The following is a 57671-nucleotide window of genomic DNA, read 5'->3' on the forward strand; positions in this document are numbered from 1 at the left end:
GCCGTCGGTAGTTCAGCAAGCCCGCATCCGGGTCCGGTGTATCGGACAACCAATCCAGCAGCGTCGGCAGCAGCACCTGCTGAACCCGCCCACGTCGGCTGCCGCCCCCGGTGAGCGCGCGCAGGTGGGTCAGTGCGCTCTGCGGGCCCTCGTAGCCCAGCGCGGCAAGCTGCCGTTCGGCCGCTTGGGTGTTCATCCCCTTGCCAAACCCCAGCTGGTCGAGGCCCACCGACTCCAGCAGCGGCTGATAGAACAGCTTGGCGTGTAACCGGGACACCCGGTGGTTCTGCCTCCGGAGCTCCTCGCGCAGCACTCCCAGCGCGTCGTGTCGGCCGTCCGGCCGCATGTGGGCAGCCCGCGCCAACCACCGCATCGCTTCCACGTCGTCGGCCTCGGGCAGCAGATGGGTGCGCTTGAGCCGCTGCAACTGCAACCGGTGTTCGAGCAACCGCAGAAACTCATACGACGCAGTCATGTTCGCTGCGTCGTCGCGGCCGACGTAACCGCCGTCGCCCAGCGCGGCCAGTGCGTTGACCGTCGAGGCCACGTGCAGCGAGTCGTCGTTGCGACCGTGGACCAATTGCAGTAGCTGCACCGCGAACTCGACGTCGCGCAGTCCACCGGTGCCCAGCTTGAGCTCCCGCGAGCGCACGTCGGGGGCTAACAACTCCTCGACCCGACGGCGCATGGCCTGCACCTCGGAAACGAAATCCTCACGCTCGCAGGCGGTCCAGACCATCGGCATCAGTGCGTCGATGTAGCGGGCACCCAGTTCTGGGTCCCCGGCCGCGGGTCGCGCTTTCATCAGCGCCTGGAACTCCCAGGTCTTGGCCCACCGTTCGTAATAGGCCACGTGCGACTCGAGCGTGCGCACCAACTGTCCGCGCTTGCCTTCCGGGCGCAGCGCAGCATCGACTTCGAAGAATGCATCGGCGCAGAGCCGCATCATCTCGCCGGCGATTCGGGTCGCGGTGGCCAGGCTGCTGTGCGCGCCGTCGTCGGCGACGAAGATGACATCGACGTCGCTGACGTAGTTCAGTTCCTGTGCCCCGCACTTGCCCATCGCGATGACGGCCAACGCCGGTGGCTGGGTGTCCTGGCCACACACCGACCGCGATGCCACCTTCAGGGCTGCGCCCAGCGCGGCATCGGCCAGGTCGGCCAGGTGTTCGCCCACCACGGTGAACGGCAGCACCGGCTCGTTCTCCACCGTGGAGGCCACATCGAGTGCGGCCAGCACCAACAGCCGGTCGCGGTAGAGCGTGCGCAAGGCGGGCGCCGCGGCTGCGCCGTCCTTACCGTTGTCGACCTGCTCGTCGAACATGGCGATCAAGGCGGTGCGGTCGGGCAGACCGACGCGGCCCTCCAGCAGGCGCCACGAGTGCGGGTTGGCGATCAGGTGGTCCCCCAACGCCAACGAGGACCCCAGCACCGCGAACAGACGACCCCGCAGACTGCGGTCGGTCAGCAGTGCCTTGTCGAGTTCAACCCATCCCGCGTCCAGGGCTTCGCGCAGCCGTACCAGCGCCAGTAGCGCGGTGTCGGCGTCGGGCGCGCGCGACAACGACCACAGCAACTCGACGTGGGCATCGGTGTTCCACCCCAACTGGTCGAGATCGGCCTGCGCTTTCTCGTGCACCAGCCCGAGCCGACCGACGCCGGGAAGCTTGGGGCGCTGGGTCGAGGGTCTGGACACGCCTAGGAATTTACGGCAGCGGTCGGCACACCTAGAGAGACAGGTAGTTCTTCAGCTCGAACGGTGTGACGTGGCTGCGGTAGTTCTCCCACTCGGCGCGCTTGTTGCGCAGGAAGAAGTCGAAGACGTGCTCACCGAGCGCCTCGGCCACCAACTCCGAATCTTCCATCTCCGTCAGCGCCACCCCCAGGCTGCCGGGCAGCTCCTTGTAGCCCATGGCGCGGCGCTCTTCGGGGGTCAAGCTCCACACATTGTCTTCGGCCTCAGGCGCGAGCACATAGTTCTTCTCGATGCCGCGCAGCCCGGCGGCCAGCAGCACGGCGAACGTCAGGTACGGGTTGCAGGCCGAATCCGGGCTGCGCACCTCGACCCGTCGCGAGGACACCTTGTGCGGGGTGTACATCGGCACGCGCACCAGCGCCGAGCGGTTCGCCGCACCCCAGGATGCCGCGGTCGGCGCCTCGCCGCCGTGCACCAGCCGCTTGTAGGAGTTCACCCACTGGTTGGTCACGGCGCTGATCTCGTTGGCGTGTTCGAGAATGCCTGCGATGAACGATTTTCCGACCCCCGACAGCTGCAGCGGGTCGTCCGGGCTGTGGAATGCGTTGGATTCACCCTCGAACAGGCTCATGTGGGTGTGCATGGCCGAACCCGGGTGCTCGGCGAACGGCTTGGGCATGAACGACGCGCGCACCCCATCGCCGAGAGCCACTTCCTTGACCACATATCGGAACGTCATCACGTTGTCGGCCATCGATAGCGCGTCGGCGTAACGCAGGTCGATCTCCTGCTGGCCGGGCGCGCCCTCGTGGTGACTGAACTCCACCGAGATGCCCATCTGCTCGAGGGCGTCGATGGCGTGGCGGCGGAAGTTCGGCGCCGAATCGTGCACCGCCTGGTCGAAGTAGCCGCCGTTGTCTGCGGGCACCGGTGGAGTGCCGTCGTCGGGGCCGGGCTTGAGCAGGAAGAACTCGATCTCGGGGTGGACGTAGCAGGTGAAGCCCAGGTCGCTGGCCCGGGCCAGCTGCCGGCGCAGCACGTGCCGTGAGTCCGCCCACGACGGCGAACCGTCGGGCATCGTGATGTCGCAGAACATCCGCGCCGAGTGGTGCTTACCGGAGCCGTCGGCCCACGGCAGTATCTGGAACGTGGACGGATCGGGCCGGGCCACCATGTCGGCTTCCGACACCCGGGCGAAGCCCTCGATGGCAGAGCCGTCGAACCCGATGCCCTCTTCGAAGGCCCCTTCGAGCTCGGCCGGGGCGATCGCGACCGACTTGAGGTATCCCAGCACGTCGGTGAACCACAACCGGACGAAGCGAATGTCGCGCTCCTCCAGCGTTCGCAGCACGAATTCCTTCTGCCGATCCATGAGCGAAGCGTAGGTTCCGCCTGTTAATTCTGTGTTACACCGCTGCTAGCACTGCAATCCGGGTGCCGGTTGCTGCAAGTCCATCAGGAAGTCGACCACCGCGGTGTCGACACAGGCGTCGCCGTTGAAGACCACGGTGTGTTGCGAGCCGTCGAAGGTGATCAGGTTGGCGCCCAGCTGGCGGGCCAGGTCCACCCCGGACTGGTATGGGGTCGCCGGGTCACCGGTGGTGGATACCACCACGACCTTTCCCGGCCCGGGGGAGCTCGCTTCACCCACGATCGGCGTCGGCGGCACCGGCCACAGCGCACACACGTCGCGCGGCGCGTAGCCGGTGAATTCCCCGTACGACAGGAACGGTGCCGCCAGCCGTACCTGACGGTCGAAGTCAGCCCACACCGCGGGATCTTTCGGGAACGTCGCGTCGACGCAGCGGATCGCGGTGAACGCGTCCTGCCTGTTCTTGTACCGCCCGTTGCGGTCACGCTGCTGGTAATCATCGGCCAGCAGCAGCAGGTCTGTCGGGTCGGTGCCACGCTGCAGACCCAACAGCCCGCTGGTCAGATACGTCCAGTACCGCGGCGAGTACAGCGCGCTGGCCGTACCGGTCAGTGCGTCCTGATAACCCAGTCCGCGCGGGTCGGGCGTGGCTGCCGGCCGGTCCACCAGCGGGTCGACGAGCTGGTGGTAGCGATCGACAAAGCTCCCCGGGTCGGTGCCCAGCGGGCAGCCCGTCGACTGCGCGCAGTCGGTGGCGTAGCGGTCGAACGCCTGCTGGAACCCGGCCTGCTGCCGCAGGCTCTTGGCCAGCGGGTCCATCGCCGGGTCGACGGCGCCGTCGAGCACCATGGCCCGGATCCGATCCGGATAGCGTGCTGCGTAGACCGCGCCGAGCTGGGTGCCGTAGGAGAATCCGAGGTAGTTGATCTGCTCGTCGCCGAGCGCGGCGCGCACCACGTCCATGTCCTGCGCCGCTGCCGCGGTTCCGACGTTGGCCAGGAACTCCGCGCCCATCCGGTCCAGACAGGACTCGGCGAACGCGGTCAGCACACGCTCGATCTGCGCCACCCCGGCCGGGCTGTAGTCGGCCATCGGCTGGGCCCGGAACGCGTCGAATTCGGCGTCGGTGCGGCACCGCAGCGCAGGGGTGGAATGCCCGACCCCGCGCGGGTCGATACCGACCAGGTCGAAGCGCTCGAGCAGTTCGGTGTCCGCCAGCGCCGCACCCATGCCGGCGACGGTGTCGACGGCCGACGCCCCGGGTCCGCCCGGGTTGACCACGAGCGCACCGATCCGATCACCCCGGGCCGGGATTCTGATGACAGCGATTTGCGCTTGTGCGCCTTGCGGTTTGGCGTAGTCGACGGGAACGGCCACGGTTGCACACTCGGCGGTGGGCAGACGGGAGACGTCGCCGAGGAACTCAGCGCATGATTGCCACACCGGTTGCGGCGACGCCGACGCTGTCGGACTGAGCACCGCCGCGAAAAGGGCAAGCACCACCAACAACGATCCGGCGCGAAGCATGGCTGCCATGGTTGCATGCCGCGACGCCGCGGGTCTGCCCCTGGGACGCAACGGTGACCCGGCCGTTACCGTGGCACGGTCGCGTCGGTCAGCAGCGGGTGCCGGCCGGCGGCAGTTCCAGGTCCACCAGGTAGCGCGTGGCGATGTCATCGACACACTTGTCACCCTGCAGCGACACGGTGTGCTGGGTGCCTTCGTAGGTCAGCAGCGTGCCGCCGAGCTGGCGGGCCAGATCGACGCCGGCCTGATATGGCGTGGCCGGGTCGTTGGTGGTGGAGATCACCAGGACCGGGGCCAGTCCGTTGACCTTGATCTCTCGCTGGTCGGTGGTGCGCGGGACCGGCCACATCGCGCACGCCGACATCGGGGCGTAGCCGGTGAACTCGCCGTAACTCATGAACGGCGCCGCGTCACGGGTGCGACGGTCCAACTCGACCAGGGTCGCCCGGTCGGTAATCGCCGGCTTGTCGACGCAGTTGACCGCCACCCGCGCGTCGGTTTTGTTGGCGTAGTGGCCTTCCCGGTCGCGGCCCATGTACAGATCGGCCAGTGCCAGCATGGTGTCGCCACGGCCGTCGCGGAGTTCGGTCAGCCCCACGGTGAGATGTCGCCACAGCGTGGGCGAGTACAGCGGCAGGATGGTGCCCACGACCGCGTCGTTGTAACTGAGGCCGCGCGGATCGCTCGTCTGTGCCGGCTCGTCGACCAGAGGCCACACCAGCGAGTGATACTCGTCGACAGCCTTGGCCGGGTCGGTTCCCAGCGGACAGTCGGCGCTCTTGGCGCAGTCGGCGGCATAGTCGTCGAACGCCTGCTGGAACGCCGCTGCCTGCCGGACGTCGGCTTCGAGCGGGTCGGCGTTCGGGTCGATGGCGCCGTCGAGGATCATCGCGCGCACGTTCTGCGGATAGGCCTCGGCGTAGCCGGCGCCGATTCGAGTGCCGTAGGAGTAGCCGACGTAGGTGAGCTTCTCGTCACCGAGCGCGACCCGCATCGCATCGAGATCCTTGACCACACTGGCGGTTCCGACGTTGGCCAGGAATTCCTTGCCCATCTTCTCGACGCAGCGGTCGATGAATTCCTTGGCCTTCTGCTCCATGTGGGCCACCCCATCGGGGGTGTACTCCACCACATTGTCAGCGCGCAGCCGGTCGTTGTCGGCGTCGCTGTTGCACCACACCGCCGGCGCCGACCGTGCCACGCCACGCGGATCAAAGCCGACCAGGTCGAAACGCTCGCGCAGTTCCTCGGGCAGGCTCGCCAGGATGCCCACTGCCGCGTCGACACCGGATTCGCCGGGTCCACCCGGGTTGACCAGAAGCGAGCCGATCTTCTCACCGGTGGCCGGGAAACGGATCATCGCCAGCTGAGCCACGTCACCGTCTGGGTCCTCGGGGTTGTCCCAGTTGACCGGCACCGACAACATGGCGCACTCCGCGCCCAGCGGGATCGGGATCTGGTCGGCCGGCCCGCCGGTCGGCTCGCACAGATCCCACTGCAGCGGCGACCCGGGCGGGGGCACCGCGATCACCGCCGCGCCCTGCACCACGTTGCTGCAGCCGGTGACCAGAGTCACCGCCGCAGCGAGGGCCAGGCCGCTGCGCGCGGCCCCGGTCTTGAGGCTCATGGCTCAACATGCTGCCATGTCGGCGCATCGGCGCTGGCAAGGCGTGTATTACCGGCAGCAGGTCTAGCGTGTCGCATCCACCAGTTCGGCCAGCGCGGGCGCGAAATTGTCGGCCAAGCTCCACAGGTCGGGCAGCAGTTCGGGACACGAGACGATCCCGAGGTCGAGTTTGCCGTTGAGCGACATCACCGTCATGTTCAGACCGCTGCCGTGGAAGATCGGCCCCAGCGGGTACATCGCTTTGACCTCGCAGCCCAACATGTACAACGGCATCTGCGGTCCGGGCACGTTGGAGACCACCAGGTTGTGCACCGGCCGCGCACCGCCGAGCCGGCTGCTGGCGTACACCCGCATCGCGACGCCGAACACCGCGGGCGCTGCGAACTGGCTCCAGTCCTGCAGCAGGGTCGCCCCGATGGCCGAACTATGCTGTTTGGCAACAGAATTGGCGGCCGCTATGGCCGTGAGGCGTTCTGCCGGATCCTCGATGTTGGTCTCCAGCCGGGAAAACATCCCGGACACCTGATTGCGTCCGGGACGGTCGGAGCGCTCGTGCACCGACACCGGGACCATCGCCACCAGCGAGTTGGCCGGCAATTCGCCGCGCTCGGAGAGGAACTTGCGCAGGCCGCCGGACACCACCGCCATCACGACGTCGTTGACCTTGGCCCCGAAGTGGTTCTTGACCGTCTTGACGTCCTCAAGGTCGAGTTGGGCGAAGGCGACATTGCGGTGGCTGGTGACGTTGGCGTTGAACGCGGTCTTGGGTGCGCTGAACGGCGAGGCCATGGTCAGCCCATTGCGCGCCCGTCGGATCGTGTCGACCACCGTCGACACCGTGGCCGGCACCACGTTGGCCAGCCGCAGCGGGCGGGCGGCGAACCGCACCGCCCCGCTCAGCGCGATCTCCAGGCCGCTGGCATCGCCGGGTCCGTCGACCGGTTCCGGCGGCGGGGCGTCGGGCTCGGTGGAACACAGCTTCGACAGCAGATTGGCCCCGGTGACGCCGTCGACGCTGGCGTGGTGCACCTTTGTCATCACCGCGATCCGATCGCCCTGCCGGGCCTGCGGACCGCAGCCGAGATTCTCGATGACCCACATCTCCCACAGCGGCCGCGAGCGGTCCAGCGGTAGTGACGCGATATGGCCGCAGATTTCGGACAGTTCCACTCGCCCACCCGGCGCGGGCAGGCCGATCCGGTGCAGATGCCGGTCGACGTCGAAGTCCTTGTCCTCCACCCACACTGGATGGTCGAGGTTGAAACGGTTGTCCACCAGCTTTTCTCGGAACTCCGGCATCGCCTTGATGCGCTGGGTGAGCCCGTCGCGCAACCGGGCGAAGGTGTATCCCCCGGGCATCGTGGAGGTGTCGAGTTCCAGGATCGAGCACACGTGCAGAGGCTGCGCCGCGGTTTCGAGATAGAGAAAGCTGGCGTCGAGCCCGCTGAGCCGTTGCATGCCGCCGATCGTATTCTGCGCGGGAACAGGTGTGAGCAAATCCACTCAACACGGCTTTCACCCGGCGGCGCCGCGGTGGCAGACTGGTGGACTGTCAGCGAACCCGGGGACCCACAGTGGCCACGAGGATTCGAACGACCGACCCGATGAGGGGACAACGATGTCCGAGCACACCGTCTATGGAGCCGCTTCGACGCCCAAGCCGCGCGTCAAGGTGCGCACCCACCATTTGCACAAGTGGAAAGCAGAGGGCCACAAGTGGGCCATGCTGACCGCCTACGACTACTCCTCGGCCGCGATCTTCGACGACGCGCAGATCCCGGTGTTGCTGGTCGGCGACTCCGCGGCCAACGTCGTCTACGGCTACGACACCACCGTGCCGGTCACCGTCGACGAGCTCATCCCGCTGGTCCGCGGCGTGGTCCGGGGCGCCCCGCACGCACTCGTGGTCGCCGATCTGCCGTTCGGCAGCTATGAGGGTGGCTCGGCCCAGGCGCTGGCCACCGCGACTCGGTTTCTCAAGGAAGCCGGCGCGCACGCGGTGAAGCTCGAAGGCGGTGAACGCGTCGCCGATCAGATCGCGACGCTCAGCGCGGCCGGCATCCCGGTGATGGCGCACATCGGCTTCACCCCGCAGAGCGTCAACGGTCTCGGTGGTTTCCGGGTGCAGGGCCGCGGCGACGCCGCCGAGCAGACCATCCACGACGCGATCGCCGTGCAGGAAGCGGGTGCGTTCGCGGTGGTGATGGAGATGGTGCCCGCCGAACTGGCCACCCAGATCACCGGCAAGCTGACGATCCCGACCGTAGGGATCGGGGCGGGCCCCAACTGCGACGCACAGGTGCTGGTGTGGCAGGACATGGCCGGTCTGACCAACGGCAAGACCGCGAAGTTCGTCAAGCGCTTCGGCGCGGTCGGTGACGAACTGCGCCGCGCGGCCGTGCAGTACGCCGACGAGGTCGCCAGCGGTGCGTTCCCGGCCGAGGAGCACTCCTTTTAGGTTTTAGGCAAACGCCGCGGGCCGCTTGGCCAGGAAAGCGTCGACCCCTTCGCGTCCATCGGCGGACTCGGCGCGCTGCGCGATGAGCCGGGATTCGAGCTCCATCTGCTGTTCGAGGCCGTTGCCGTAGGTGTCCAGCAGCAGCGTCTTGACCCCGCCGTTGGATCCGGCGCAGGTGGCGGCCATCTGCTCGGCGAGTTCGTCGGTGCGCGCGCTGAGCGCGTCGGCGGCGACCACCTCGGTAACCAGGCCCCAGTCGGCGGCGTCCTGCGCGGACAGGGTGCGGTTGGTCAGCATCAGCTGCTTGGTCTTGGCGATGCCGATCAGCCGCGGCAGATAGTACGAGGCGCTGCCGTCGGGGCTCAGCCCGACCCTGGTGTAGGCCATCGTGAAGGACGCCGATTCGGCGGCCAGCACCAGGTCGGCGGTGACCGCCAGCGAGAACCCCGCCCCGGCGGCGGTCCCGTTGACCGCGGTGATCACGACGGCGTCCATCCGGGCGAACGACGAGATCGCCCGGTGCAGGTCATCGGCGACTCCCTTGACGTGGGCGCCGCGACTCTCGGCCGATGCGAAATCCTTCAGATCGCCGCCGGCGCAGAAGAACCGCCCCGCGCCGGTGATCACCACCACCTTGGTGGCCGGGCTGTCGCAGCGGGCCGCCGCCGCAGCCAGTTCCCGAGTCATCGTGGCGTTCATGCCGTTCGCGGCCTCGGGCCGGTTCAGCGTGATCCGGACGATCGCGCCGGTCTTCTCGAAGCTCAGGGTCTGGTAGTCGCTCACAGAGCGACCCTATTACAGCGTGCCGTCCAGATATCTGGCCCGGCAGGCCCGACGTGCGAGCTTGCCGCTGGTGGTGCGTGGAATGGTTCCTGCGGCAACCAGTTTGACCTCGGCGATGGGCAACGCGTGCTTTCGCGACACCGCCGCCCGAATCGCCTCGACGACGGGCCCGGCCTCGACACGGCCGGCCCCGGCCGCCCGTTCGGCGACGATGACCAGCGCCTCGCCGGTGGCGCCGGGCGCCGAGAATGCCGCCACGAAGCCGGTCCGCACGGCCGCGGAGGCCTGCGCGACGGTCGCCTCGATGTCCTGCGGGTAGTGGTTGCGTCCGTCGACGATCACCATGTCCTTGATGCGGCCGGTGATGTGCAGTTGACCGTCGATGTACACACCGAGGTCGCCGGTGCGTAACCAGTGCGCGCCTTCTGCGCACCCCTGCGCGTGGCTGCCCGCCGGTAGCCGCGTCTGCAGTTTGTTGACGAAGGTGAGCTCGGTTTCGTGGCGGCGTCCCCAGTAGCCGGATCCGATGTTGTCGCCGTGCAACCAGATCTCCCCGACCCGGCCGTCGGGAAGCTCGGCCTCGGTGTCGGGTTCGACGATGACCGCCCACTGGCTGCGCGCGACGTGACCGCAGGACACCTGAGCCACCGCGTCGGGATGGTCGGCCTCGACGCGCACGGCCCGCCCGGCATTGAGTTCGTGGCGGTCCAGGTGCACCGCTGTCGGCGCGGTATCGGCTGCGGTGGTGGACACGAACAGCGTCGCCTCGGCCATCCCGTAGGACGGCTTGATCGCGGTGGACCGCAGTCCATACGGCGCGAACGCATCGATGAACTTCTCGACTGACGCCATGCTGACCGGTTCTGAACCGTTGATCAGGCCGGCGACGTTGCTCAGGTCGAGGTGCTCACCTGCCGGCGGCCGGCCCCGCGAGGCGGCCAGTTCGAAGGCGAAGTTGGGCGCTGCGGCGAACATCGGCTTGTCGGTGGCGCCGAGCTCGCGGATCCACCGGTACGGGCGACGGACGAACGCCACCGGAGACATCAGGGTGATCTGCCCACCCGTCAGCGCCGGGAACATGATCATCAGCAGGCCCATGTCGTGGAACAACGGCAGCCAGCTGACGCTGCGGATGTCCCAGTCCAAGCCCACCGACATGATCATCTGCACGACGTTCGTGCAGGCCGACCGGTGGGTGATCTGCACACCCGCCGGGGTTCGGGTGGATCCCGAGGTGTACTGCAGGTAGGCGATTGCATCGGTGTCGAGCGGGACCGGATGAAAGCCGGCGCCGACGGAGTCGGGGACCGCGTCGACGGCGATCATGCGGGGCCGGCGATCCCGGGGCAGCGTGCGCAGGAACTCGCCGACGGCCTTCGCCGCGGAGGTGGTCGTCAGCACCACCGTCGGGAGTGCATCCCGCAGTACCGCTTCGAGCCGCTCGGCGTGCCCGGGCAGTTCCGGGGCGAACAGCGGCACCGCGATGGTTCCGGCATGGATTGCGGCGAAGAACGCCACCACGTAGTCGACGCCTTGGGGCGCCAGAATCGCCACGCGGTCACCGGCGCGGGTGAGGTGCTGTAGCCGACCTCCGATGGCGCGAAGCCGCGTCCCCAGCGCCGACCAGGTCAGGTCCACGGAGCGGTCGTGGTCGAAATCGAGATAACGGTAGGCCGGTTGATCACCGAACAACTCGACGTTGCGGTCGAGGAACGAGGTCAGTGTGACGCCCGCCGGGATCGCGATATCGCCATGGCGGTCGAGGTAATCCTCAAGCCTCATCTCTGGACTCATAAGAGCATTCTAAGAGCGGCCTTTACGAAATGCCGGTAAGGGGCGGCTCTCGGCAGCGGCGAGTCCTGTTTCGTGGGTTCGCATTCACCCCGCTATGGCAGGCTGGTGATCTTTCCGCCCGCGCGACACGAAGGTGACCATGGCCCCCGATCCGACCAAAACGTCCAGGTACATCGAGACGGAACGCAAGTTCGAGGTCGTCGAGAACACCGTGGCACCCTCATTCGCCGGTCTGTCGGCGGTGGCGCGGGTCGAGCGATCGCTGTCACAGTCACTCGACGCTGTCTACTTCGACACACCCGCCCGAGATCTGTCCCGGCACCGGATCACGTTGCGCCGCCGCACCGGCGGGACCGACGCCGGCTGGCACGTCAAGCTGCCGGCCGGCCCGGACAGTCGCACCGAGGTGCGTGCACCACTGGAAGACGATTCCGATGAGGCTGCCGACCGGGACCACACCCCCATCGTCCCGGAAGGTATCCGCGATGTTGTGCTGGCGATCGTGCGGGACAAGACGCTGACGCCGGTGGCGCGTATCAGCACCGTGCGCACCGTGGAGACGCTTTACGGTATCGACGGTGCTCAGCTTGCAGAGTTCTGCGACGACGAGGTCAGTGCCAGCGCCGAGGGCGGCGAGGAGGTGCGCTGGCGCGAATGGGAACTGGAACTGGCGCCGGGCGCGGACCCGGACCTGTTCGACCGCTTGACCAATCGTCTCGTCGACGCCGGGGCACAGCCGGCAGGCCATGGCTCCAAGCTGGCCCGGGTGCTTTCGGCCGAACCAGCTGCCGAGCAAACCCCCGCCCCCGCCGATCCCTTGCATCGGGCCATCGCCGGTCACGTGACCGAGTTGCTGGAATGGGACCGCGCCGTGCGTGCCGACGTCGAGGACTCCGTCCACCAGATGCGGGTGACCGTCCGCAAGATTCGCAGCCTGCTGCAGTCGTCGGAGGGCAGTTTCGGCATCACCGATGACGACTGGGTGCTCGACGAACTGCGTGAGCTCGGCGCGGTGCTCGGGATCGCCCGCGACGCCGAAGTGCTCGCCGAGCGTTATCAACGCGCCCTTGACGCACTTCCGGCCGACGAGGTGCGCGGTCCCATCCACGCGCGCCTGGTCGAAGGAGCGCAGAAGCGATACCTGACCGGCTGGAAACGGTCGCTCACGGCCATGCGTTCACCGCGTTACTTCCGACTGCTCGACGCACTCGAGGCGCTGGCGGTCACCGAACCTGGGTCGGTCGGCCCACAAGCCGGAAAGACCGAAGATCAGGTCGAGTCGGCCTATCGCCGGGTCCGCAAGGCCGTCAAAGCGGCTCGGGCAGCGGCCGAAGGCGCCGAGGTCGACGGGCCCGAGGCCGACGAGGCCCTGCACCGAATCCGCAAGCGCGCCAAACGTCTGCGCTACACCGCGGCGGCCACCGACAGCACCAAGGTCGCCGACCGCGCCAAGACCGTCCAGTCGCTGCTCGGCGATCACCAGGACAGCGTGGTCAGCCGCGCCCACTTGATTCGACAAGCCGAGTTGGCCCACGCCGCCGGCGAGGACACGTTCACCTACGGCCTGCTCTATCAACAGGAACGCGACTTGGCGCACCGCTGCGAAGACCAGCTCGACGCCGCCCTGAAGGGTCTCGACAAGGCGGTCGCCAAAGCCACGAAGGGCGGATGAGCCGGCCTGTAAGCCGGATTCTGTTCCTCGTCACCATGTCTGGTGACAAGGCGGCGACCATCCATCTGGGCACACCGTCGCCGGGTGCCTCGAGCGGCCTACCCGCAGGCTCGGGCGAGCAGCCCTCGAGCGCCTGCGCTGCCGCGCCCTCCACGCGGCATTCTTGGCCTTGCTTCGGGTGGGGTTTACCAAGCCGTTCCGGTCACCCGGAACGCTGGTGCGCTCTTACCGCACCGTTTCACCCTTACCTCCGCGACGGCCATAAGGCCGAGGCGGAGGCGGTCTGTTTTCTGTGGCACTTTCCCGCGAGTCACCTCGGATTGCCGTTAGCAATCACCCTGCTCTGTGAAGTCCGGACTTTCCTCGAACCAGTGACGGCCTTTATCCCCCATCCGGCCAGTCCATGGTCCGCGGCCGCCCGGCCAGCTCATCCGCGTTAACAAGGTAGCCGGTCAAGGTTGATTTCGGGTAACGAATGCGACGCTCTCAGCGGCGCCGCAGCACGATCAGGTTGTCCAGCAGCACCGCCGGCTCGCCGTCGGGTGCCACGGCGGCGCGTTCGACCGCCCCGGCGTGCACCCGCTGCCATTGCGCGTCATCACCCACCGCGGCGAGCGTCTCGTCGACGGTCGGAAAGACATGGTCGTGCACGTGCCGGGCCCACGGCGGAGCGGCGCCGTGGTCGACGATCAGCAGCGTGCCGCCCGGGCCCACCGCAGCCGCGGCGGCACCGAAGATCCGCTGGCGGTCCAGGTGCACCGGGGATTGCAGAAACTGCGCTGACACGAGATCGAACAGGCCCTGCGGCATGGCCTCGGACAGATTCGCCTGCCGGAACTCGATGCGCTCGGCGACTCCCCGTGCGGCAGCCTGGGCGCCGGCACGTTGCAGCGCCGTGTCGGAGATGTCGACTCCGAGTACCTGCCAGCCGTGTTCGGCCAGCCAGATCGAGTCGGCGCCCTCGCCGCATCCGAGGTCGAGCGCCCGTCCGGGCGGCAACGGTTGCGCGACGTCGGCGAGCCACCGGTTGACCCGGCCGCTCCACCTTTGGGCGCGCTCGCCGTACAGGTTCTCCCAGTGTTGCTTGACGTTGACGACTGTCATCGTGTCTCCTCCATCAGGCTGCGGACCACGGATGCAGCCGCACCCGAGCCCGCGGCGATCGCAGCTGCCACTTGCGGCTGCTGTGCGCACACATCCCCGGCGGCGAACACTCCGGGCACCGAGGTCTGGAACATCGGGTCGACCTCGATCGCTTCTGCCGAAACCGGTCCCGGCGCAGCGAATCTGACACCGAGTTGGGCAGCCAGCGGCGTGCGCTGATACAGCGTGCTCGATACCAGCAGTCCCCGGCGCGGCAGTCGGCTCCCGTCGGCGAACTCCACCGCGGTCAGTTCGCCGTCCTCGGCGAGGACCCGCGCCACCGGGCGTTCGTCGACGCGGACACCTGCGAGGTCCAGACGTGACCGCGCGCTGCCGTCGATCAGCGGTGACCCATTGGTGAGCAGCACCACATCGGAGCTCCAACCCTGCACCAGCACGGCCTTGTGCACCGCGGCCTCGCCGTCGGCGAGGACTCCCAGCGGCTGGTCGCGGACCTCCCATCCGTGACAGAAGGGGCAGTGGAACACCGAGGCGCCCCAGAGTTCCTGCAGGCCGGGTACATCCGGGTAGTCGTATCGCATGCCCGTGGCCAGCAATAGCCGCCGTGCCCGCACGCGGATACCGTCGGCCAACGCGACGCTGAACCCGCCCTCGTACGGCTTGGCGCCCACGACTTCACCCTGACCCACCGTGACCGAGGGGTACCGGTTCAGCTCGCGGCGGCCCTGCGCGTAGAGCTGTGCCGGTGCGACACCATCGAAACCGAGCAGCCCACCGATGCCATGGGCGGAAAGGTTGCTCTGCGCACCGGCATCGACGACCAGGGTGTGTCGCCTGGCCCGACCGAGGACGAGCGCTGCACTGAGACCGGCGGCTCCGCCGCCGACGATCACACAATCCCAGGTCTTCTCCATGCCACGAGCTTGCCCACAATCGGCCTCCTTGCCAAGATTGCTTGCTATGGAGGCAAATGAGGATTTCGACGCGCGGGTTCGCCGGCGGCTGCGGCAACTCCGACAGCAGCGCGGCATGACGCTGGAGGATGTCGCCGGCCGGTCCAATATCGACATCTCGACGTTGAGCCGGCTGGAATCGGGCAAGCGGCGCCTGGCACTCGATCATCTCCCCCGCCTGGCCACGGCGTTGTCGGTCAGCACAGACGAACTGCTCGCGCCGCCGGTCGTCGAAGATCCCCGGGTGCGGGGCAGCGCGCACACCCGCGACCAGATCACGTTTCTGCCGCTGACCGGAAATGGACCCGCCGGTGGGCTACACGCCTACAAGATTCGGATCAGCGCGCGCCGCCGCAAGCCGCCGCCCGAACTGCCGGTGCATGAGGGCTACGACTGGATGTATGTGCTGTCGGGCCGGATGCGGCTGCTGCTCGCCGACCGCGACTTCACCATCGATCCCGGTGAGGCCATTGAGTTCTCGACGTGGACGCCGCACTGGTTCGGTGCGGTCGACGGCCCGGTCGAGGCGGTCGCGCTGTTCGGCCTGCAGGGCCAGCGGGTGCACGTGCACAGCGATCAGAGATAGTCGGTCTGGTTGACCAGTCGCACCGAGGCGGCGCCGTCGGGATAGAACTCCGCGATCGACAGCGATGCGAGGTCCAGATGTAACCGGTACAGCACCGAAGGGCCGGCGCCGAGGGCCATCCGCAGCAGCGTCTTGATCGGCGTCACATGCGAAACGACGAGCAGTGTCTGCCCGGCACGGTCGGCCGTCATGCGCTGCTGCATGCGTTGTACGCGGCGGGCAACCGCGTCGAAACTCTCGCCGCCCGGCGGCGCCACGGCGGTGTCGCCCAGCCACCGGCGGTGCAGTTCCGGGTCGCGCTCGGCGGCCTCACCGAACGTCAATCCCTCCCACGCACCGAAATCCGTCTCGATCAGGTCGTCGTCGACCTCGACGTCGAGGTCGAGCGCCTTGGCCGCAGCGGCAGCGGTGTCGTAGGCCCGCTGCAACGGCGAGGCCACCACGGCATCGATACCGCCCTTACCGGCCAGGTACCGGGCAGCCGCCTCGGCCTGCCGGACACCGAGTTCGGTCAGTTCCGGGTTGCCCCGGCCCGAGTAGCGCCGGCGCACCGAGAGCTCGGTCTGGCCATGACGCAGCAACAACAGCCGCGTCGGCGCCCCTTGGGCGCCGGTCCAGCCGGCCGGGTTGGTCACCACGCGCGTCGTCGGAGTCTGCGTCGTCGGAGTAGTCTCCCCTGCCGCGACCGCCTCGTTGTCCATCGCGGCATTGGCCAGGCCGTCGGCATGACTGTTCTGCGCCCGCGGAATCCACGTATAGGTGACGTGGCTGAAACCACCGGCCAGCTGCTGGGCCTGTTCGTGCAGCGCGGCGAGGTCAGGGTGTTTGACCCGCCAACGGCCCGACATCTGTTCGACCAGTAGCTTGGAGTCCATCCGGGCCTCCACCTCGGTGGCGCCCAACTGCTCAGCGGCCTGCAGCCCGGCGATCAGCCCTCGGTACTCGGCGACGTTGTTGGTGGCATGCCCGATGGCCTGCTTCACCTCGGCAAGAATCGCGCTGCGATCGTCGGACCAGACCACCGCGCCGTAGCCGGCCGGACCCGGGTTGCCGCGCGAACCGCCGTCCGCCTCGACGATCACCTTCACGCCTGATATCCCTTGACCCGCAACAGGATCGCCGAGCATTCGGGGCAACGCAGCACGTCGTCCTCAGCGGCCGCGGCGATACGCGCCAGCTCACCTTTGTCGATCTCGATCCGGCACGCGCCGCACCGCCGGCCCTGCAGGGCGCCCGCTCCGACGCCGCTGCGGGCGCGTTGACGTTCGTAGAGTGCCAGCAGCGCCTCATCGATCTGGGCGGCCAGAAGCTCACGGCGCGAGGTGGTTTCCTCTTGCTCGCGGGCCAGCTCGGCGCGGGCATCGTCACACCGGCGCTGGGCCGCGTCGTGGGCGCTCTGCAGGTCCTCGACGGCTTGCCGCTGCCGCCCGATCTCGGTATCGAGTTCCTCGCGGCGCTCCATGACCTCCAGCAGCGAGTCCTCCAGGCTGGCTTGGCGGCGCTCGAGGGTCTCGAGTTCGTGTTGCAGCTCGGTGAGCTGTTTGGCGTCGACTGTGCCGCCGGCCAGCAAGGCCCGATCGCGGTCTTCGCGTTGGCGCACTCCGTCGATCTCGTTCTCGAACTTCGCCACATGGGCGTCGATGTCCTCCAGCGCCAGTTGCGACACCGCGAGCGCGTCGCCGGCCTGGCGTAGTGCGGTGTGGGCCGCTGCCAATTCAGCTGCTTCGGCGAGGTTCTTGCCACGGTGGGCGATGCGGCTGAGCCGGGCATCCAGCTCGGACAGCTCCAGCAATGATCGCTGGTGGTTGACATCGGCTTTCACGAGCAGTCTCCCTCGATGTTCCACGGGTCGGTACGCACATCGGACACCGTGACCGGCAGTTGCGCACCGAACCGCGTGCGCAGCACCTCGGCGGCCTGGCCGCACCAGGGTTGCTCGCTGGCCCAGTGCGCGACGTCGACCAGAGCCACGTCACACACCCGGCGGTGTTCGTCGGCAGGATGATGACGCAGATCTGCGGTGAGGTAGGCCTGCACCCCGGCGGCGGCGACCTCGCCGAGCAGAGAGTCACCGGCGCCGCCGCAGACGGCGACCCGGGAAACCATGGCCGCGGCGTCACCGCTGGCACGAACTCCCCAGGACGTCGCGGGTAGCGCTTCACGGACGCGAGAAACGAACGCCGACAACGGTTCCGGAGCGGGCAATGTCGCGATGCGACCAAGACCCACGTCAGCTGGCGCACTCTGCAGCGAAATGATGTCGAACGCGGGTTCCTCGTACGGATGGGCCGAGCGCAGCGCGCCGTACACCACACCGCGGCGCCCGGCCGGAGCCACCATCTCGACCCGGTCCTCGGCGACCCGCTCGACGGTGCCGATCGTCCCGATAGCCGGCGCAGCTCCGTCATGCGGCAGGAACTGCCCGGTGCCCGGCGCACTCCAACTGCACTGCGAATAGTCGCCGATCTGCCCGGCCCCGGCGGTGAACATCGCCGCTCGCACGGTGTCGGCGGCCTCGGCCGGCACAAACACCACCCACTTGTCCAGCGCCGGGCCCGCGGGCACCGGCGAGAGCACGTCGCAGACCTGCAGGCCCAGCGCCTCGGCCAGTGCGTCGGAAACCCCCGGTGCGGCGCTGTCGGCGTTGGTGTGCGCGGTGAACAGCGCCCGGCCGGTGCGGATCAGCGAGTGGATCAACGCGCCCTTGGCGGTGTCTGCCGATACCGAGTCCACCCCGCGCAGCAGCAGCGGGTGGTGAGCCAGCAGCAGACCGCGGTCGGGCACGGCCGCGACCACCTCCGCGGTGGCGTCCACCGCGACGGTCACCGAGTCGACGGGTTCCGACGGGTCACCGCACACCAGCCCGACCGAATCCCAGCTCTGCGCCAGTGCGGGCGGATAGGCCTCGTCGAGCACGTCGATGACGTCGCCGAGCCGCACCGTCATCGCCTCACCTCGCCGAACTCGCTGGACTGGTCCACCATTGCCACGACACTAGTGCGCCGGTTCGAGCCGGTGGACATTGCTGGACAATGGGAGCGTGACCGAGACGCTCGACAGTGCCCGCAACCTCACCCCGGTGCGCCGAGGCGACCTGGTGCTCTTCGACCTGGACGGCACGCTGACCGATTCCGCCGAAGGCATCGTCGCCAGTTTCCGTCATGCACTGCAGGTGGTGGGCGCCCCGGTTCCCGACGGTGACCTGGTCAGCCGCATCGTCGGGCCTCCTATGCACGTCACGCTGGGCCAGCTCGGCCTCGGCGAACGCACCGACGAGGCGATCGCGGCCTATCGCGCCGATTACCTCAGCCGCGGCTGGTCGATGAACCGCCCGTTCGTGGGGATCGCCGAACTGCTGGACGATCTGCAGACCGCCGGAGTTCGGATGGCGGTGGCCACGTCGAAGGCCGAACCCACCGCCGCACGCATCCTGGCCCACTTCGGCCTGGACGCCTGTTTCGAGGTGATTGCCGGAGCCAGCATCGATGGCACCCGGGCGCACAAGGCCGATGTGGTGGCTCATGCGCTGGCCGCGCTGAGCCCGGTACCCGACCGGGTCACGATGATCGGCGACCGGTCCCACGACGTCGAGGGTGCCGCCGCGCACGGTATCGGCACCATCGTGGTGGGCTGGGGATATGGTGCCGCGGACTTCGCCGAGTCTCCCGGCGGTGCGCTGGCCCACGTCGCCACGGTCGCAGAGCTGCGCGAGGTGCTGGGTGTCTGAGCTGTTGCACGTCACCTTCGTCTGCTCGGGCAACATCTGCCGCAGCCCGATCGCCGAGAAGATGTTCGCCCATCAGGTCGGGCAGCGAGGGCTTGCCGAGCTGGTCCGGGTGACCAGCGCCGGCACCGGGCACTGGCACGAAGGAGAGCCCGCCGACCGCCGTGCCGGGCACGTCCTGCGCGAGAACGGCTACCCCACCGCCCACCGGGCGGCCCAACTCACCGACGACCACCTTTCGGCAGACATGGTGATCGCGCTGGGCCGCAACCATCTACGCTTCCTGCAGCATGCTGGGGTGCCGGGTGAACGGCTGCGACTGCTGCGATCCTTCGACCCGCGATCCGGTGCCCATGCGCTCGACGTCGAGGACCCCTACTACGGCACGCAGGGCGACTTCGACGAGGTGTTCACGGTGATCGAGGCCGCGCTGCCGGGACTGCACGACTGGGTCGACGAGCAGCTGGCGCACCGGAAGGTCAGCTGAGCGTGCGCCGTTTCACATTCCTGCTCCAGCCCCAGTGGCTGGCGCTCTACGTTGTGGTCATCGCGTTCGCCTACCTGTGCTTCACCGTGCTGGCGCCGTGGCAGCTGGGCAAGAACACCACGACGTCGCAGCGCAACGACCAGATCGCGCGCTCCCTGGACGCCGAGCCGACGGCGCTGACGAGCGTGCTGCCCCAGCAGGATTCGAGCATCGACGACGAGGAGTGGCAGCGGGTCACCGCGACCGGCCGATACCTGCCCGAGGCGCAGGTGGTGGCTCGGTTGCGTCTGGTCGAGGGCGACCCTGCCTACGAGGTACTGGTGCCCTTCGTCGTCGAGGACGGCCCGACGGTGCTCGTCAACCGGGGTTTCGTGCGTCCGGTGGGCGGCTCCGGCGTGCCCGAGATCGCTCCCGCTCCGGCCGAGACGGTGACGATCACCGCGCGGCTGCGTCACTCCGAGGCGCTGGCGCAGAACCGGGCGCCGTTCGTCGCCGACGGGGCCCAGCAGGTGTACTCGATCAACACCGAACAGATCTCGGCGCTCACCGGGGTGCCGTTGACGTCGGCGTACCTGCAGCTGGTCGACGATCAGCCCGGAGGCCTGGGCGCGATTCCGTTGCCGCACCTCGACGCCGGACCGTTTCTGTCCTACGGGATTCAGTGGATCGCGTTCGGCGTGATCGCCCCACTTGGCGTGGGCTACTTCGTGTACTCGGAGATCAAGGTGCGCCGGCGCGAGAAGGCGCTGGCACGCGACGCCGATGACCGGGGTGAACTCAGCGCCGAGGAGAAGCTCGCCGACCGCTACGGCAGACGGCACTGACCCCCACCGCGAACACCGCCGCGGACAACTGCACCGCCCGCGACAGCCGCACCGCGCGCGACAGGTCGGCCACCTCGGGCCGCCGGCCCTCCCCGAGTGTCGGCCGGATCTCAAGCTGGTGGGCGTACTGGGTTGGGCCGCCGAGCTGCACCCCGAGCGCGCCGGCGAACGCAGCCTCGGCCACCCCGGCGTTCGGGCTGGGATGTTTGGCAGCGTCGCGCCGCCACGCCCGCCACGCCGCCGCCGGTGAGCCACCCACTAACGGGGCACACCCGACCACCAGCAACCCGGTGACGCGCGCTCCGACCAGATTGGCCACGTCGTCGAACTTCGCCGCGGCCCAGCCGAACCGGGTGTAGCGCTCGGAGCGGTGACCGATCATTGCGTCGAGGGTGTTCGCGGCGCGGTAGACCAGCACACCGGGCGCACCGGCCACGCTGACCCAGACCAGCGGCGCGACCTGGGCGTCGGAGGTGTTCTCGGCGATGGACTCCAGCGCCGCGCGGGTCAGGCCCGCCACGTCGAGCGCGCGCGGGTCGCGTCCGCACAGCGACGGCAACAGACGCCGTGCGGCCTGGACATCACCGGCGGCCAGCAGCGCCGCCATCTGATGTCCGGTGCGGCACAGCGACGTCCCGCCCAGCGCAACGAACGTCGCGGCGGCCACCCACGCCATCTCTGCCGGCGGTCCCCGCCGAGCACTACAGCGCTGCACGACCGTCGCGGCGGCAGCCACGGCTGTCAACAGGCCCGCGGTGTACACAATTCCGGCGCTGCGGTTGTCGCGGTAAACGCGCTGTTCCGCAGCGGCTGCGGCGGTCCCGAACAGCGCCACCGGGTGCCCGCGTTGCGGATCGCCGAAGGCAGAGTCGGCGATTGCCGCGGCAGCGATGCCGGCCGAGCGACCCAGACCAACCCACACGGACATCCCCGCAGCGTCTCACAGCGCATTCGGCCACCGCCGCGAGGCCAGGCTGCCAGACTGTCGGCATGGCAGACCTGATCCTGTCCGCCGCAGCGATCGTCACGATGGACGAGCAGGTACCGCGCGCACAGGCGGTCGCCGTCTCGGACGGTCGGATCGTGGCCGTCGGAAGTGTCGACGAGTGCCGGGCAGCGCTGCCCGGTGCCGACGTCCACGACACCGGTGTCGCGGTGCTTGCTCCGGGCTTCGTTGAGCCACACGGACATCCCCTCATCAGCGGGGTGGCGACGCAGGCCCCGGCCCGATCCATCGCGCCGTGGGATGCACCGACGTGGAGAGATGTGGAGCAGATCTTCACCGAGGCCCTGCGCAGCACCGACACCGCGACCCCGTTGTGGTTCGCGGGTTTCGACGCCTTGCTGCACGGACACCCCGCGCCGCGCGCTGACGAGCTGGATCGCATCTTCGGCGACCGGGTTGCGGTCATCACTGACAACTCCGGTCACGGCGTGTACTTCAACTCGGCGTTGATCCGGCGCTACGGCTGGGACGCCGACGCGCCGGCCGACCCGGTCGCGTCGCACTACGGACGCACCGCCGACGGTGCACTGAACGGACAGGGTTTCGAACTGCCGGTGGTGACCGCGGTGACCGGGCCGCTGATGGCAGAGATGGGTGATCCGCTGTTGTCGGCCGCCCGGTACTTCGCGCTGATGGCGCGCGGCGGCTACACCTCCACTTCGGACATGACCTACGACCCGAAATTCGCTGCGGGTTACGAGGCCCTCGCCGCGACACCGTCATGTCCGCTGCGGGTCAGCATGTGGGAGATGTCAATCAGCGAAAGTTATGCCGAACCAGCAACTTTCACAGCCGGCGAAGCGTGGCTGACCAAATCAGGTGTGAAGTTGTGGACCGACGGCTCACCGTGGGTGGGCAACATCGCCATCTCGTTTCCGTACCTGGACACCGAGGCCACGCGCCGTGCCGGCATCGACCCGGCCACCGCAGGTGGTGTGGACTCGATGAACTACGGCCGTGAGCAACTCGATGCGATCCTCGACAAGGCAGCACCGGCCGGATGGCAGATGGCGTTTCACGCCAATGGCGACCTGGCGCTGGACCTGGCGCTGGACGCCTACGAAGACGCGCTGGGCCGCCATCACCTGCTCGGCAGCGACCATCGCTGGCGGCTCGAGCACTGCGGCGCGGGCACCCGCGCACACTTCGACCGGGCCGCGCGCCTCGGCGTGCACGTGTCGCTGGCACCGTTTCAGTACTACTACTGGGGCGATCTGCTCGACGGCGCGATGTTCGACACCGAGCACGGTGCGCGCTGGGCGGCGTTCGCCGACGCTGTCGATTCCGGGGCGTGCGTGTCGCTGCACAACGACGGGTCGGTCTCACCGCCGACACCGGTGGTCAACATCGCCACCGCGGTCACCCGGCGCACCCGGGCCGGTGGGGTGCACCGACCTGATCAGGCGATCCCGCTGGAGCAGGCCTGGCGGGCGCAGACCATCGACGCCGCCCGCACGCTGCGTCGTGAGCACCTTGTCGGTTCGATCACGCCGGGCAAGTTGGCCGATTTCGTCGAGTTGAGCGCCGATCCGTGGGCGGTGGCACCCGAGGCGCTGATCGACGACATTCAGGTGACGGGAACCTGGTTGGGCGGCAGACGAATCGATCTGGGCGAGTTCCTCGGCGCGGTCGGCGGCGCCGACAATGCCGAGCACTCGCATCTGGCCGAGCGCAAAGCCACCGGCTGCTGTTAGCGGATACTGCCGTCCTGCGCGTCGACCTTGACCTCCACCTCGGATCCGTCGGCCCGCACCAACTCCACTTTCCAGACCAATTGGGCGCCGTCGGCGTCGATCTCGAGCTCGTCGAGGAACGTGTCCGGCTCGCGGTCGGCCGCGGTCTGCAGCGCGCGTGCCGCATCGACGGTGGCCGCCTCGGCTCGGCGGGCGTCGTCGTCGGGGCTGTCCTGGCGCGTCGAAGACAGTATCCGGGTGCCGGCGGCGTCGACGATGACTTCGAACTCGTCGCCCTCGGACGCCACTTCGATCTCGAATACGCGCTGCCCGTCCCGGGTCTCGACCTGCACGTCGTAGGGGCGTCCGTTCGGAACAACTGCTGCCGAGGTGCGCAACGCTTCCTGGGCAGCCGGTACGGGCAGCCCGGGTCCACCCGGTGTCGGTGGGAGGGGCAACGTCTCGGTCGTCGTCGCAGCCGGTGCCGGTGCGGTCGCGGTGACGGTCTCGGTGACCACCGACTCAGTGGGGGTGTCACCGCCCTGCCCGCACCCGCTGACCGCCAGGGCGAGACTGGCCGCACTGATCACTGCCAGGGACTTGCTGCGCGGCGTCATGCCTGCCCTTTACCCGGCGGCGTCGTCGACGAATCCTGCGTGGTGGGCGCGGACGGTATCGAACCGCCGACCGCTGGTGTGTAAAACCAGAGCTCTACCACTGAGCTACGCGCCCGATCCCGGGCAGGCTACACGCCGCCGGGTGGTATCCGGAAATTGTCACCGCCGACCGGGCCACCTCCACCGAGAGTGAATCCTGGGCGGAAAAACGGCCGATTTTCCGCCGCTATCGCACGCTCGGCGACTGAACTCAGCCCAGCGCCGCCAGCGCACCCGCGAACACCGCCGCGTCGCGCTCCTCCCCCGGCTGGCGGCAGTCGGCGAAGCGCACCGTCCCAGTTCGGTCGACGGCGAAGGTCCCCCGGTTGGCGAAGCCCGACGCATCGTTGAACACCCCGTAGTCCTGGCTGATCGCTCCGTGCGGCCAGAAGTCCGATAGCACCGGGAAGCTGAATTCGCGCTGGGTGGCCCAGACCTTGTGCGTCGGCGACGGTCCGACCGAGATGGCCAGCGTGGCGAGCCCGTCGTTGACGAAATCGGATGCGTGGTCGCGGATGTGGTCAAGTTCGCGCTGACAGATACCGGTGAACGCCAGCGGGAAAAAGACCAGCAAGACGTCTTTCACACCGCGGAAGCCGCTGAGGGTGACCGGCTGATTGTTCTGGTCCTTGAGCGTGAAGTCCGGCGCGCTGTCGCCGACAGCGAGCACCCTCAGGCCCGCCGGCCGGCGGCCTTGGACTTCGGTTGCACCAGTCGACTGGCGATCCAATCACCCAGATTCGCCGACGAGGTCTGCATCAGCCCCGCGGTCGGAGCCGATTCGGCGATTTCGGCGGGCTGCACGTGACCCGGCTTGCCGGTCTTGGGAGTGACGACCCAGATGACACCGTCGTCGGCCAGTGGGGTGATGGCGTCCATCAGCTTGTCCACCAGGTCTCCGTCACCGTCACGCCACCACAGCAGCACGACATCGACGACCTCGTCGGAGTCCTCATCGAGCAGGTCCCCACCGGAGGCATCCTCGATGTCAGCCCGGATGTCGTCGTCGGTGTCCTCGTCCCAGCCCAACTCCTGGACAATTTGCTTGTTTTCGATGCCCAGTCTGCGGGCGTAGTTCGGGGGGTCACCCGCCGACACCACGGTCAGTCCTCCTTCGGTCATTGCCGCGCGCACCGTGCGCTCGGCCACATACGCGCTCTATCGTCGCACGCCATCGGTGTCCGGCACGCCATGTAACGGCAGGTTCATCGGTACGCCGCGTCGCACCGGTCCAACGCGAGGGTCTTGGAATCGTTCAAGCGCGCGATCGCGGCGTTGATCTCGGCGACGGGATAGTTGCCCGCGATTGCGCTCGCGACCCCGCGCGCAGCCTCGATCCAGCTGGTGAGGGCGTCGCGCAGGTCCGCCGGCAGCGCCTCGGACATCGCCGCGACCACCCCGTCGGCGCTGTTGTTCAGCGCGTCGACGGCCGGACCGACTTGGACGCCGGCCCGCGGCGGATCCGTGTTGAGCGCATCGACGAACGTGTTGACCGCACCGACCGCCTCCGCACTGCTGGAGCTCATCTCCTCGCAGGAGAGCCGGATCGCCTCGGTCCGCAGCACCTCCTGCCGTTGGGCCTCGCGGGCGCGGGAGCTGGCTGCCGACGCCGCGACCGATGCCGACACCGAGGACCGGTACTGCCGGGCTTCGCTGTCCGAGGCTGCCGCGTCCCCGGCGGTGATGTGCGTGCACCCCACCACGACCATGGTCAGTGCGGCCAGAATTCCGGCGACGAAGGCGACGAGCCGCACCCGGGGGGCGCTCAGCCAACCGATCAGCACGGTGCCAGACGTTACCTTTTCACCTGGCGATTCACCTCGGTCTTGGCCACTGCCAAACCACGTTGACCGCACTACTGCCACCCCGCGGCGCGGATGGGGCAGGATTGGACAAGGATAGGAACTGCGCGTGCCACCTGAGCACACCCACTCGGACTGGCGCGGGCATACCCCACCGCCTAACAAGGAGCGGAAGTTGACCACCGAGTTCGTGCGCCAGGACCTGGCCCAAAACTCCAGCAGCACAGGCGAACCCGACCGCGTTCGGGTCATCCGGGAAGGTGTCGCGTCGTATCTTCCCGACATCGACCCCGAGGAGACCGGCGAGTGGCTGGAATCCTTTGACGACCTGCTCGAGCGCTCCGGGCCGGCCCGGGCGCGTTACCTGATGCTGCGGTTACTGGAGCGTTCACGGGAAAAGCGCGTGGCCATCCCGGCGCTGACCTCCACCGACTACGTCAACACCATCCCGACCGAGCTGGAGCCGTGGTTCCCCGGCGACGAGGAGGTCGAGCGCCGTTACCGGGCGTGGATCCGGTGGAACGCCGCGATCATGGTGCACCGGGCGCAGCGTCCGGGAGTGGGCGTGGGCGGGCACATCTCGACGTACGCGTCCTCGGCCGCCCTCTATGAGGTCGGTTTCAACCACTTCTTCCGCGGCAAGAGCCACCCCGGGGGCGGAGACCAGATCTTCATCCAGGGTCACGCGTCTCCGGGTATCTACGCGCGCGCCTACCTGGAGGGGCGGCTCACCGCCGACCAGCTCGACGGCTTCCGCCAGGAACACAGCCACCCCGGTGGCGGTATCCCGTCCTACCCGCACCCGCGGCTGATGCCCGACTTCTGGGAGTTCCCGACGGTGTCGATGGGCTTGGGCCCGATCAATGCCATCTACCAGGCGCGGTTCAACCATTACCTGCGCGACCGCGGCATCAAGGACACCTCCGGCCAGCATGTCTGGGCGTTCCTCGGCGACGGCGAGATGGACGAGCCGGAAAGCCGCGGTCTGGCCCACGTCGCCGCCCTGGAGGGCCTGGACAACCTGACGTTCGTGGTGAACTGCAATCTGCAGCGCCTGGACGGCCCGGTACGCGGCAACGGCAAGATCATCCAGGAGTTGGAGTCGTTCTTCCGCGGCGCCGGCTGGAACGTCATCAAGGTGGTCTGGGGCCGCGAGTGGGACGCACTGCTGCACGCTGACCGCGACGGCGCGCTGGTCAATCTGATGAACACCACTCCCGACGGCGATTTCCAGACCTACAAGGCCAACAACGGCGGCTACGTTCGCGACCACTTCTTCGGACGTGACCCGCGCACCAAGGCGCTTGTCGAACCGATGAGCGACAAGGAGATCTGGAACCTCAAGCGCGGCGGCCACGACTACCGCAAGGTCTACGCGGCCTACCACGCGGCGCTCGAGCACAAGGGCCAGCCCACGATCATCCTGGCCAAGACCATCAAGGGTTACACGCTGGGCAAGCACTTCGAGGGCCGCAATGCCACGCACCAGATGAAAAAGCTTGCGCTGCAGGACCTCAAGGACTTCCGCGACGTGCAGCGCATTCCGATCAGCGACCAGCAGCTCGAAGACAATCCCTACCTGCCGCCCTATTACCACCCTGGCCCGGAGGCGCCCGAGATCCGCTACATGCTCGACCGCCGGCGGGCGCTGGGCGGTTTCATCCCCGAGCGCAGGACGAAGTCCAAAACGCTGTCCCTGCCCGGCCGCGATACCTACAAGGCACTGAAGAAGGGGTCGGGCAAGCAGGAGGTGGCCACCACCATGGCGACCGTTCGGACGTTCAAGGAGCTGTTACGGGACAAGAACATCGGGTCACGCATCGTCCCGATCATCCCCGACGAGGCCCGCACCTTCGGCATGGACTCGTGGTTCCCCAATCTCAAGATCTACAACCGCAACGGTCAGCTCTACACCTCCGTCGATGCCGAACTGATGCTGGCCTACCGGGAAAGTGAAGTCGGTCAGATCCTGCACGAGGGCATCAACGAGGCCGGCTCGACGGCCAGCTTCACCGCCGTCGGCACGTCCTATGCGACGCACAACGAGCCCATGATCCCGATCTACATCTTCTACTCGATGTTCGGTTTCCAGCGCACCGGTGACGCGTTCTGGGCCGCGGCCGACCAGATGGCCCGCGGGTTCGTGCTCGGCGCCACCGCCGGTCGAACCACGCTGGTCGGTGAGGGGCTGCAACACGCCGACGGGCACTCGCTGCTGCTCGCCGCGACCAATCCGGCGGTGGTCTCGTATGACCCGGCATTCGCCTTCGAGATCGCCTACCTCATCGAAAGTGGTCTGACCCGGATGTACGGGGAGAACCCGGAGAACATCTACTTCTACCTGACCATCTACAACGAGCCCTACGTGCAGCCCGCCGAACCGGAGAACCTCGATGTCGAAGGTCTGTTGCGGGGTATCTACCGCTACCAGCCGGCCGGGCAGAAGCGCAGCAACGTCGCGCAAATTCTGGCCTCCGGCGTGGCGATGCCGTCGGCGCTGAAGGCCGCCGAGCTGCTCGCCGAGGAATGGGATGTCGCCGCGGACGTGTGGTCGGTGACCAGTTGGGGTGAACTCAACCGCGACGGTGTGGCCATCGTGAAGGAGGCGCTGCGCCACCCGGACAAGCCGCCCGCCACCCCGTATGTCACCGAGGTGTTGGCCCAGACCGCCGGACCGGTGGTCGCGGTCTCGGACTGGATGCGCGCGGTGCCCGAGCAGATCCGGCCGTGGGTGCCCGGCACCTACATCACGCTGGGCACCGACGGGTTCGGTTTTTCCGACACCCGCCCGGCAGCTCGCCGGTTCTTCAATACCGATGCCGAGTCGGTCGTGGTCGCGGTGCTGCAGGGGTTGGCCCGCGACGGCAACCTCGACATGTCGGTAGCCGTCGAGGCCGCCAAGAAGTACGAGATCGACGACGTGATGGCGGCACCGGAGCAGACGTCGGACCCCGGAGTCGCGTAGGCGACGACATTCGGCCCGCGAGTCGCGTAGGCGACGACATTCGGCCCGCGAGTCGCGTAGGCGACGACATTCGGCCTGCGAGTCGCGTAGGCGACGACAGCTTGGAGGTTTCTGCCAGAAGGTAGGCGTAGCTTTTAGGGATGGCCGACAATCGGTTCGTCCCGCCTCGCTCAACGGTGGAGATGCTGGAGAACGTCCCGGAGTCGGCGCTGCGCCGACTCAAGCAGTACTCGGGGCGGCTGGCCACCGAAGCTGTCCAGGTGATGGGCGAGCGGCTGCCGTTCTTCGCTGAGTTGGAGGCCTCCCAGCGGGCCAGCGTGCAGCTGGTGGTGCAGACCGCGGTGGTCAACTTCGTCGAGTGGATGCGCAACCCCGACGGCGATGTCAGCTATACCGCGCAGGCCTTCGAGGTGGTGCCGCAGGATCTGCGGCGGCGCATCGCGCTGCGCCAGTCGGTCGAGATGGTGCGCGTGACGATGGAATTTTTCGAGGAAGTGGTCCCGCTGTTGGCGCGCAGTGAGGAGCAGTTGACCGCGCTGACCGCGGGCATCCTGCGCTACAGCCGTGACCTCGCCTTCGCCGCCGCTTCGGCCTACGCCGACCAGGCCGAGGCGCGCGGCGCGTGGGACACCCGGATGGAGGCCAATCTGGTCGACGCGGTCGTGCGCGGCGATGTGGGCCCCGAGCTGCAGTCCCAGGCCGCGGCGCTGAACTGGGACGCCACCGCCCCGGCCACCGTCATCGTCGGGCTGCCCCGACACGAGCGGGCCGAGTTCGCCGGTGACGACGTGCACGCGGCGGCCGGTCGCCACAACCGTGCTGCGCTGTCGGATGTGCACGGCACCTGGCTGGTGGCGATCGTCTCCGGGGGCCTGTCCCCGACCGACCGGTTCCTCGCCGATTTGATGAAGGTGTTCGACGACGGCCCGGTGGTGATCGGGCCGACCGCCCCCACGCTCGCGGCGGCCAGTCGCAGCGCCACCGAGGCCATCGCGGGCATGAATGCGGTCGCCGGCTGGACCGGCGCGCCCCGGCCGGTTCCGGCCCGTGAGTTACTGCCCGAACGGGCATTGCTCGGTGATGCGACCGCAGCTGCGGCGCTCGAAGCCGAGGTGATGCGCCCGCTGTCCGATGCCGGTCCGGCGCTGATGGAGACGCTGGATGCCTACCTCGACGCGGGCGGAGCGATAGAAGCTTGCGCACGGAAATTGTTCGTTCATCCAAATACCGTCCGTTACCGGCTACGCCGGATCGCCGATTTCACCGGCCGCGATCCCACCGTTCCGCGGGACGCGTACGTGCTCCGGGTGGCCTCGACAGTCGGCCGGCTGACCCGCCAAGCCCAGCAGAGCACAACGCAGTTCACGCAGTCCGGGCAGCTCAACGGTGTTGCGTCCGTCACAAAATGGGGCGGTAATCCGGAATGACATGTTTCGCCGCGGTATCGATGGCGTCGCATCACATGCGTTTTTGTGGGAGTCCCACAAAAACATAAGAAAGAGTTCATAGTCTCTTACACCGGGCAAAACCGTCTTCACAATGTTTTCTTAAAGACGTGTCCGACAAAACTGTGCTTGCATTCCTCGCGCCCGGACAGGGTTCTCAGACACCCGGCATGCTCGCCGAGTGGCTTGAGCTCGCCGGCGCTGCGGAACGCATTGCGTCGTGGTCGGAGATCAGCGGACTGGACCTGGGCCGGCTCGGCACCACCGCCACCGCAGAAGAGATCACCGACACCGCGGTGACCCAGCCGCTGGTCGTGGCTGCCACCCTGCTGGCGCACCAGGAACTACTCTCCCGGGGCGTGCTCACCGGGGACGAGGAGATCCTCGCCGCCGGGCACTCCGTCGGTGAGATTGCCGCCTACGCCATCGCCGGGGTCATCTCCGCAGATGAAGCGGTCTCGCTGGCCGCGACCCGCGGCGCCGAGATGGCCAAGGCATGCGCCCTGGAGCCCACCGGGATGTCCGCCCTGCTCGGTGGCGACGAGAACGAGGTATTGGCCCGCCTGGAGGCCTTGGATCTGGTCCCGGCCAACCGCAACGCCGCAGGACAGATCGTGGCCGCGGGTGCCCTGGCGGCGCTGGAGAAGCTGGCCGAGGACCCGCCGGCACGCGCCCGGGTTCGTCCGCTGGCCACCGCGGGCGCCTTCCACACCCAGTACATGGCGTCGGCCCTGGACGGGTACGCCACCGTGGCCGACCGGGTCAACCCGTCCGAGCCGACGGTTACTCTGCTTTCCAACGCCGACGGCCGTCCGGTGTCGTCGGCGGCCGACGCGATGGCCAAGCTCGTCGCCCAGATGACGCGGCCTGTCCGCTGGGACCTGTGCACCGCCACCATGAAGGAACACGGCGTCACCGCGATTGTCGAGTTCCCGCCCGCGGGCACCCTGACCGGCATCGCCAAACGTGAACTTCGGGGGGTTCCGACGCACGCCGTCAAGTCCCCCGCTGACCTGGACGGGCTCGCGGAATCGCTCCGCAGCTGACCAGTGAACACCACGCACGACCAGCTCGATCACATCCGTTCGAAGTAACAACCGATAACAAGAAGGAGCCACCGTGGCTGCCAGCCAAGAAGAAATCATCGCCGGTCTCGCCGAGATCATCGAAGAGGTCACCGGTATCGAGCCCTCGGAGGTCACCCCGGAGAAGTCGTTCGTCGACGACCTGGACATCGACTCGCTGTCGATGGTCGAGATCGCCGTGCAGACCGAAGACAAGTACGGCGTGAAGATCCCCGATGAGGACCTCGCCGGTCTGCGCACCGTCGGTGACGTCGTCGCCTACATCCAGAAGCTCGAAGAAGAGAACCCCGAGGCTGCTGCTGCCATCCGCGCTCAGATCCAGGGCGACCAGTGACCCGTCCTTCCACTGCTAACGGCGGTTTTCCTAACGTCGTGGTGACCGCCATTGAGGCCACCACGGCCCTCGCTGCGGACATCGAGAGCACGTGGAAGGGTCTGCTGGCCGGCGAAAGTGGAATCCGGATTCTCGAGGACGACTTCGTCGACAAGTGGGACCTGCCGGTGCGGATCGGCGGCCACCTTGTCGACAACGTCGACAGCCATATGACGCGTATCGAGATGCGCCGCATGTCTTACGTGCAGCGGATGTCGAAGCTGCTGGCGCGGCGACTCTGGGACAACGCGGGCACTCCCGAGGTCGATCCGGACCGCTTCTCGGTCGTCATCGGCACCGGTCTGGGCGGCGGCGAAAAAATCGTCGAGACCTATGACGCGATGAACGAGGGCGGGCCCCGCAAGGTCTCCCCGCTCGCCGTTCAGATGATCATGCCCAACGGTGCGGCGGCCGTCGCCGGCCTCGAGCTGGGCGCCCGCGCCGGGGTCATCACCCCGGTGTCGGCGTGCTCCTCGGGGTCGGAGGCAATCGCCCACGCATGGCGTCAGATCGTCATGGGCGACGCGGACTTCGCCGTCTGCGGGGGCGTCGAGGGTGGCATCGAAGCGCTGCCGATCGCGGCTTTCTCGATGATGCGTGCCATGTCGACGCGCAACGACGACCCCGCCGGGGCGTCGCGTCCGTTCGACAAGGACCGCGACGGCTTCGTCTTCGGTGAGGCCGGCGTGATGATGATCATCGAGACCGAGGAGCACGCCAAGGCCCGCGGCGCCACGCCGCTGGCCCGCCTGATGGGTGCGGGCATCACCTCCGACGCGTTCCACATGGTGGCTCCGGCCGCCGACGGCCAGCGTGCCGGGCAGGCGATGAAGCGGGCGATGGAGACGGCCGGGTTGTCCCCCAAGGACATCTCGCACGTCAACGCGCACGCCACCGCTACCCCGATCGGCGATACCGCGGAGGCCAACGCCATCCGCGTCGCCGGAGTCGAGCATGCCGCGGTCTACGCGCCGAAGTCGGCGCTGGGCCACTCGATCGGCGCCGTCGGTGCCCTGGAATCCGCGCTGACGGTGCTCGCGTTGCGCGACGGAGTCATCCCGCCGACGCTGAACTACGAGACCCCGGATCCCGAGATCGATCTCGATGTCGTTGCGGGCGAGCCACGGTATGGCGACTACGAGTACGCCATCAACAACTCGTTCGGGTTCGGCGGCCACAATGTCGCTCTGGCCTTCGGTCGCTACTAGGACCACCGGGGTCTGACACACGACCTGCAGAAAGGAAACGCGCCTCGACATGGCAACGCCGACGACAGGTAGTGGACTGCCCAATGTGGTGGTCACCGGCATGGCGATGACGACAAGTGTCGCCACCGACGCCGAAGGTACCTGGAAGGCATTGCTGGCAGGTCGGAGTGGCATCCGCCTGCTCGACGACCCGTTCGTCGAGCAGTTCGACCTGCCGGTGCGCATCGGTGGTCATCTGCTCGAGAACTTCGAGCCTGACCTGACCGAGGTCGAGTTTCGGCGAATGTCCTATCCGCAGCGCATGGCGACCGTGCTCGGTCGTCGGGTCTGGGCCGACGCCGGGTCCCCCGAGGTCGACACCCGACGACTGATGGTGTCGATCGGGACCGGCCTCGGCGGTGCCGAGGCGCTGGTGTTCGCCTACGACGGCATGCGCGACGAGGGCATCAGCGCGGTGTCTCCGCTGGCCGTCCAGATGTATATGCCCAACGGCCCGTCCGCGGTCGTCGGGCTGGAACGCGGCGCCAAGGCCGGAGTGGTGACACCGGTCTCGGCGTGCGCGTCCGGTTCGGAGGGCATCGCGCAGGCGTGGCGCAACATCGTGCTGGGTGAAGCCGACATCGCCATCTGCGGCGGAGTGGAGCAGCGCATCGAGGCGGTCCCGATTGCCGGGTTCGCCCAGATGCGCATCGTGATGTCGACCAACAACGACGATCCGGCCGGGGCATGCCGCCCGTTCGACCGGGACCGCGACGGTTTCGTGTTCGGCGAGGCCGGAGCGCTCATGGTGATCGAGACCGAAGAACATGCCAAGGCCCGCGGCGCCCGGATTCTGGCGCGCTTGATGGGTGCCAGCGTCACGTCGGACGGCTTTCACATGGTGGCGCCTGACCCCAATGGCGAGCGCGCAGCCCACGCGATGTCGCGTGCGATCGAACTGGCCGGCCTGCAACCGACCGACATCGACCACGTCAACGCGCACGCCACCGGCACCAGCGTCGGCGACGTCGCCGAGGGGCACGCGATCAATCTGGCGATGGGCGGGCACCGCCCGGCGGTCTATGCACCCAAGTCTGCGCTGGGCCACTCGGTCGGCGCAGTCGGCGCGGTGGAGTCGATCCTGACGGTGCAGGCGCTGCGCGACGGCGTCATACCCCCGACACTGAACTTGAAGAATCTCGACCCCGACATCGACCTCGACGTCGTTGCGGGTACGGCACGACCTGGCAACTACCACTACGCCATCAACAACTCTTTCGGATTCGGCGGGCACAACGTGGCTCTCGCCTTCGGGAAGTACTGAAAGGCACAGGAGAACTGATGACGACCATCGAGAACCGGGCTCCCGAAGCAGCCAACGAGTCTGTCGATCCGCGGGATCCGTTGCTTCGCCTCCAGACCTTCTTCGACGCCGACAGTGTCGAGTTGCTGCACGACCGGGACAAGTCGGGTGTGCTGGCCGCCGCAGGCACCGTCAACGGTGTCCGCACCATCGCGTTCTGCACCGACGGCACCGTGATGGGCGGCGCCATGGGGGTGGACGGCTGCAAGCACATCGTCGACGCCTACGACGTAGCCATCGACGAGCAGAGCCCGATCGTCGGTATCTGGCACTCCGGCGGCGCGCGGCTGGCCGAGGGCGTCAAGGCGCTGCACGCGGTGGGCCTGGTCTTCGAGGCGATGATCCGCGCCTCCGGTTACGTCCCGCAGATCTCGGTGGTCGTCGGCTTCGCTGCCGGCGGCGCGGCCTACGGACCGGCGCTGACCGACGTCATCGTGATGGCACCGGACAGCAAGGTCTTCGTCACCGGCCCCGACGTCGTGCGCAGCGTCACCGGCGAGGACGTCGACATGGTCTCGCTGGGTGGCCCGGAAGCCCACCACAAGAAGTCCGGCGTCTGCCACATCGTTGCCGACGACGAGCTCGACGCCTACGAGCGTGGCCGTCGCCTCGTCGGATTGTTCTGCCAGCAGGGCCATTTCGACCGCACCAAGGCCGAGGCCGGGGATACCGACCTCAAAGCACTGCTGCCGGAGTCCGCTCGCCGCGCCTACGACGTGCACCCGCTGATCGAGGCGCTACTCGACGACGGAACACCATTCGACGAGTTCCAGTCCAAGTGGGCGCCGTCGATCGTCGTCGGACTGGGACGGCTGGCCGGCCGTACCGTCGGCGTGATCGCGAACAACCCGCTGCGCCTGGGCGGCTGCCTGAACTCCGAGAGTGCCGAAAAGTCAGCGCGTTTCGTGCGGCTGTGCGATGCGTTCGGTATCCCGTTGGTGGTCGTCGTCGACGTGCCCGGTTACCTGCCCGGTGTCGACCAGGAGTGGGGTGGCGTGGTGCGTCGCGGCGCCAAGCTGCTGCACGCCTTCGGTGAGTCCTCAGTCCCCCGCGTCACGCTGGTCACCCGAAAGATCTACGGCGGCGCCTACATCGCGATGAATTCACGTTCGCTGAACGCCACCAAGGTGTTCGCCTGGCCGGAGGCCGAGGTTGCCGTGATGGGCGCCAAGGCCGCTGTCGGCATCCTGCACAAGAAGAAGCTGGCCGCCGCGGCGCCTGAGGAGCGTGAGGCGCTGCACGAGGCACTGGCCGTCGAGCACGAGAGGATCGCCGGCGGCGTCGATTCGGCGATCGAGATCGGTGTGGTCGACGAGAAGATCGACCCGGCACACACCCGCTCGAAGCTCACCCAGGCGCTGGCCGAGGCGCCGATGCGCCGCGGGCGCCACAAGAACATCCCGCTGTAGCCTTTGCCGCGGCAGGGTAATCAGCCGTCGAGGGTGAACAGCGGTGGCGTGCGGCCGACACCGTCGGCGAGCGCCATCAGAAACATCGACGGGTAGTCAGGGAATCGCGGCCCGGCGCGCCGGGCGAGACCGTCGGCGGTGACGTGCTGCCCCCACCGACCGCGGAAGCCCCGCTTCGTGTCGGGATGGGGCCAAAAGCCTTGGGCGTCGCGGTCGACCACGCAGTCGTAGGTCCGTCCTGATTCGACGAGCGGCTGGCGTGGCCGGCACCGCCAGTCGACGACATCGGCGCCGGCATCGGGCACACTCACCGAGGCCGGTTTGATCGTCTTGCCGGCACCTGCCGCCGCCGGCGGTTGATCAGGGGAGCCGACGTCGTCTGGGGCGGCACCGAAGGGTGCCATCGGCGCCCGATAGTGCGCGATCTCCACCACACACGACACCAGCGCGGCGGCGGCCCCGAGGAAACCGAAGGGACCGGCGGCGATCATCTTGGCGAGCAGGACCGCCACATCCTTGGTGGCAGTCAGTTCCCAGCTGTCGCCGTCGCCTGCGGGCGAGGGCACGTCCAGCGTGCCGCAGTATTGAGGCTGCCGGTCATCGGGATACGCATTGACAGTCTTGGAGCCAGGTCGGGTGTAGAGGCTGTGGGAACCGGCCGCCACATACAGCCGTGGGTGCCCGTCGACGACCTGCGGATCGGCCGGCGTCCACGCGTCGACCACCATCACGGTGTTCTGGTCACTGTCGAACTGGTAGGCCGGGAACTGACCGTTGAGTCGATTCGGACGAGTACCCGTGCGGCCCATGAACTTCGGCGTGAATGCCGCACCGGCCCCCTCACCGAGGATCGCCAGACACTGCCAGTCGCCGACGTGCGACGAGACTTCGCGCGCCTCGATGTTGTTGCAGCGGCTACTCACCACGCCCTGTTCGTGGGCGGGGAAGAAGAAGTAGTAGCACAGCAGCGTCGGCGCATCGAGTCCGTCGATCAGCGCGGTCAGGTTGACGCCGGTCTGCCGGCTGGCAATGTTACCCAGACGTTCCTTATGGATCACCTCGGCGTGGTACCAGAACCGGCTGGGTTCGAGCTCAGCGGCATACAGAGTGTCGACGGGCCCGCGGTCGCTGTAGCGATTGGTCGTCTGCGCGCTGACCCCGTCCTCATGGGAACCGTTGCTGTCCTTCCAGCCGCCGAGCTCGAGGAACCGGTGGTCGTTGCCGCCGAGCTCCTCGCCGAAACGGAACTCGCCAGGCTCGCCGTCGACCGCGGCCAGCCCGGTCGCCGCCACCGTCGGTGCGCCGCCCCACCCCGCCTTGTCGTCCCCGGGCAGTCGGGCCGCCCACAGCGCCGCCCGCTCGACGAAGCGCTTTGCGTCGCTGGGGAAGTACTTCTCGGACTCATGGAAGAACAGGATCGGCTCGAACCGTTCGATCAGACCGCGGCCGTCGTCGGCGGAACCGCCCGGGCCGCTACCCGTGCCTGTGCCCGGCCCGGTGTTGGCGGGCACGGCTTTGACCTCCAAAACGATGGCGGCCGCGGACTGCGGACTGCTCCACGTCCAACTGATGACGTCGGCCGACGCCGGAGCGTCCTGGGTGTGCAGTGCGCCGGCCTTACCCAGGAACTGCGCCACCGCGACGTTGTCGATCTCGTCGAATCCAGCACCCGCAGAGACCGTCACCGCGGCACCACTACTGGAATCGACGGCGAGGGCTCCGGTGACGACGTTGCGGTCGGCATCCGCCGAGCGAGACAGCGGCACGGACAGCGACCTACCGGTCGAGGTCACCGAGAAAGACTGCGCGAGAGCCGATCCGCCGTTGGCTACTGTCACGTCGACGTCGGTGTACTCGAAGACCGACCAGGCGCAGAAGTCCTGGGTCTGTGCCCCGAAGTCGATGATGGCGCCGCCGCCGACCGGGGCGGGCCCCGAGGCGCGAAAGCAGCTCAGCCGGCGATCGTTGCCGTACACGACACTTTGCTCAAGGGTCCATCGCAGACCGTTGCCGGTCACCGTCGGCACGCTCGGTGTGCCACCTCCGAGGGCGGGGCGGGCGCTGGTCACAAACAGCAGAACCAAAGTGTTCGCCCCCGCCTGGAAACCTTCGGTTTCGAAGGCGGTGGCGTCGGCGGTGGCCGTGGCGCGCGTCAAGTTCCGTCTGGCCATGAGAGCCCCTGTCGTCGAGCGGGTGGGTCAGAACGATTCCGAGACGGAGAACATGTCGGTGAAAGCGGCGTCGCAGTCGATCGGCAGTTGCTCGACCAGCGAGGCGAAGCACCCACTGTGGAGCAGCTCCTGCAGTTGGGTGACCCCAGCCGGATTGAACCCCGCGCCGCGCAGCAGCGCGATGAGGTCCGCGAGCACCGCAGGGATCTCGCCGAGCCGGCCTTCCGACCAGAGCTGGTGATAGCGGGCTGACAGATCGGCGTAATCACGCTGAATGCCCGGCAGCGCGGCGATCTGGCCGACCACCACGAACAACGCCTTCGGAAGCAGGACGGTGAGCGTCTGCCAGCAGTGTGGGTCTGCCCGGATCACCTCGTCGAGTCGCCGCGACCATTCGGCCCAGCAGCGCGCGACCTCAGGTTCCACGGGACGTTCGACGAAGACCGACCCGATGCGGTGCGGGTGCAGGCGCCAGATCTTTAGGTCGTCGATGCGGCCGGTGACGCCCTTTCCGCCGGTGCGGTCGCTGCCGATGACCAGTCCTGCCGTCGAGGCGAGCAGACCGTTCCACTGGTCCCAGCGCGCGACGACCCGGCCGTTGATCTCGGCCTGCACCCCGGACGGGTCGTACTGCAGGCCGACGGTCAGCCAGGGGTCATCCGGCAGCGGGCGCGGCTCCGAGCCACCTTCGCCGAACTCGCTGCCCCCACCATCGATCTGGGTGAACCCGCCGCCGAAGAATCCCTGACCGGTGTGGAACTCGAAGCTGTCCCCGGAGATGAGGGTTCCGCCGTTGCGCATCAGTTCGCGGTCGCAGAGCATCTCGATCCGTATGCCGCCCAGAGGGCGCAGACTCGGCGAAGCCGGCACCCGGATCATGCTGGTGCCGGCGCGCAACCGGACTACTCCGGATCCCGGGGAGGCGCCGTCCGGGGTGAAATCGGCGTCGGCGAGGTTCACACCCTGGCCGTGGCTCTGGTGCATCGGTGCGTGGTCGAAGATCACCCCTGGCGGACCGGAATAGGTGTGGTGCACCACGAGTTCCCACGCGTCAGCCATGCCGCCCCCATTGCGCCTGTCGCGTCCGGCAGTGCCGACGCGATCAGGCCCGACAATAAACCCGGTGGGCGCGTTTCGTAAGAGCGGATGCGATGGTTGCCAGCATCTTCACAGCTAGCGGATTTCCCTGCCCGCCATCAGACGAGCATCTGGAGGGGACATCGCTGATTTCGGCCCGCTGGCGGCGGCAACCGAGCTATCGCGTGGTGTAGCCGCCGTTGGCAAAAATGGTCTGGCCGTTGATCCAATGGCCTTCGTCGACGAGGAACACCACCAGCGGCGCGATGTCGGTGATGTCGGTCAACCGGTTGTCCATCGCCTGCGACTTGTGGAATTCGACACGCTCGGGTGTTTCCTGCGGGTAGAAGAACGGCGTGTCCATCGGGCCGGGCGCCACATTGTTGACATTGATGCCGCGCGTGCCGAACTCCTTGGACGCAGCGCGGGTGAAGTGCTCCACTGGACTCTTGGAGCCGGCGTAGGTGGAATAGCCGTCGGTGTAGGCCGCCAGCAACGCTGTCACGATGGTAACCACCGACCCGTTGTCGTTCAGCCGCCTGCCGGCCTGCTGCAGGAAGAAGTACGCCGCCTTGGCGTTGATGTCGAACATCGAATCATATTCCTGCTCAGTTGTTTCCACGAACGGTTTGCGCAGCACCCGGCCGACGGTGTTGATCGCGATGTCCACACCTCCGAAAGCGTCGACGGCGGTGTCGAACAACTTCTCGACATTGGCGGGAACCGTCAGGTCACCCTGCACTTTGACGCCCTTCACGCCGGCCTCCTGGACCTGAGCGAGTGTCCTGTCGGCGTCCTGTTCGGAGGCGGCGCTGTGATAGTGGACCGCGACGTTGACACCCTTGGCTGCCAGCGTGGTACTGATCAGCCCGCCGAGATTCTTCGCTCCGGCGGCCACGACTGCGGATTTGCCCTCAAGTTTGCTCATGACGCCCGACGCTAGCGGCGCGACCAACAAATGAGAAACCCAGATTTTCGAGATATCGACAAATAATATTTGTGCATGGCTTCCACTCCAGATCTGCGTCGCCTGCGCCACTTCATCTCGGTCGCCGAGGCGGGCAGCTTCACGCGGGCCGCCGCCGACCTGCATCTGAGCCAGCAGGCGTTGAGCACGTCGGTGCGGCAGCTCGAAAAGGATCTGGGCGCACAGCTTCTCGTGCGCGAAGGCCGCCGCGTCACTACCACCACCGCGGGGACACTGCTGCTCAGAGAGGGACGGACGCTGTTGGCGGCCGCTCGTACCGTCGCCGAACATGTCGAACGGGTGGCCAGTGGAGATGACGAGGTCTACGTCGTCGGCCACACCCCCGCTCTCAGCGGAGCCGAGGTGTACAACGTGATGGAGGGTGCCATCGATGCGCATGCGTCGACCTCCTTCACTTTCCGGCAGATGTACCCCGATCAGTTGGTTGACGCCATCTTGGGTGGATCTGTTCAGCTGGGGCTGCGGCGCGGTGTGGTGCCCAGTCACGACCTGGCGGGGGCGGTCGTCGGTTATCACCCTGTCCGGGTGGCTGTGCCCGCGCATCACCGACTTGCCGCCGAGACCGAGATCGATATCGCCGCCCTGGCCGGCGAACGCATCGCGCTGTGGGCGCCACCTGGTGCGTCGTACTACAGCGACCTCTTGTTAGGGGCCTGTCGCCGAGCGGGTTTCGAGCCTGACTATGTCGTTAGCCGAGTGCAGGGAGCCGCGACTGTCGCCGCTCCGCTGACCACCGGCGCCGTCGCATTCGTCACCGTGTCTGCGGGCCCGGCAATGGACGGCCGTGTCCAGGTGATCGATCTACGACCGCCCCTACTGGTTCCCGTGCAGGCTCTCTGGCAACGCCATACAGCGTCGGCGGTTCGCGAGGTGTTGTTGCGCTGACAACGGCGCGGCACCTAGGTACTGCACGACGTCAGCTCAAGGCTGCCAGAATCTCTGCCGCGGATTCGGTCGCCGCGTCCCGGTCAGCGGCCACCAGGCCAATCCGGGTACGCCGGTCCAGGATGTCATCGATGGTCAACGCGCCCTCATGGGTGATCGCATACGCGAACTCGGCCCTGGTGACATCGATGCCTTCGGCCACCGAATCCGCCGGGCGGGCGCATGCCGCCCGGGCCATCACGTTCGGAGCCTCGGCCCCGTAGCGCGCCACCAGCGACGCGGGCAGCGTGGTCGATGAGCGTTGCGCAGAAACGGGATTCGACGGCGCGCCGACCAGCGGTAGGTTCCGGGTCCGGCAGCGTCGGGCGGTCAGACCGCGCAGCGCGATCGCGCGGTCGAGGACGTCCTCGGCCATGTACCGGTACTCGGTGAGCTTGCCTCCGATCACGCTGATCACCCCCGACGGCGACTCGGTCACCGCGTGCTCACGGGATACGTCGGCAGTGCGACCCGAGCCGGTGTCGATCAGCGGACGCAGGCCGGCGTAGGCGCCGATGACGTCGGCGCGGTCCAGCGTGGTCTGCAGCGCGGTGTTGACGGTGTCGAGCAGGAAAGTGATCTCGTCGGATGTGGGTTCGGGGACGTCCTGAATCGGGCCGGGCGCGTCTTCGTCGGTCAGCCCCAGATACACCCGACCGAGTTGCTCGGGCATCGCGAAGACGAACCGGTTCAGCTCGCCGGGGATCGGAACCGTCAGTGCCGCAACAGGATTTCCGAAGGCTGCGGCGTCGAAGACCAGATGAGTCCCGCGACTGGGCCGCAGCGTGACGGACGGGTCGACCTCGCCTGCCCACACCCCGGCAGCGTTGAGGACCGCCCGAGCCCGCACCACCAGCGATTCGCCGGTGAGGGTATCGCTGAGGGTGGCCGAAGTGCCGGACGCCTGCACCGCGGCCACCCGCGTGAGCACCATCGCACCGTGCTGGGCCGCCGTCCGCGCCACGGCGGTGACCAGGCGGGCATCGTCGATGAGTTGGCCGTCGTAGGCCAGCAACGCGCCGTCGAGTCCGTCACGGCGTACCGTCGGGGCCAGTTCGGCGGCCCGTCGCGCGTCGACCCGGCGTGACCGGGGCAGCACCGAGGCCGGCGTTCCGGCCAGCCTGCGCAGACCGTCGCCGGCAGCGAAACCGAACCGCACCAGCGCCCGAGACGCAATGCTCATCTGCGGCAACAACGGCACCAGCTGCGGCATCGCATGTACCAGGTGCGGTGCGTTGCGCGACATCAGCAACCCTCGCTCGACCGCGCTGCGGCGCGCGATGCCGACGTGCCCACTGGCCAGATAGCGCAAGCCGCCGTGGACGAGTTTGGAGCTCCACCGACTGGTCCCGAACGCCAGGTCGTGCTTCTCGACCAACGCGACCGCCAACCCCCGACTGGCCGCGTCCAGCGCAATCCCGGCTCCGGTGATCCCGCCACCGATCACCAGCACGTCGAGCGGAGCGCCGTCGCCGAGGCGCTGCAAGTCGGCACGACGTCGGGCGGCATTCAACGCTGAGGGGTCGGTCATGGTTTCAGGTATCCGTTCAGAGCCACACCCAATTCGGTATCGAGTGCGTCGGCATCGAGCAGGCCGTCGACCAGCTGCACCGATTGAATGGTCGACTGCGTGATCAGCAGGCACATCGCGGCCATCCCCCGCGGATCGCCGGGACGGACGCTGCCCTCATCCTGGCCGGCCTTGATCGCGTCGGCCAGCGCGTCGATGACGATCTGCTGACTGGTGCCGAGCCGGTCGGCGATGTAGGTCATCGCGATGGCCGGTGCGTTGCGTAGGACCGACATCACCACCTCGTCGTCGCGCAGATGCCGCGCCACCGCGACCACCCGGGCCACCGTGGCGTCGCGGCTGATTCCTTTCTCGGGCACGGCGTCGAGCACCCCGGCGATCCGCACGGTCAACAGCTCGGCGATCACCCAGCGGATGTCGGGCCAGCGGCGGTAGATCGTGGGACGGCTGACCCGGGCCCGCCGTGCGATCTCGGTCATCGTCACCCGGTCCACGCCATAGGTCAGTACGCAGGCGGCAGCCGCGTCGAGGATGCGCTCCTCGACAGTGGACACTGAGTTACGGATTGACATCATCTGTAATACTGTAACTCATGAATCCCGCAGCAGCGCAGCCGAGCGACCCGCCGATGCAGTGGAACGGCTGGGGCGACCCCGCGTTGGCCAAACCGCTTTCACCCGGAATTCGCGGCCTGCTCAGCGAGGCCCTGGGAATCGACGCCGCCGACGTCGCGCAGCCCCGTCTCGATCAGGTCCGGCTGCGCCCCTCGGCGTTGTCCGCGGCCGATCGGGCCGGGTTGGGCGCGCTGGTCGGCGCCGAGCACATGATCGTCGACGACCACGGCCGGCTGTTGCGGGCCGGCGGCAAATCCACGTTGGACCTGCTGCGCCGCAAGGACTTCGGCGTGCAGGATGCTCCGGATGCGGTGCTGCTGCCGGGCACCGAACAGGAGGTGGCCGACCTGCTCGCCTACTGCGCCGACCACAGCATCGCCGTAGTGCCGTTCGGCGGCGGGACCAGCGTGGTCGGCGGGCTCGATCCGGTGCGCGGTGACTTCAAGGCCGTGGTGTCGCTGGACCTGCGCCGGCTCGATCAGTTGCACAGCCTCGACGAGGTGTCCTGGGAGGCCGAGCTCGGCGCCGGTGTGACCGGACCGCTCGCCGAGCAGCTGCTCGGCGAGCGCGGATTCGCGTTGGGCCACTATCCGCAGAGCTTCCGGTTCGCCACCATCGGCGGCTTCGCGGCCACCCGTTCGTCGGGCCAGGACTCGGCAGGTTACGGCCGTTTCGACGATATGGTCCGCGGCGTGCGGGCGGTGACCCCGGCGGGCATCCTGGACCTCGGACGTGCGCCCGCGTCGGCTGCCGGGCCCGATCTTCGACACCTTCTGCTGGGTTCGGAGGGCACCCTGGGGGTGATCACCCGGGTACGCGTGCGCGTCCATCCAGTGCCCGAGACGACCCGCTACGAGGCATGGTCCTTCCCGGATTTCGCCACCGGCGCCGACGCGCTGCGTGCGGTGGTCCAGACCGGCACCGGACCGACGGTGATCCGGTTGTCCGACGAGGCCGAGACCGGCGTCAACCTGGCGACCACCGAACACATCGGGGAACAGCAGGTCACCGGAGGATGCCTGGCGATCACGGCATTCGAAGGCACCGAAGCCCACGTGACCAGCCGGCACACCGAGACTCGGGACCTGCTGACCGCCAAGGGCGGGACGTCGTTGGGTGGTCAGCCGGCACGCGACTGGGAACACGGCCGGTTCGACGCGCCCTACCTGCGGGACGCCCTGCTGGCTGCCGGAGCGTTGTGCGAGACGCTGGAGACCGCCACCAACTGGTCGAACCTGTCGGCGGTCAAGATCGCGGTGACAGAGGCGTTGACCAGTGCGCTGGCCGATTCGGGGACACCGGCGCTGGTGCTGTGCCACATTTCGCATGTGTACCCGACCGGAGCGTCGCTGTACTTCACCGTCGTCGCGGCGCAGCGCGACAACCCGATCGAGCAGTGGCGCGCCGCCAAAGCCGCGGCGTCGGAGGCCATGATGCGCACCGGGGCCACCATCACCCATCACCACGCCGTCGGGGCCGACCATCGGCCCTGGATGCGAGACGAGGTCGGTGACCTCGGTGTCGAGGTGTTGCGCGCGGTGAAGGCGGCCCTGGATCCCGTCGGAATCCTCAATCCGGGCAAGCTGATTCCGTGACCGGTCGCACCCGGGTGACCGTTCTGACCAATCCGGCGTCCGGTCACGGCAGCGCGTCACATGCCGGGGAACGGGCCATCGCCCATCTCCACAAGCGCGGTGTCGATGTGGTGGCTGTCGCCGGGCGGGACTCTGCACACGCCCGCATGCTGGTCGAGGGCGCGCTCGAGCGGGGAATGGATGCGCTGGTGGTCGTCGGGGGCGACGGCATCGTGTCGTTGGCGCTGCAGGTGCTCGCCCAGACCGACATCCCGCTGGGCATCGTGCCGGCCGGGACCGGCAACGACCACGCGCGTGAGTTCGGGATACCCACCAAAAATCCGGTGGCCGCCGCTGACGTCGTCGTCGACGGCGTGGTCGACACGGTCGACCTGGGACTCATCGAGGGTGCAGACGGCACCCGACGGTGGTTCGGGACCGTGATGGCCGCCGGTTTCGACTCACTGGTGACCGATCGGACCAATCGGATGCGGTGGCCGCACGGCCGTATGCGGTACAACCTCGCGATGGTCGCGGAGTTGTCCAAGCTGCGGTTGCTGCCGTTCCGGCTGACCTTCACCGACGGCGCTGACACGACGGAGATCGAGACCGAGTTGACGATGGCCGCTTTCGGGAACACCCGCAGCTATGGCGGGGGCATGTTGATCTGCCCGCACGCCGACCCGCGGGACGGGCAACTCGACGCGACCATGGTGGCCTCGGCGTCACGGACCAAGCTGATCCGGTTGTTCCCCACGGTGTTCAAGGGCACCCACGTCGACCTCGACGAGGTCAGCACCGCGCGGGCGGGCGTGATCACCGTGGATTGTCCAGGCATCAACGCTTATGCCGATGGCGAGTACGTCTGCCCATTGCCGGTGCGGATCTCCGCAGTACCCGGGGCGCTGAAAATCCTGCGTTCCGTTTAGCCCCGCGAGTAGACGTGAGCTCCCCCATTTGCGCGCCGGAAAGGGCGTTTGCGCGTCTGCTCGCGGAAAGAACTCAGCCCACTCCTCTACTGAGCCAGCTGACCTCGGCCCCCTCGCCGCCGTCCCGGTATGCCTCGAGTGCCTCATCCCACGCGGTGCCCAGGACCGAGTCCAGCTCGGAGGCCAGCATGTCGGCGCCGGATTCCATCAGCGCGCGCAGTCTCATCTCGCCGACCATCACGTCGCCGTTGGCGCTCATCGCACCGCTCCACAGGCCCAGCTGCGGGGTGTGGCACCAGCGGTGACCGTCGACGCCCTGGCTGGGGTCCTCGGTCACCTCGAAGCGCAGCACCGACCACGAACGCAGCGCATTGGCCAGCTGCGCGCCGGTGCCGACCGGACCGACCCAGTTGGTTACCGCACGGAGCTGCCCGGGCATGGCCGGCTGCGGCGTCCACTTCAGATTCGCCCTCGCATTGAGGGTCGACGACAACGCCCACTCGACATGCGGGCACACCGCCGCGGGCGAGGCATGGATGTACACCACGCCCGTCGTCGCGTCGGCGAATTGGTTCGCTGCACGCATCTGCTACTCCTTCGGCTCCACGAGGGACGTCTTCCCCAACGACCTGGTGTGACCGAACAGCAACATGTGAATGCAGATGAAGTTGTGACTTGCGAGTCCATTGTGCCTCGTGAGGCGGACGTTGCGCTAGTCTGCCCCGAACTCTCTTAGGACTTCATCAGACAGCGCCGGCATCACCTCATGCGCCCAGTCGCCGAAGGCCCGGTCGGTGAGCGCGACGAGGGCCAGTTCGGCCTGCGGATCCACCCAGAGAAACGTCCCGGACTGCCCGAAATGACCGAACGTACGCGCGGAGTTCGCCGCACCGGTCCAGTGCGGCGACTTGCCGCCGCGGATCTCGAACCCCAGCCCCCAATCGTTGGGCCGCTGCACGCCGAACCCGGGCAACACGCCATTCAGACCCTCGAACACCACGCTGGTCGCCTGATCGTGCATCGATTCCGAAACCGTGGCCGGAACCAGCAGGTCACGGGCGAACACCGACAAGTCGTCGACGGTGGACGTGGCGCCGAAACCGGCCGCGTCGGCACCTCCGTCGAACGACGTGCCGGACATGTGGAGTGGTTCGAACACCGCTTCCCGCAGGTAGTCGGGGAAGGCGATGTCCGTCGCCAGCTGCAGCGTCTGGGCCAGCACGGTGAACCCGTAGTTGGAGTAGATCCGACGGGTGCCCGGCTCGGCGATCACCTTCGCCGAGGTCATCTCGTACCCGGCGGCGTGCGCCAGCAGGTGCCGCACCGTGGAACCCGCCGGCCCGGCTTCGGTGTCGAGATCGACTGCCCCCTCCTCGACGGCCACCTGCGCCGCGCGCGCGACCAGCAGTTTGGTCACCGAGGCCAGGGCGAAGGGGTGGGCGGTGTCGCCGTGGTGAGCGAGGACACCGCCGTGACCGACGACCGCGGCGGCGACGGTCGGAACCGGCCAGTCAGCCAACACGTCCAGTGCGCTCATCGCGCCCGAGCTTAGTTCGCCTCCCAGGCAGCGCACAGTGCGGCCACATGGCGGGCATCGGTCCCACAGCACCCGCCCAGCACCGTGACCGCGGGCAGACGCCGGCGCAGCGCGACATGCGCGTGCGCCAGGTCGTCGGGATCGCCGTCGTCCAGCTCGGTGGCCGCGTCGAGCTCAGCGTGGCTGAGGGTCGAGGCGTTGGCGCGCAGCCCGCCCAGCCGGCGCAGCCACGGCCCGTCCTGGTCCAGAGCGGCCGCGAAGTGAGTCGGGTGTGCGCAGTTGACCATGAAGTAGTCGGCTGCGGCACCGGTCTCGGCGTCGGTCTGGTCGACGGCTTCATGCAACGGCTGACCGGTCGGGAGGCGACCGTCGGTCTCGACGGTGAACGACACCACCGACGCGATGCCCGCCGCCGCGGCGGCCCGGACCACGCCGATCGCCTCGGGCGTGTTGGTCATCGTGATCGCGGTGACCCGATCGGCCGACGTCGAGGCGAAGGTGCCGATCTGAACCGCGTGGTAGCTCTGGGCCTCGTCGGCAGTCATCGCGGTTCCGGGGTCGTAACCGTCCCCGCGTGGTCCGACGCAGCCGCTCACGATCGCGGTCAGGCCGGCGGCCTGTGCGGCGGTGCGCACCGTTTCGGCGAGTTCGACCGCAGCCCGGTTCACCTCGTCGAGTCGTTGCGCGGAGTAACCGAGTTGATCCGCCCATTCCGGGTTGGCCCGCCATGTCGCGGTCTCGACGACGAAACCGGTGCGGTGCCGACGCGCGATGTCGAGGTAGCCGTCGTAGTAACGCTGCAGTCGGGTCCGCCCGTCGGGCGACTCGAGCAGGGGGAAGGCGGCGAACGCCGGCAGCTCGCGGCCGTCGTGGAAAACCAGTTCGGTTTCCAGGCCACCGTCGGTGACGAACAACGTGTCCGCCGACAGGACAGTCATCGAACTCACTTCCGGGCGATGTAGTAGTAGTTCAGCGGGTCGGAGTCGATCTCGCGGACGGTGACGTCACTGAAGCCGGCCTCGGCGAGCATCGTGGTGGCCAGTTCGCGACCCCAGCAAGTGCCCAGGCCGTCACCGTCGAGCCCGAGCGACACGCTCATGCAGTGCATCGTGGACACGGTGTACAGATAGGAGGCGAACGGCACTCCGACGTTGTCCTCCAGTCGTGTCGATGCCTTGATGTCGACCATCAGGAACACCCCACCGATGCGCAGCGCACGGTGGATGTTGGCCAACACCTGAGCCGGGTGGGCTTGGTCGTGGATCGCGTCGAAAGCCGTGATCACATCGAAGATCTCGGCCCGGTCGTAGTTCGCGACATCGACCTGTTCGAAGGTCGCGTTGGTCAGCCCGAGCCGGCGCGCCTCGTCGGCGCCCGCGGCCAGACCCTCCTCGGAGAAGTCCACGCCGACGAACCTGCTGGCCGGGTAAGCCTGCGCCATCAGGTTGACTGCATGTCCACTGCCGCAGCCGAAGTCGGCGACGTCGGCTCCGGTTGCCAGTTTCTCGGGCAACCCGTCGACCATCGGCAGGATCACGTCGACCAGGGCAGCATCGAAGACCTCGCCGCTCTCCTCGGCCATCAGGGTGTGGAAGCGCGGATATTCGCTGTAGGACAACCCGCCACCGTGCCGGAAGCAGGCGATCACCTTCTGCTCGACCTCGCCCAGCAGTGGGATGAACTGTGCAACGCGGGCCAGGTTGTCGGGACCCGCCGCCCTGGTCAAGACTGCGGCGCGGTGTGGCGCAAGAGCGTATGTGCTTGCCGCGGGGTCGTAATCGACGATGCCGGCACTGACCACTCCACCGAGCCATTCCCGCACGTACCGTTCATCGAGTCCGGCCGCGTCGGCGATCTGGGCACTGGTGGCCGGTGGAAGTTCGGCGAGCGTGTCGAACAATCGGGTCTGGTGACCGATGGACAGCAGAATCGCCACACTGGCCGCGTCGATGGTGCCGATGATGTGACGGGCGAATTCCTCGGTGGTGTCGACCGTCGCGCGGTCGTGCAATGTCGTCATGATCAGCAACGCTAGGCCCGCGATGCCACCGCGTCATCGGTTATCCGATGTATCTGCTCGGGCCGACCGTGGTGCACATGATGCAGATCAGATCACGTGGTGCTGGCGCGCCCAAGCGGCTGCCGCCGTCCGCGAGGACACCCCGATCTTGGCGTAGATGTTGGCCAGATGTCGACCGACGGTCTTCTCGCTGAGGAAAAGTCGTTCTGCGGCCTGCCGGTTGGTTTCTCCGCCGGCGATGCAGGCCAACACCTCGCATTCGCGGCGGGTCAATCGGCCGGGTGCCGGTGAACCGCAGATCCCGGCGGGGTCGACACCCAGTTCGGCATAGATGGCGTCGGCAGTCGCCGCGTCGGCGTTCGCGGCATCGTGGTGGCCCAGCCCCCGGTGGGCCAGCACCATCCATTCGTAAACCTCGGCGGTGTCGTATCGGGACTGCTGCACCCGGTATTCGCGCAATGCCTCCTGTAACACCTCCAATGCCTGCGCGAATGCGCCCTGCCGGACCAGCACGGCTCCCCTGGCATGCGCGGCCCACGCCAGAAAGCCCGGCGTCCCGAAGGCATGCGCATCGGACTGCAGTTGCGCACAGTAGTTTTCGGCGTCGGCGATGGCATCACGGGTAAGAGCGATCTGCACCGCCGCGCGCAGCAGTCGCACCCTGGCCAACCGGTCCCCGTCGGCCAGGGCCAGCCGGATCGATGTCCACGCCGTGGCGTGCTCACCGCGCCGACACGCCAGTAGGGCCTCCCCCGGCTGCGGGTCCATACCCAATCCGCGCGCCTGGTCGAAAGCGTGTGCGGCGCCGTCAAAGTCACCCATCAGTCGACGCACCTCACCGAGCTGGTAGTACCCTTCCGCGGCCGCCCAGCCGTTGACGTCGTGCAATGCGCGGCTGGCGGAGTCGAGCCTGCGTTCCAGCGTCCGGTAGTCGTCGGTGGCCACCTGTACCTGCAGCCGGTGCACGTCGCAGACACCGCCGTAGGGCACCGAACCGGACAGGCCGCACCACTGCTCCATCGACTGGGTCCAGGACCGCATCCGCGGCAGGTCGGCCAGTTTGTGACAGTGGTGCAACACGATGCAGTACAGGTCGCCGGCCCACTCGATGGGCACCTGGTCGGCCAGCAACGGCAGCATCGCCTCGTCGATCAGTGCATAGCCCTCGGCGGTGCGTGCGTGCAGGATCGCGTCGATGCCCGCGGCGATCAGCCCCAGTGCGGTGACCGCCGGGGCGTCGAGCCGGTCGGCCAGTTCCCGCAACCGCAGCACGTGGCCGCGCAACGCGTCGAGGTCGCCCAACATGGCGGCCACGACGGCGTCTAGGTAGGTCAGGTAGCCATGGGCTGGGTTGTCCTCGGCGCCGGCCAGTAGCCGGCGGGACCTGTTCATCCACCCTTGGCCGATGTTTACGTCACCACGCACCAGCCAGGCCAGCGCCAGTTCATTGGCCTTCATGGCCGCGGCAGTGGAGTCGGTCCGCGTCAGCTCGGCGTAGACACGCTCGGCGGCTCGGCTGGATTCCTTGATATGTCCCAGCCGCCATGCCGCGAACGACAACGCATCGAGATCGTCGGTGCCCAGGCCGACCTCACGACGGGCCAGGTCGAACGCTTGATAGCTGGCATGCCAGTCCCGCCGCCGGTGCGCGGCGCGCGCGGTGGACAGCAGGTCGTTCTGGCTGGGAGCCATATCGACTCCAGTATCGCGCGCCGAAGCGGCTGAGCCTAGGTCGATCGCGTGTTTGACCGGTCACCGCACCTCATCGGACACGTGTCCAGCGCACCGATTTCGCACCCGATATGTTGTACGCATGACTCAGACGGTGCGCGGAGTGATCTCACGGACGAAAGCCAAAGCGGTCGAGGTGGTCGACATCGTCATCCCTGATCCGGGGCCGGGCGATGTCACCGTCGCCATCCAGGCGTGCGGGGTGTGCCACACCGATCTGCACTACCGCGAGGGCGGCATCAACGACGAGTTCCCGTTTTTGCTCGGCCATGAAGCCGCCGGTGTTGTCGAGTCGGTCGGTGACGGTGTGACCAACGTCGAGCCCGGTGACTTCGTGGTTCTGAACTGGCGCGCGGTGTGCGGGCAGTGCCGGGCCTGTAAGCGCGGGCGACCGCACTTGTGTTTCGACACCCACAACGCCTCCCAGCCGATGACCCTGACCGACGGCACACCGTTGACGCCGGCGCTGGGCATCGGCGCGTTCGCCGACAAGACGCTGGTGCACGAGGGCCAGTGCACCAAGGTCGACCCCACCGCCGACCCGGCCGCGGCCGGGCTGCTGGGCTGCGGGGTGATGGCCGGGGTCGGCGCAGCCATCAACACCGGCGCGGTCAACCGCGACGACACCGTGGCCGTCATCGGTTGCGGCGGGGTGGGCGATGCGGCCATCGCCGCGGCGAACCTGGTCGGCGCCAAGCGGATCATCGCGGTGGACACCGACAGCCGGAAGCTGGACTGGGCGCGCAAGTTCGGCGCCACCCACACCATCAATGCGCGCGAGCTCGATCCGGTCGAGACGATCCAGGATCTCACCGACGGCAACGGTGCCGACGTCGTGATCGACGCGGTCGGCCGGCCCGAGACCTGGAAGCAGGCGTTCTACGCCCGGGACCTGGCCGGCACCGTGGTCCTGGTCGGGGTGCCCACCCCGGAGATGACGCTGGAGATGCCGTTGATCGACTTCTTCTCCCGCGGTGGATCGTTGAAATCCTCGTGGTATGGCGACTGTCTGCCCGAGCGCGACTTCCCGACGCTGATCGAGCTGTATCTGCAGGGCCGCTTCCCGCTGGATGCGTTCGTCTCCGAACGCATCGGGCTCGACCAGATCGAGGAGGCGTTCCACAAGATGCACGCCGGCCCCGACACCGACCCGGTGCTGCGTTCGGTGGTGGTCCTGTGAGCGCGATCCAGCGGCTGGTCACCAGCGGGACCTTCGAGCTCGACGGCGGCAGCTGGGAGGTCGACAACAACATCTGGATCGTTGGTGACGACACCGAGGTCGTGGTGTTCGACGCCGCGCACACCGCAGAACCGATCGTCGAGGCCGTCGGTGACCGCCATGTGGTGGCGGTGATCTGCACCCACGGCCACAACGACCACGTCACCGTCGCCCCGCAACTCGGGCAGAGACTCGACGCACCGGTGTTCCTGCATCCCGCCGATGAGGTGTTGTGGCGAATGACCCACCCGGACAAAGAGTTCCGGTCCGTCGCTGACGGCGAATCGATCCAGGTGGCCGGTACCGAACTGCGCGCTCTGCACACCCCGGGCCACTCCCCCGGCTCGGTGTGCTGGCACGCACCCGACCTCAACGCGGTGTTCAGCGGCGACACCCTGTTCCAGGGCGGCCCCGGCGCGACCGGCCGATCGTTCTCCGACTTCCCCACCATCCTGGAATCCATCTCCGGACGGCTGGGCAAGCTGCCCGGCCAGACAGTCGTCTACACCGGCCACGGCGACACCACCACCGTCGGCGACGAGTTGGTCAACTACGACGAATGGGTCGCGAGGGGTAGCTGAGCTGGCTACCGTCGTAAAAGACGGATTGTCTCCAAGCCCCGGGGAGGTCGCGATGCCTGAATCGAGCATCGTCGTGCGACCGGAGCCGATGGACAGCGGCACCTATACCGCCGGTTCCCGGTTGCAGGCCGCCGGCCTGTCGCAGGCGATCGCGGTCTTCGAGCAGGCCGCGGCGGCGGTGCCGCTGCCCGATCCCCCTCAGCCCATCGTGGTCGCCGATTACGGCGCGGCCAGCGGCCACAACTCGTTGTTACCGCTGGGTGGCGCGATCGCAGTCCTGCGCGGGCGCACCCGCCCCGAGCATTCGATTCTGATCGCTCACACGGACCGGCCCGACAACGACTTCACCGCGCTGTTCCGCACACTGGAAGACGACCCCGACACCTATCTGCGAAAAGACCGTGTCGCCTTCGCCTCGGCGGTGGGTCGTTCGTTCTACTCGCAGATCCTGCCGTCCAACAGCGTGCACCTGGGGTGGAGCGCCTGGGCCATCCAGTGGCTGAGCAAGACACCGGCCGCCATCGAAGGCCACATTCATGCGGCGTTGTGCGATGACGAGCAGGCGCGCGCGGCCCACGCCAAGCAGGCGGCCCGCGACTGGCACGAATTCGTCGCGTTTCGCGGCCGCGAATTGTGCCCGGGTGGTCGTCTGGTGGTGATGACGATGGCCGTCGGCGACGACGGCGAGTTCGGCTTCCGCACGCTGTTGACCGCGCTGGTCGACGCACTCGACGAGTTGGCCGGCGAGGACATGCTCCAGGCCCGCGAAGTCGCACAGATGTGCATCCCGACGTATGCCCGGCGCGCGTCGGAGTTCGCCGCACCATTCGCCCCGTCGGGCCGTTTCGAGGGTCTGGAGATCGCCCACCTCGACGTGTTCGACGCCGAGGACCGTTTCTGGCATCGCTACCAGATCGACAAGGATGCAGCCGCTTTCGGTGCCCGCTGGGCCGGTTTCGCACGCGCGTCGGTGTTCCCGGCGCTACTGACCGCACTCGACGGCGGCCCCGGCGATCCGCGGGTCGACGAATTGTTCGATAGGTTGGAGAAGTCGGTCGCCGACCGGTTGGCCGCCGCACCGGAACCGACCCAGATTCCGCTGGCGCACGTGGTGTTGCACAAGCGGCCGAAAACCTGACTGTCAGCGAATCGTTCCGGCGCCGGGAATCAGCGGCAGGTCCAGGGCGGTGACCCAGCCCGGCGACAGGTCGTTGACTGCGGGCACGGCGTTGAGCGCCCGCAGTCCGGTGGCCAGGCATCCGGCGGCGGCCGCGTCACGGCCTGAACCGTCGGTGAACCGGAAGGCCGTCTCCTGGAAGATGCTCGGCGTGCCTTCGATGTCCACGCGGTAGACGTCGTTGTCCGCGCCCGACGGCCAGTCCGGTGCGGCGTCGTTGCCGATCCGGTTGACGTGCTCGAGCTGGATACGGGTCTGCCCCTGATAGATGCCGTTGATGGTGAACCGCACGGCAGCGACGTTTCCTGGGGCGATGACGCCTTTGGCGGTGGCACGTTCGGTGGGTGTCACCCACTTCTCCCAGGTCGTGGTGATGTCGTCGAGCATGATGCCGGCCGCCTGGGCGATCATCGGCACTGTGGCACCCCAAGCGAATACCAGAATGTCGGGATTCTCCAGCAGGGCACGGTATTCCGGTGGTCTCCCGATCCCCATCTCACGGTCGTAGTCGCCCTCGTAGTTGGTGTAGTCCAGCAGTTCACTCGCCCGAACCTGCCGCACCTCTGAGCACAGTCCCATCAACGTCATCGGGAACAGGTCATTGGCGAAGCCGGGATCGATGCCGGTGGTGAAGCACGAGGACTCACCCAGCTCGCAGGCCACTGTGATCGGTTGAATCCAGTCCGGTGGGTTGAGGTGCATGCTCGGCCAGATCCACGGCGTCATGGCGGTGGAGCAGACGTCGATCCCGGCACGCAGGAATCGGGTGATCAGCGCGATGTTCGCATCGGCGTGGTTGGCGGTGGGTCCGTAGTGCACCAGGGCGTCGGGTTTCAGGTCGATCAGCGCGTCGACGTCGTCGGTGGCGGCCAGTCCGACGGAGTCGCCGCCGCAGAGCTCACCGACGTCGCGGCCGACCTTGGCGGGGTTGCTGACGCCGACCCCGACCAGCGCGAAACGCGGGTGACGAAGGATCTCGGGGATCACCATCCGTCCGACGAAGCCGGTGCCCCAGACGACGACCCGCTTGACGTCAGCAGTGCTCACCGATGTGTCCTCCTCGGTTCAGAAACAGCGCCGCAGCCCGCCCGGTTCGCAGATCAGGGGGTAGCGGTCGACCGGCATGGCCAACGGTTCGCGATAGGCCAGGGTGAACGGGGACTTGATGATGCCCGGTTGCATGCCGCAGTTGCCGTTGTGGGCGACGCTGCGGGTGCCCGACATCGTCGCGTCGTCAAACGAGACCGTGTCGACTGTGGGGGCCCAGCTACCGTCGGGGCACTTCATCCCCTCGGGGTTCGGGGTGGTGAAACTCCAGAGGTTGCTGACCAGTTTCGCGTACCCGCTCGGCGCGCCCCCGGTGCCCGCGATGTTCAGCGTGCACGCGACCGGCAGGTAGAGCGGCTCGCGCAGATCACCGACCACGGGAACACAGCTCGGATAGATCGTCCAGGTCCCCGGCGTGCCGTCAGCAGTGGTGTAGCTGTAGACACCTTCCATCACCTCGGCGGCGCGGGCGGGCGCCGCGGAACCGACGGACATACCGAGGACGACGGTGAGTACAGCCGACAGCACGGCCACACCCCGCAGCAGTTTCACAAGTGTTCCTTCAGTAGGGCGGACGTGGAAAGCTTCTGGAGTATCCCAGCCAGAGTGCACAGAAGTCACGTGTTTGCCGGTTCGGCGCATCGGGTAGAGGGGCCGTGGCAAGCTCAAGACCCGGGGTGATGCACATGGCGCGGACCGCGGCGCGAACCGCTGTTCTCGCCATTGCGCTGCTGATGGCTGCGCTGACGGCGTGTTCGACCGGTCAGCGGGTGTCCCTGGGTGAAGGCGCAGAGGGCAGTCTGGTGGCGGCGATCGCCGGGGAGCCCGATCAGCTCGACCCGCACAAGACCACCGCCTACTTTTCGTTCCAAGTGCTGGAAAACGTCTTCGACACGCTGGTCGAACCCGATGAGAACCTCCAGATGCGCCCGGCACTGGCCGAGTCCTGGGAGGTCAGCCCCGACGAGCTCACCTGGACGTTCCGCTTGCGCGAGGGCGTGACATTCCACGACGGTGCGCCCCTGACCGCCGACGACGTCGTCTACTCCTATCGCCGGATCATCGACGAGCAACTGTCCAACGTCGACAAGTTCAGCGCCGTGACGGCGGTGGAAGCGCCCGACCCAGGCACGGTCGTGGTGCGGGTGTCCAGGCCGACGCCGAACATGCTGACCAATCTCGGCGGGTTCAAGGGAATGGCGATCGTCTCGCGCGCCAATGTCGAAAGTGGGCAGATCGCGACCAACCCGGTGGGCACCGGACCGTTCAGCTTCCGCGGCCAGCGCAGCGGGGACTCCATCTCGTTGACCGCCAATCCCCAGTATTGGGGTGGCGCTCCGGAATTGACAGGTGTGACGTTCCGGTTCATCTCGGAGCCGTCGACGGCGTTGTCCGCGCTGCAGGCCGGCGAGGTGGACTGGACCGACTCTGTTCCTCCGCAGCGGGTTTCACAATTGCGTGACGATGATTCACTGACATTGGCCGTGACACCGAGCAACGACTACTGGTACCTGGCACTCAATCAGGCCCGGGCGCCGTGGGATGACGTCCGGGTGCGCCAGGCAATCGCCCATGCGATCGATCGCGATGCGATCGTGGCGGCCACCAGCTACGGCACCGCCGAAGCCAACCAGCTGGCGATCCCGGAAGGCAATCCGTGGTACACCCGTTACGACCGCTACGACAGCGGTGGCGTCGACAGGGCACGAGAATTGTTGGCGGAGAGCAACACTTCGCCAGCTGACATGGATATGCTGGTGACCACCGAGTATCCGCAGACGGTGACCGCTGCGCAGATCATCGCCGACAACCTTGCGCCGCTGGGCATCACCGTCAACATCCGCACCGTCGACTTCGCCACGTGGCTCGATGAGCAGAATTCCGGCAACTTCGACATGTTGATGATGGGCTGGTTGGGCAACATCGATCCGGACGACTTCTACTATGCCCAGCACCACACCGACGGGACGAGCAACGCGCAGAAGTTCTCCAATGCCGAGGTCGACCGCCTGCTCGACGCCGGCCGGGTGCAGACCGATCAGGACGCGCGGCGCGCCGACTATGCCCGCGTCGCAACGCTGATCGCTGACGAAGCCAGCTATATCTACCTGTACAACCCGTCAGTCATCCAGGCCTGGAACCCGGCGCTGCAGAATTATCAGGCGCGCCGCGACGGCGCGGTCCGGTTTCGCGACGCGACCCTTGACATCGGCGGTGAGACCTCGTCGTGACCCCGTCTCGCGTGCTGACCCACCCGATCACCCGGTTCGTCGCGCGCCGACTGCTGTACTCGGCCGTGGTGTTGCTCGGCGTGCTGGTGGTGGTCTTCGCCCTGGTGCATCTGGTGCCCGGTGATCCAGTGCGCATCGCGTTGGGTACCCGTTACACCCCTGAGGCGTACGAGGCGCTGCGCGCCGCCAGCGGGCTGGACCGCCCGATCGTCACGCAGTTCTTCGGATATCTGGGTTCGGCGCTGACCGGTGACCTCGGGGTCAGTTTCCGCAACGGCGACCCGGTCACGGTCACGCTGCTGGACCGGCTGCCCGCAACCTTGTCGCTGGGCCTGGTCGCGATCCTGATCGCACTACTGATCGCCCTGCCCGCGGGCATCTACTCCGCGCTGCACGAGGGCCGCCTCAGCGATGCGATCGTGCGGGTCACCAGCCAGTTCGGTGTGTCGGTGCCCGACTTCTGGATGGGCATCCTGCTGATCGCGCTGTTCTCCTCGACCCTGGGATGGCTGCCGACCTCGGGGTACCGGCCGCTGTTCGACGATCCGGTCGGTTGGGCGCGACACATCGTGTTGCCCGCGCTGACAGTGGCGGTGGTGGCCGCGGCGATCATGACCCGCTATGTCCGTTCCGCGGTACTCGACGTCACCGCGATGGGTTACGTGCGAACCGCGCGCTCCAAAGGATTGTCGCCGCGGGTGGTGACGTTCCGTCACACCGTGCGCAACGCACTGGTTCCGATCCTGACG

The 57671-nt window shown here is 67.7% G+C and carries 51 protein-coding genes, 1 tRNA gene and 1 other RNA gene (2 of these 53 running past the window's edge); 22 read left to right on the forward strand and 31 right to left on the reverse strand.

The window, feature by feature from the left end:
* The 5 genes from KXD98_RS15790 to KXD98_RS15810 form a co-directional block, all read right to left on the reverse strand.
* A protein-coding gene (locus KXD98_RS15790) for a bifunctional [glutamine synthetase] adenylyltransferase/[glutamine synthetase]-adenylyl-L-tyrosine phosphorylase (RefSeq protein WP_260759318.1) crosses the window boundary here: on the reverse strand, positions 1-1696 show its 5' portion. 1283 nt of this gene lie to the left of the window's left edge; the window shows 1696 of its 2979 coding nt (coding positions 1-1696); it begins with the start codon at positions 1694-1696; its stop codon lies off the left edge, out of view.
* A 31-nt stretch (positions 1697-1727) separates the two neighbouring features.
* Positions 1728-3068 carry a type I glutamate--ammonia ligase gene (gene glnA, locus KXD98_RS15795; protein ID WP_260759319.1) on the reverse strand — a complete coding sequence of 447 codons (1341 nt, stop codon included), beginning with the start codon at positions 3066-3068 and terminating at the stop codon, positions 1728-1730.
* A gap of 45 nt (positions 3069-3113) precedes the next feature.
* Positions 3114-4604, reverse strand: coding sequence for an alpha/beta hydrolase (locus KXD98_RS15800; protein WP_260759320.1), 1491 nt, complete (start codon positions 4602-4604; stop codon positions 3114-3116).
* 79 nt (positions 4605-4683) lie between these two features.
* The gene (locus tag KXD98_RS15805; protein WP_260759321.1) at positions 4684-6222 is read right to left on the reverse strand and encodes an alpha/beta hydrolase; all 1539 of its coding nucleotides are present in this window, start codon (positions 6220-6222) and stop codon (positions 4684-4686) included.
* Positions 6223-6285: 63 nt separating this feature from the next.
* Positions 6286-7680, reverse strand: coding sequence for a wax ester/triacylglycerol synthase family O-acyltransferase (locus KXD98_RS15810; protein ID WP_260759322.1), 1395 nt, complete (start codon positions 7678-7680; stop codon positions 6286-6288).
* 160 nt (positions 7681-7840) lie between these two features.
* On the opposite strand from KXD98_RS15810, the gene panB reads away from it, so the two are divergent.
* Positions 7841-8680 carry a 3-methyl-2-oxobutanoate hydroxymethyltransferase gene (gene panB, locus KXD98_RS15815; protein WP_260759323.1) on the forward strand — a complete coding sequence of 280 codons (840 nt, stop codon included), beginning with the start codon at positions 7841-7843 and terminating at the stop codon, positions 8678-8680.
* A 3-nt stretch (positions 8681-8683) separates the two neighbouring features.
* Here the strand turns inward: panB and KXD98_RS15820 are convergent, their stop codons facing one another.
* On the reverse strand, positions 8684-9463 hold the full coding sequence (locus tag KXD98_RS15820) for an enoyl-CoA hydratase/isomerase family protein (RefSeq protein ID WP_260759324.1): 780 nt from the start codon (positions 9461-9463) through the stop codon (positions 8684-8686).
* 12 nt (positions 9464-9475) lie between these two features.
* On the reverse strand, positions 9476-11257 hold the full coding sequence (locus KXD98_RS15825) for a fatty acyl-AMP ligase (RefSeq protein ID WP_260759325.1): 1782 nt from the start codon (positions 11255-11257) through the stop codon (positions 9476-9478).
* Positions 11258-11396: 139 nt separating this feature from the next.
* Between KXD98_RS15825 and KXD98_RS15830 the strand changes: the two genes are divergently transcribed.
* Entirely contained in the window at positions 11397-12929 is a 1533-nt protein-coding gene (locus KXD98_RS15830) for a CYTH and CHAD domain-containing protein (protein WP_260759326.1), read from the forward strand.
* Here KXD98_RS15830 and rnpB read toward each other — a convergent pair.
* The 3 genes from rnpB to KXD98_RS15845 form a co-directional block, all read right to left on the reverse strand.
* Positions 12923-13359, reverse strand: an RNA gene (gene rnpB / locus KXD98_RS15835) — RNase P RNA component class A. The two genes, KXD98_RS15830 and rnpB, sit on opposite strands and share 7 nt — an antisense overlap.
* Before the next feature lie 56 nt (positions 13360-13415).
* The gene (locus KXD98_RS15840) at positions 13416-14033 is read right to left on the reverse strand and encodes a bifunctional 2-polyprenyl-6-hydroxyphenol methylase/3-demethylubiquinol 3-O-methyltransferase UbiG (RefSeq protein ID WP_260759327.1); all 618 of its coding nucleotides are present in this window, start codon (positions 14031-14033) and stop codon (positions 13416-13418) included.
* Positions 14030-14947, reverse strand: coding sequence for an NAD(P)/FAD-dependent oxidoreductase (locus KXD98_RS15845; protein ID WP_260759328.1), 918 nt, complete (start codon positions 14945-14947; stop codon positions 14030-14032). Before KXD98_RS15845 ends, KXD98_RS15840 begins: the two co-directional genes overlap by 4 nt.
* Positions 14948-14993: 46 nt before the next feature.
* Between KXD98_RS15845 and KXD98_RS15850 the strand changes: the two genes are divergently transcribed.
* On the forward strand, positions 14994-15572 hold the full coding sequence (locus tag KXD98_RS15850; protein ID WP_260759329.1) for a helix-turn-helix domain-containing protein: 579 nt from the start codon (positions 14994-14996) through the stop codon (positions 15570-15572).
* On the opposite strand, the gene KXD98_RS15855 is transcribed toward KXD98_RS15850, so the two are convergent.
* From KXD98_RS15855 to KXD98_RS15865, 3 genes are read right to left on the reverse strand one after another with little or no spacing between them, the layout of a single operon-like run.
* Positions 15563-16660 (reverse strand): bifunctional RNase H/acid phosphatase, encoded by a 1098-nt coding sequence (locus KXD98_RS15855; RefSeq protein ID WP_260759330.1) that lies wholly within the window; start codon positions 16658-16660, stop codon positions 15563-15565. The genes KXD98_RS15850 and KXD98_RS15855 overlap by 10 nt on opposite strands.
* A complete protein-coding gene (locus KXD98_RS15860) occupies positions 16657-17394 on the reverse strand; it encodes a zinc ribbon domain-containing protein (protein WP_260759331.1) in 738 nt (245 codons plus the stop codon). The genes KXD98_RS15855 and KXD98_RS15860 overlap by 4 nt, the downstream gene beginning before the upstream one ends.
* A complete protein-coding gene (locus KXD98_RS15865) occupies positions 17391-18518 on the reverse strand; it encodes a Nif3-like dinuclear metal center hexameric protein (protein WP_260759332.1) in 1128 nt (375 codons plus the stop codon). Before KXD98_RS15865 ends, KXD98_RS15860 begins: the two co-directional genes overlap by 4 nt.
* A 94-nt stretch (positions 18519-18612) precedes the next feature.
* Between KXD98_RS15865 and KXD98_RS15870 the strand changes: the two genes are divergently transcribed.
* Genes KXD98_RS15870 through KXD98_RS15880 form a run of 3 tightly spaced genes read left to right on the forward strand, consistent with a single transcriptional unit; the run spans position 18613 to position 20607 of the window.
* Complete coding sequence (locus tag KXD98_RS15870; protein ID WP_260759333.1) at positions 18613-19299, forward strand: HAD hydrolase-like protein; 687 nt, start codon at positions 18613-18615, stop codon at positions 19297-19299.
* On the forward strand, positions 19292-19783 hold the full coding sequence (locus KXD98_RS15875) for a low molecular weight protein-tyrosine-phosphatase (protein ID WP_260759334.1): 492 nt from the start codon (positions 19292-19294) through the stop codon (positions 19781-19783). The genes KXD98_RS15870 and KXD98_RS15875 overlap by 8 nt, the downstream gene beginning before the upstream one ends.
* 2 nt (positions 19784-19785) lie before the next feature.
* Positions 19786-20607 (forward strand): SURF1 family protein, encoded by an 822-nt coding sequence (locus tag KXD98_RS15880; RefSeq protein ID WP_260759335.1) that lies wholly within the window; start codon positions 19786-19788, stop codon positions 20605-20607.
* On the opposite strand, the gene KXD98_RS15885 is transcribed toward KXD98_RS15880, so the two are convergent.
* Positions 20561-21535, reverse strand: a complete 975-nt coding sequence (locus KXD98_RS15885) for a cobalamin biosynthesis protein (RefSeq protein WP_260759336.1) — start codon at positions 21533-21535, stop codon at positions 20561-20563. The genes KXD98_RS15880 and KXD98_RS15885 overlap by 47 nt on opposite strands.
* A 62-nt stretch (positions 21536-21597) precedes the next feature.
* Between KXD98_RS15885 and KXD98_RS15890 the strand changes: the two genes are divergently transcribed.
* The gene (locus KXD98_RS15890) at positions 21598-23307 is read left to right on the forward strand and encodes an amidohydrolase (RefSeq protein WP_260759337.1); all 1710 of its coding nucleotides are present in this window, start codon (positions 21598-21600) and stop codon (positions 23305-23307) included.
* Here the strand turns inward: KXD98_RS15890 and KXD98_RS15895 are convergent.
* The 5 genes from KXD98_RS15895 to KXD98_RS15915 all read right to left on the reverse strand — a co-directional run bounded on the left by KXD98_RS15895 (position 23304) and on the right by KXD98_RS15915 (position 25726).
* Positions 23304-23903, reverse strand: coding sequence for a PepSY domain-containing protein (locus KXD98_RS15895; RefSeq protein WP_260759338.1), 600 nt, complete (start codon positions 23901-23903; stop codon positions 23304-23306). The two genes, KXD98_RS15890 and KXD98_RS15895, sit on opposite strands and share 4 nt — an antisense overlap.
* 40 nt (positions 23904-23943) lie before the next feature.
* Positions 23944-24018: transfer RNA gene (locus KXD98_RS15900), tRNA-Val, on the reverse strand.
* A gap of 135 nt (positions 24019-24153) precedes the next feature.
* Positions 24154-24612 carry a peroxiredoxin gene (locus KXD98_RS15905; RefSeq protein WP_260759339.1) on the reverse strand — a complete coding sequence of 153 codons (459 nt, stop codon included), beginning with the start codon at positions 24610-24612 and terminating at the stop codon, positions 24154-24156.
* Between the two features lie 2 nt (positions 24613-24614).
* Positions 24615-25064: a DUF3052 domain-containing protein gene (locus tag KXD98_RS15910; RefSeq protein ID WP_396881415.1), complete on the reverse strand. Its 450-nt coding sequence runs from the start codon at positions 25062-25064 to the stop codon at positions 24615-24617.
* Between the two features lie 83 nt (positions 25065-25147).
* Entirely contained in the window at positions 25148-25726 is a 579-nt protein-coding gene (locus KXD98_RS15915; RefSeq protein WP_260759340.1) for a hypothetical protein, read from the reverse strand.
* A 193-nt stretch (positions 25727-25919) separates the two neighbouring features.
* On the opposite strand from KXD98_RS15915, the gene aceE reads away from it, so the two are divergent.
* The 7 genes from aceE to KXD98_RS15950 all read left to right on the forward strand — a co-directional run bounded on the left by aceE (position 25920) and on the right by KXD98_RS15950 (position 35571).
* Complete coding sequence (aceE, locus tag KXD98_RS15920) at positions 25920-28709, forward strand: pyruvate dehydrogenase (acetyl-transferring), homodimeric type (RefSeq protein ID WP_260759341.1); 2790 nt, start codon at positions 25920-25922, stop codon at positions 28707-28709.
* A gap of 140 nt (positions 28710-28849) precedes the next feature.
* On the forward strand, positions 28850-30136 hold the full coding sequence (locus KXD98_RS15925; RefSeq protein ID WP_260759342.1) for a CdaR family transcriptional regulator: 1287 nt from the start codon (positions 28850-28852) through the stop codon (positions 30134-30136).
* A 143-nt stretch (positions 30137-30279) separates the two neighbouring features.
* Positions 30280-31200: an ACP S-malonyltransferase gene (locus tag KXD98_RS15930; RefSeq protein ID WP_260765232.1), complete on the forward strand. Its 921-nt coding sequence runs from the start codon at positions 30280-30282 to the stop codon at positions 31198-31200.
* A gap of 73 nt (positions 31201-31273) precedes the next feature.
* Positions 31274-31573, forward strand: a complete 300-nt coding sequence (gene acpM / locus KXD98_RS15935) for a meromycolate extension acyl carrier protein AcpM (protein WP_260759343.1) — start codon at positions 31274-31276, stop codon at positions 31571-31573.
* Positions 31570-32820, forward strand: a complete 1251-nt coding sequence (gene kasA, locus KXD98_RS15940; protein WP_260759344.1) for a 3-oxoacyl-ACP synthase KasA — start codon at positions 31570-31572, stop codon at positions 32818-32820. The genes acpM and kasA overlap by 4 nt, the downstream gene beginning before the upstream one ends.
* Positions 32821-32869: 49 nt before the next feature.
* Positions 32870-34123: a 3-oxoacyl-ACP synthase KasB gene (kasB, locus tag KXD98_RS15945; protein WP_260759345.1), complete on the forward strand. Its 1254-nt coding sequence runs from the start codon at positions 32870-32872 to the stop codon at positions 34121-34123.
* A gap of 17 nt (positions 34124-34140) precedes the next feature.
* Complete coding sequence (locus KXD98_RS15950; RefSeq protein ID WP_260759346.1) at positions 34141-35571, forward strand: acyl-CoA carboxylase subunit beta; 1431 nt, start codon at positions 34141-34143, stop codon at positions 35569-35571.
* A 20-nt stretch (positions 35572-35591) separates the two neighbouring features.
* On the opposite strand, the gene KXD98_RS15955 is transcribed toward KXD98_RS15950, so the two are convergent.
* From KXD98_RS15955 to KXD98_RS15965, 3 genes are all read right to left on the reverse strand, one after another.
* The gene (locus KXD98_RS15955) at positions 35592-37742 is read right to left on the reverse strand and encodes a hypothetical protein (RefSeq protein ID WP_260759347.1); all 2151 of its coding nucleotides are present in this window, start codon (positions 37740-37742) and stop codon (positions 35592-35594) included.
* 27 nt (positions 37743-37769) lie between these two features.
* Entirely contained in the window at positions 37770-38801 is a 1032-nt protein-coding gene (locus tag KXD98_RS15960; RefSeq protein WP_260759348.1) for a hypothetical protein, read from the reverse strand.
* Positions 38802-38997: 196 nt separating this feature from the next.
* Positions 38998-39747, reverse strand: coding sequence for an SDR family oxidoreductase (locus KXD98_RS15965; RefSeq protein ID WP_260765233.1), 750 nt, complete (start codon positions 39745-39747; stop codon positions 38998-39000).
* A gap of 75 nt (positions 39748-39822) precedes the next feature.
* On the opposite strand from KXD98_RS15965, the gene KXD98_RS15970 reads away from it, so the two are divergent.
* On the forward strand, positions 39823-40692 hold the full coding sequence (locus KXD98_RS15970) for a LysR family transcriptional regulator (protein ID WP_260759349.1): 870 nt from the start codon (positions 39823-39825) through the stop codon (positions 40690-40692).
* A gap of 31 nt (positions 40693-40723) precedes the next feature.
* Here the strand turns inward: KXD98_RS15970 and KXD98_RS15975 are convergent, their stop codons facing one another.
* On the reverse strand, positions 40724-42262 hold the full coding sequence (locus tag KXD98_RS15975) for a glycerol-3-phosphate dehydrogenase/oxidase (protein WP_260759350.1): 1539 nt from the start codon (positions 42260-42262) through the stop codon (positions 40724-40726).
* Positions 42259-42837 carry a TetR/AcrR family transcriptional regulator gene (locus KXD98_RS15980; RefSeq protein WP_260759351.1) on the reverse strand — a complete coding sequence of 193 codons (579 nt, stop codon included), beginning with the start codon at positions 42835-42837 and terminating at the stop codon, positions 42259-42261. Before KXD98_RS15980 ends, KXD98_RS15975 begins: the two co-directional genes overlap by 4 nt.
* Positions 42838-42890: 53 nt before the next feature.
* Between KXD98_RS15980 and KXD98_RS15985 the strand changes: the two genes are divergently transcribed.
* Together KXD98_RS15985 and KXD98_RS15990 are read left to right on the forward strand one after the other, a co-directional pair.
* Positions 42891-44471: an FAD-binding oxidoreductase gene (locus KXD98_RS15985; protein WP_260765234.1), complete on the forward strand. Its 1581-nt coding sequence runs from the start codon at positions 42891-42893 to the stop codon at positions 44469-44471.
* A complete protein-coding gene (locus KXD98_RS15990; protein WP_260759352.1) occupies positions 44468-45379 on the forward strand; it encodes a diacylglycerol kinase in 912 nt (303 codons plus the stop codon). The genes KXD98_RS15985 and KXD98_RS15990 overlap by 4 nt, the downstream gene beginning before the upstream one ends.
* Before the next feature lie 73 nt (positions 45380-45452).
* Here the strand turns inward: KXD98_RS15990 and KXD98_RS15995 are convergent, their stop codons facing one another.
* From KXD98_RS15995 to KXD98_RS16015, 5 genes are all read right to left on the reverse strand, one after another.
* Positions 45453-45965, reverse strand: a complete 513-nt coding sequence (locus KXD98_RS15995; protein WP_260759353.1) for a DUF3145 domain-containing protein — start codon at positions 45963-45965, stop codon at positions 45453-45455.
* Between the two features lie 126 nt (positions 45966-46091).
* A complete protein-coding gene (locus KXD98_RS16000; protein WP_260759354.1) occupies positions 46092-46916 on the reverse strand; it encodes a serine hydrolase in 825 nt (274 codons plus the stop codon).
* Between the two features lie 11 nt (positions 46917-46927).
* Positions 46928-47854, reverse strand: a complete 927-nt coding sequence (locus KXD98_RS16005) for a homocysteine S-methyltransferase family protein (RefSeq protein ID WP_260759355.1) — start codon at positions 47852-47854, stop codon at positions 46928-46930.
* Positions 47855-47859: 5 nt separating this feature from the next.
* The gene (locus KXD98_RS16010; RefSeq protein WP_260759356.1) at positions 47860-48936 is read right to left on the reverse strand and encodes a class I SAM-dependent methyltransferase; all 1077 of its coding nucleotides are present in this window, start codon (positions 48934-48936) and stop codon (positions 47860-47862) included.
* A gap of 87 nt (positions 48937-49023) precedes the next feature.
* A complete protein-coding gene (locus tag KXD98_RS16015) occupies positions 49024-50628 on the reverse strand; it encodes a LuxR C-terminal-related transcriptional regulator (RefSeq protein ID WP_260759357.1) in 1605 nt (534 codons plus the stop codon).
* A 121-nt stretch (positions 50629-50749) separates the two neighbouring features.
* Between KXD98_RS16015 and KXD98_RS16020 the strand changes: the two genes are divergently transcribed.
* From KXD98_RS16020 to KXD98_RS16030, 3 genes are read left to right on the forward strand one after another with little or no spacing between them, the layout of a single operon-like run.
* Entirely contained in the window at positions 50750-51847 is a 1098-nt protein-coding gene (locus KXD98_RS16020) for an S-(hydroxymethyl)mycothiol dehydrogenase (protein WP_260759358.1), read from the forward strand.
* On the forward strand, positions 51844-52467 hold the full coding sequence (locus KXD98_RS16025) for an MBL fold metallo-hydrolase (protein ID WP_260759359.1): 624 nt from the start codon (positions 51844-51846) through the stop codon (positions 52465-52467). Before KXD98_RS16020 ends, KXD98_RS16025 begins: the two co-directional genes overlap by 4 nt.
* Positions 52468-52519: 52 nt before the next feature.
* The gene (locus KXD98_RS16030; RefSeq protein ID WP_260759360.1) at positions 52520-53605 is read left to right on the forward strand and encodes a class I SAM-dependent methyltransferase; all 1086 of its coding nucleotides are present in this window, start codon (positions 52520-52522) and stop codon (positions 53603-53605) included.
* Positions 53606-53608: 3 nt separating this feature from the next.
* Here KXD98_RS16030 and KXD98_RS16035 read toward each other — a convergent pair whose 3' ends face one another.
* Complete coding sequence (locus tag KXD98_RS16035) at positions 53609-54634, reverse strand: dihydrodipicolinate reductase (protein ID WP_260765235.1); 1026 nt, start codon at positions 54632-54634, stop codon at positions 53609-53611.
* Between the two features lie 75 nt (positions 54635-54709).
* Positions 54710-55243, reverse strand: a complete 534-nt coding sequence (locus tag KXD98_RS16040) for a hypothetical protein (protein WP_260759361.1) — start codon at positions 55241-55243, stop codon at positions 54710-54712.
* Between the two features lie 134 nt (positions 55244-55377).
* Between KXD98_RS16040 and KXD98_RS16045 the strand changes: the two genes are divergently transcribed.
* Together KXD98_RS16045 and KXD98_RS16050 are read left to right on the forward strand one after the other, a co-directional pair.
* On the forward strand, positions 55378-56922 hold the full coding sequence (locus tag KXD98_RS16045; RefSeq protein ID WP_260759362.1) for an ABC transporter substrate-binding protein: 1545 nt from the start codon (positions 55378-55380) through the stop codon (positions 56920-56922).
* Positions 56919-57671 carry the 5' portion of an ABC transporter permease gene (locus KXD98_RS16050; protein ID WP_260759363.1) on the forward strand. Its footprint extends 222 nt past the window's final position, so only the first 753 of its 975 coding nucleotides appear in the window; its start codon is at positions 56919-56921; its stop codon lies beyond the right edge, outside the window. The genes KXD98_RS16045 and KXD98_RS16050 overlap by 4 nt, the downstream gene beginning before the upstream one ends.

Origin of the sequence: Mycobacterium sp. SMC-4, assembly GCF_025263265.1 — a bacterium.
In the GTDB taxonomy this organism is placed as follows: Bacteria; Actinomycetota; Actinomycetes; order Mycobacteriales; family Mycobacteriaceae; genus Mycobacterium.

Excerpts from the sequence above, each read along its gene's own strand:
- KXD98_RS16020 (WP_260759358.1), top strand. The coding sequence starts at position 50,750 with ATGACTCAGACGGTGCGCGGAGTGATCTCACGGACGAAAGCCAAAGCG.
- KXD98_RS15895 (WP_260759338.1), bottom strand. The coding sequence starts at position 23,903 with ATGACGCCGCGCAGCAAGTCCCTGGCAGTGATCAGTGCGGCCAGTCTC.
- KXD98_RS15865 (WP_260759332.1), bottom strand. The coding sequence starts at position 18,518 with ATGACGGTGCGGCTCGGCGACGTCATCGACGTGCTCGACGAGGCCTAT.
- KXD98_RS15845 (WP_260759328.1), bottom strand. The coding sequence starts at position 14,947 with ATGGAGAAGACCTGGGATTGTGTGATCGTCGGCGGCGGAGCCGCCGGT.
- KXD98_RS15985 (WP_260765234.1), top strand. The coding sequence starts at position 42,891 with ATGCAGTGGAACGGCTGGGGCGACCCCGCGTTGGCCAAACCGCTTTCA.
- KXD98_RS15950 (WP_260759346.1), top strand. The coding sequence starts at position 34,141 with ATGACGACCATCGAGAACCGGGCTCCCGAAGCAGCCAACGAGTCTGTC.
- KXD98_RS15995 (WP_260759353.1), bottom strand. The coding sequence starts at position 45,965 with ATGCGTGCAGCGAACCAATTCGCCGACGCGACGACGGGCGTGGTGTAC.
- KXD98_RS15980 (WP_260759351.1), bottom strand. The coding sequence starts at position 42,837 with ATGATGTCAATCCGTAACTCAGTGTCCACTGTCGAGGAGCGCATCCTC.
- KXD98_RS16035 (WP_260765235.1), bottom strand. The coding sequence starts at position 54,634 with ATGGTGATCCCCGAGATCCTTCGTCACCCGCGTTTCGCGCTGGTCGGG.
- KXD98_RS15970 (WP_260759349.1), top strand. The coding sequence starts at position 39,823 with ATGGCTTCCACTCCAGATCTGCGTCGCCTGCGCCACTTCATCTCGGTC.
- KXD98_RS15960 (WP_260759348.1), bottom strand. The coding sequence starts at position 38,801 with ATGGCTGACGCGTGGGAACTCGTGGTGCACCACACCTATTCCGGTCCG.
- KXD98_RS15885 (WP_260759336.1), bottom strand. The coding sequence starts at position 21,535 with ATGTCCGTGTGGGTTGGTCTGGGTCGCTCGGCCGGCATCGCTGCCGCG.
- KXD98_RS16005 (WP_260759355.1), bottom strand. The coding sequence starts at position 47,854 with ATGACTGTCCTGTCGGCGGACACGTTGTTCGTCACCGACGGTGGCCTG.
- KXD98_RS15975 (WP_260759350.1), bottom strand. The coding sequence starts at position 42,262 with ATGACCGACCCCTCAGCGTTGAATGCCGCCCGACGTCGTGCCGACTTG.
- glnA (WP_260759319.1), bottom strand. The coding sequence starts at position 3,068 with ATGGATCGGCAGAAGGAATTCGTGCTGCGAACGCTGGAGGAGCGCGAC.
- KXD98_RS16015 (WP_260759357.1), bottom strand. The coding sequence starts at position 50,628 with ATGGCTCCCAGCCAGAACGACCTGCTGTCCACCGCGCGCGCCGCGCAC.
- KXD98_RS15850 (WP_260759329.1), top strand. The coding sequence starts at position 14,994 with ATGGAGGCAAATGAGGATTTCGACGCGCGGGTTCGCCGGCGGCTGCGG.
- KXD98_RS15810 (WP_260759322.1), bottom strand. The coding sequence starts at position 7,680 with ATGCAACGGCTCAGCGGGCTCGACGCCAGCTTTCTCTATCTCGAAACC.
- panB (WP_260759323.1), top strand. The coding sequence starts at position 7,841 with ATGTCCGAGCACACCGTCTATGGAGCCGCTTCGACGCCCAAGCCGCGC.
- KXD98_RS15800 (WP_260759320.1), bottom strand. The coding sequence starts at position 4,604 with ATGGCAGCCATGCTTCGCGCCGGATCGTTGTTGGTGGTGCTTGCCCTT.
- KXD98_RS15840 (WP_260759327.1), bottom strand. The coding sequence starts at position 14,033 with ATGACAGTCGTCAACGTCAAGCAACACTGGGAGAACCTGTACGGCGAG.
- KXD98_RS15890 (WP_260759337.1), top strand. The coding sequence starts at position 21,598 with ATGGCAGACCTGATCCTGTCCGCCGCAGCGATCGTCACGATGGACGAG.
- KXD98_RS15910 (WP_396881415.1), bottom strand. The coding sequence starts at position 25,064 with ATGACCGAAGGAGGACTGACCGTGGTGTCGGCGGGTGACCCCCCGAAC.
- KXD98_RS15805 (WP_260759321.1), bottom strand. The coding sequence starts at position 6,222 with ATGAGCCTCAAGACCGGGGCCGCGCGCAGCGGCCTGGCCCTCGCTGCG.
- KXD98_RS15830 (WP_260759326.1), top strand. The coding sequence starts at position 11,397 with ATGGCCCCCGATCCGACCAAAACGTCCAGGTACATCGAGACGGAACGC.
- kasB (WP_260759345.1), top strand. The coding sequence starts at position 32,870 with ATGGCAACGCCGACGACAGGTAGTGGACTGCCCAATGTGGTGGTCACC.
- KXD98_RS16010 (WP_260759356.1), bottom strand. The coding sequence starts at position 48,936 with ATGACGACATTGCACGACCGCGCGACGGTCGACACCACCGAGGAATTC.
- KXD98_RS16000 (WP_260759354.1), bottom strand. The coding sequence starts at position 46,916 with ATGAGCGCACTGGACGTGTTGGCTGACTGGCCGGTTCCGACCGTCGCC.
- KXD98_RS15955 (WP_260759347.1), bottom strand. The coding sequence starts at position 37,742 with ATGGCCAGACGGAACTTGACGCGCGCCACGGCCACCGCCGACGCCACC.
- KXD98_RS15825 (WP_260759325.1), bottom strand. The coding sequence starts at position 11,257 with ATGAGTCCAGAGATGAGGCTTGAGGATTACCTCGACCGCCATGGCGAT.
- KXD98_RS15925 (WP_260759342.1), top strand. The coding sequence starts at position 28,850 with ATGGCCGACAATCGGTTCGTCCCGCCTCGCTCAACGGTGGAGATGCTG.
- KXD98_RS16030 (WP_260759360.1), top strand. The coding sequence starts at position 52,520 with ATGCCTGAATCGAGCATCGTCGTGCGACCGGAGCCGATGGACAGCGGC.
- KXD98_RS16045 (WP_260759362.1), top strand. The coding sequence starts at position 55,378 with ATGGCGCGGACCGCGGCGCGAACCGCTGTTCTCGCCATTGCGCTGCTG.
- KXD98_RS15965 (WP_260765233.1), bottom strand. The coding sequence starts at position 39,747 with ATGAGCAAACTTGAGGGCAAATCCGCAGTCGTGGCCGCCGGAGCGAAG.